Origin of the sequence: Winogradskyella sp. ECml5-4, from assembly GCF_036903175.1 — a bacterium.
GTDB classification, from domain to species: Bacteria; Bacteroidota; Bacteroidia; order Flavobacteriales; family Flavobacteriaceae; genus Winogradskyella; species Winogradskyella damuponensis.
Genome location: NZ_JAYJLF010000017.1, coordinates 1 through 57,671 on the forward strand (window position 1 = coordinate 1; position 57,671 = coordinate 57,671).

The following is a 57,671-nucleotide window of genomic DNA, read 5'->3' on the forward strand; positions in this document are numbered from 1 at the left end:
AGGGTCAAATATTCCAGTTCCGCTAGTTAGTGCAGGGGACCAAGTACCACCAGTTTCAGGTGTGCCAGAAAGACTATCAAATAAATTAACCGTATTTGTTGAATCACATAAATTAAGTGTTCCGTTATTTCCTGCATCAGGTATTTGTAAAACAGTAACCGTTATTGTAGCTGAGTCATCAGGACATAAATTAGTGCTATTGGAAACGGTGTATGTGTATATGTCGGCAGCATCTACCATAGGATCAAACACGCCAGTGCCACTTGCTAAGGCAGGTGTCCATGTTCCTCCTGCATCAGGTGTTCCTCCTAAGCTATCAAATAAATTTACAGGACTATTATTAAAACAAAGTTCTACAATGCTATCATTTCCTGCATTATTAGCATCTGTAACCGAAACGGTAATAGAAGCAGAACTGTTGCCGCATGCAGGTGAACTTATAGTGTAGGTGTATATACCTTCAGGATCAGTATTAGGGTCAAAAACTCCAGTTCCACTTGTTAGTGTTGGAGACCATGTACCACCTGATTGTGGTGTGCCAGAAAGATTATTAAATAAATCTACTGAATTTGCTAGGCTACATATGTTTAAGGAATTATCCTCTCCAGCGTCTGGAGATATTTCAATTGATACTTCAACAATAGCATCATCGCCAGAACAAGGCCCTGAACTAGGCGTTGTATAGGTGTATATACCTGCAGAGTCAATTAAAGGGTCAAAAATTCCTGTTCCACTATTAAGTGATGGAGTCCAAACTCCTCCAGTATCTGGAGAACCTCCTAGACTATCAAAAAGATCAATAGTGCCATCATTGGTACAAGCCGTAACAGAACCGTCTATACCTGCATTTTGAAAAGGTACAACAGTTATTAAAACTGTAGCAGTAGCATCTGCGCAAGGGCCTGTTCCAGGGACTGTGTACATATAATCACCTACTGCATCAACCAAAGGATCAAAGATATTTGTTCCACTAGCTAGGGCAGGAGACCAAGTTCCACCTACATCTGGTGTTCCTCCTAAGTTGTCAAATAAATTAATAGTTCCATCATTGCTACAAATATTTATTGTAGTGTCTATACCAGCATCTGGAGCTGTTTCTATAGAAACTTCAACTGTAGCAGTGTCATCTGAGCAAGGTCCTGTGCTAGAAGTTGTATATGTATAGGTACCAGCGACATCTATTGTTGGGTCAAAAACCCCAGTTCCGCTATTAAGTGTTGGAGTCCAAACGCCTCCAACTTCAGGGCTACCGCCTAAACTATCGAAAAGGTCAACTGTACCTCCATTACTACAAAGGTTTATGGAGCCATCTAAGCCTGCATTTTGAAATGGAGTTATTGAAATTGTTACTGTTGCAGTTGCATCAGCACAAGGGTCTGTTCCTGTAACTGTATATGTGTATGTGCCAATAGGATCAACTAAAGGGTCAAAAAGGCCTGTTCCGCTAGAAAGTGAAGGTGTCCATGTACCGCCAATTTCAGGAGTACCTTCAAGAGTATCGAACAAGTCAATTATTCCATTGTTACTACAAAGATTTATTGTAGCATTTTCACCGGCATCTGGCTCTTGAATAATTATAACATTAACTTCAGCAGTAACATCTGTACAAGGCGGTGTACCGGCCAAGGTATAGGTATAAACACCTGGAGTATCTACTGAAGGATTAAAAACACCAGTGTTACTAGCAAGTGCAGGCGACCAAGTTCCTCCAACTTGAGGAGTACCTCCAAGACTATCAAATAAATCTACTGTTGCTAAATCATTACTGCAAATTGTGAGTGTAGCATTGCTACCTGCAATTGGTAATGGAACTACAGATACCGTAATTGTTGCCGATTCGTTTGGACAAGGATCGTTTCCTGTAAAAGAATAGGTATAAATACCTGCAGTATCAATTAATGGATCAAAAATGCTTGTTCCGCTATTTAATGCAGGAGTCCAAACTCCGCCGAGGTCAGGAGTGCCACCAAGGCTATCAAATAAATCTATAGTACCAATATTATCACAAATGTCAATAGTTCCATTTTCACCGGCATTTTTATAGGGTGTTACTGAAACATTCACTGTTGCTGTTGCATCAGCACATGGACCTGTTCCACTTACGGTATAGGTGTATAAGCCATCTGAGTCTGTCGCTGGATCAAAAACACCTGTTCCACTTGTCAGTGCAGGCGACCAAATACCTCCAACTTCAGGTGTGCCACCTATTATAGAAAATAAATCAATAGGAGCATCATTACTACATAAATCTATTGTTCCATTTGTACCTGCATTTGGTTCAGGAGTTATAGAAACTGTAACTGTAGCAGATTCATTAGGGCAGCTATTATTGGAGCTAACAGTATAAGTATACTCACCAACAGGATCAACGTTAGGGTCGAAAATACCTGATCCGCTATTTAAAGTTGGTGTCCAAGTACCTCCAATATCAGGAGAGCCTTGTAATGATGAAAATAAGTCGAATGTAGAATTTAAATCATTATCACAAATTTCTAAAATACCATCCTCGCCAGGATCAGGACCTGTAACTAAAATTGTAGTAACAGCTAACCTACCTGCACTTTCACATGGCGGATCTATTGTTGTTCCATAATATGTTTGTCCATTTAATAATGGAGTATTTAAAGGTAATGGTAAAGCTGAAAATATTGATATGTACCAATTATTGTTGCCACTCGCGACTAAATCCCCTACAGTTGGAGTAGAGGTTGGTGAAACACAAAATTCTTGAATCATATCTCCTGCAGGCATGGAAGTAGAGCCAACCTTAACCAAAACTGTTAGCCTAGATGTTCTACAGCTTCCGTCAGGGCTTGCTTGATCTGCATAATACAATGTATCATCAATTAGTATGGTTGAGCCATCTAAAGGTAAACCACCAGAAGGTGTTAAATACCATTGAACATCATTACCAGTGGCGATTAAGCTACTAACGGTAGCCATTGTAGGATCGTCTATACAAACTCCTTGGAAATTATTACCTACAGGTGGTCCGTATATAGTGATATCTACACGAGCTCTTGATCCACATGAGCCTGTGCTATCATCTGCATAATAATCCTCACCATTTATTAGACTTTCAGTATTTGATAATGGAATGGTTGAGTCAGCGGTTTCGTACCAAACAACACCACCACCATTGTCTATGGCTTGTAAATCTCCGACCAATAGAGATTGAACGTCACATAAAACTTGTGAACTATTTGTTACTGTTGGACATTGTGCATTAACATAAGTTAATCCAGAGGTAATTGATATTAATAGAAATGTTACATATATATAATAACACTTAAGACTTTGCTGCTTGGCTTTCATTAAAAAAATTTAGAATAATTACTTTTGTTGAAATCGATGCCATGGATTAAGAACAGCAAGTTCAAAATATAATCGTTGTCTTGCTAATTTGTAAGATTAAGGGGGAAACAAATATATGTAAATAGCACCTACTTAACAAAATTAAAATATAACAGTTTTATAGTTTTTTTATTTATTTAATCAAATACATTATTCAAGTTCAGTTATGCCTTCATCAGAGAGGTATTGCATTATGCGAATACCACCAGAATTAGAATAGCTATTATCTGTTGTTTTTTGATAATCGAATTTAAAGTGTGGGTGTTCAGAAACGATAGTACTTACAGTATCTTCAAAAGAAGCACTTTGAGAAAGTCTCAGTAATATATCTAGAGTAACATCAAAGCCTAGTTCTGATTCTCTTGATGGTTGTGATCCAAAGACATCCTCGTAATTGCTTCTGAATTCATTGACACCTTTTTTGTTTCTAGGATCTGTAACTGTTGGAAATATGAGTTTTAAAACGCGATATCTCATATCGGAAACTTCATTTTGATTAGGTAATAATGAAGATTTAAGCATTACAATTTGAATATTGTAGTCAGATAGTTTGCTCATTAATGCTGTTGTAGAGTTAATGAAAACAATAGTTTTTTCACTATCTAAGACTATATAATTGAGTTTGGTCTTGCTTAGTGTGTTTTCTAATGCATTAGATTCAAAAAAACCTGCTTTGTCAACTTTTAAGAATTTAGCATCAGGAATCGTAGTTAAGATTACATCTTTATTTCTAGCCTCATCAAGATCACTAACAACAACGACATGAGCATTCTGTTTTGCGAGGTAGTTTAATGTTTTTGTTTTTTGTAAATCTTCAGAAGGAATTGACTGATAGACTTTAATACTGTCTTTAGGGCTGATGTTAGATTCTATGTCAATAATAGACATATTTTCATTAGAATTAATACTAGGATAATTTGAAGAATTGTCTAAAAATGGCACTAACATTGCATTTTTTTTATGTGGACTTTCAATTGTTAATTGAGATTTTGCAATGTTCTTTTTAATTAATGTGACATCAAAATTTAGATTTAAAGTTTTTGCAGAATCTATAGCGATCTGTGCACCTTGGAAAAAATCTATATATTTTTGAAGATCAGCATTTAGGTTAATCAATTTATCTCTTAGTTCTGGTGAACTCAATTCTTCACTAGAAAAAGGAGTATAAAAATAAATACCACTTGCAGTTTCTGTAACTAAGTTGTCTAATAAAGCTTCGTTTTTATTAATTGCTACTGCTTCTGCTGAATTTTGGGGAGCTGTAACTGTTGTATTTTGAGGAGTTGTAATTGTTGCGTTTTGCACAACATTTACAGGCATTTTTATGATATCACCAGTATTTACAGAAGTAAGTAATTTAGGGTTTAAAGTTGTAAAAGCATCAATTGTCATGCCTGCTTTTTTTGCTAAGCCGTAAAGGGTTTCTTTAGGTTGTATAATGTAGTCTTTATAGCCGTCTTCTGAAATTGTAGCTTCTATTTCTGTAGCAGTGCCTTCGGTATTGTTAGCTATTTCTTCTTGGGTGTTAGAAACAGTATTGTTAATATTCAGTCTATGGCCAGCCATTAACATATCTATAATATGCGGATTTTTATTTTCAAGTTCTGCAATAGTCATATTAAAACGCTTTGCTAATTGAAATTTTGTATCTCCTGGTTTTACTAAATATTCGCCATCGATGATGATTTCAGAATTCTTATCAGGAATGATTAACGTTTGTCCTATCTGTAAAAATTCAGATAAACGACCAGAGTTTGCAGCTTCTAATTGAGCCACACTTATTCCGTTTTCTCTAGCAATTCCCCATAATGTTTCACCTTTAACTACAATATGTTCTCCTTCTGCAGCAACACGTTCTTCTTCTTTAATAGATTTATCTAAATTAATGATATGACCAGCTTGAAGCATTCTTACAATATGAGGGTTTTGCTGTTCTAACATCGCAATGCTAACACCAAAACGTCTCGAAAGACCAGATTTTGTTTCTCCGCGTTTTACTTCGTAATTGCTAATTTGTGTGTCGTTAATGATTGTGTTACTTGTAGAAGAAACAGTTGTATCGTTAGAATTAGGGATTTTTAAAGTATTGCCTGCATAAATAACATCTTTAGAACCAGGATTAAGTTCAAAAATAGCATTGATACTAACTCCATATTTTCTAGAAATCATATAAACACTTTCACCCTTTTGAATAGCATGTTCAATGTGTTTTTCTTGAGCCATTGCAAATTCAAAGCTTAAAAATAAAACTAAGATAAGCGTAAAATATCTCCCCATTCTTTTTAGAAATTTAATTAGAATATGTCGTAATTGATACAGGTTTTCAAATACATTATATTTTGTGTTAAACCAACAATAGGTGTGCAAGAAAAGGGCTGTTTCTTGAAAAATTTTGTTCGTTATTTTTTGTGTGAAAATTACTTCTCAACACGCGCAATAAAATTACTAAAAAATTACGTTTAATGTCTTAAATAAATACTTGTTATCAACAGGATGTTAACAATATTTTTTTGTTTAATTTTTTAGGTTATTTTTAAGATCAAATAGTTTTAATATTAATGAACGAAAAGTCTATAATCGTAAGTCATAACTAGTAAGTATATAGTATCTTTGTAGCCTTAAATAAAAAACAATGAGCAATATAGTCGCTGTAGTAGGTCGTCCAAATGTAGGTAAGTCGACGTTTTTTAATCGTTTAATAAAAAGACGTGAAGCAATTGTTGATGCTGTAAGTGGTGTAACAAGAGATCGTCATTACGGTAAAACAGATTGGAATGGTAAAGAATTTTCTTTGATTGATACAGGTGGATATGTCGTTGGAAGTGATGACGTTTTTGAAGCCGAAATAGATAAGCAAGTAGAATTAGCTATAGAGGAAGCAGATGCCATTATTTTTATGGTTGATGTTGAATCTGGTGTTACTGGCATGGATGAAGATGTAGCTCAATTATTAAGAAAAGTTAAGAAACCTGTTTTTTTAGTTGTTAATAAGGTTGATAATAATAAGCGTTTAGAAGATGCTGTTGAATTTTATTCACTTGGTTTAGGTGAATATTTTGCTATCGCAAGTATTAATGGCAGTGGAACAGGAGATTTATTAGATGCTGTAGTTGAAGCGTTACCAGAAAAAGAAGAGGTAGAAGAAGATGAATTGCCGCGCTTTGCTGTGGTAGGAAGGCCAAATGCTGGTAAATCGTCATTCATTAATGCATTAATTGGTGAGGAGCGTTATATTGTTACTGATATTGCAGGGACGACACGAGATTCGATAGATACAAAATACAATCGTTTTGGATTTGAATTTAATTTGGTTGATACGGCAGGTATACGTCGTAAATCTAAAGTAAAAGAAGATTTAGAGTTTTATTCTGTTATGCGAAGCGTAAGAGCAATAGAGCATTGTGATGTTTGTTTAGTTGTTTTAGATGCAACGCGTGGATTTGATGGTCAAGTTCAAAATATTTTTTGGTTAGCAGAACGCAATAGAAAAGGTATTGTTATTCTTGTTAATAAATGGGATTTAGTAGAGAAAAATACTAAAACAGCAAAAGAGTTTGAGCAGCATATTAGAAAAGAAATTGCCCCGTTTACAGATGTACCAATCGTTTTTATTTCGGTATTAAACAAGCAACGTATTTTTAAGGCTATAGAAACTGCGGTTGAGGTTTATAAAAATAGAACTAAACGTATTAAAACAAGTGTACTTAACGAAGCGTTGTTGCCAATAATAGAGCATCAGCCACCTCCAGCATACAAAGGTAAGTTTGTTAAAATAAAGTACATTATGCAGTTGCCAACTCCGCAACCTCAATTTGCATTTTTCTGTAATTTACCGCAATACGTTAAGGATCCGTATAGACGATTTTTAGAAAATAAATTAAGAGAACAGTTCGATTTTAATGGTGTTCCAGTAAGTGTTTATATGAGAAAAAAATAATAGCTTTAATTTTTTTATGAAAAAAATTAAAAGCTTCATTTTGCTCTTATGCTTTTGGATTTGTCATTTTTATGGATTTTCACAAAACCTTCCGCCTGAAATAATTGTTTCGGGCGGACAAGTATATTGTCCTCAGTCACAAGTCTCAATAGTGACTTCTGCTTCCATTACCGATCCTGATCCAGAAGATACGACGTTATCTGAAATTTTTATACAGATAGCAGAAGGGTATCAAAACGGTCAAGATACTTTAGAACTTATGGGAAGCAATCCTAGTATTACATCAAGTTGGAATGCTACAGAAGGACTTTTAACATTAACCGGACCAGCTACTTTTGATGAGTTTAATAATGCTATTGAAAATGTGGTTTTTCAAACCACTCAAGTTGTATTTACTCAAGACCGACAGTTTTCAATCAACTTAGGAGATGCGAATTATTTACCCAGTACAGGGCACTATTATTTTTATGTTGCGGATTCTGGTGTTACTTGGACGGAAGCAAGAGATGCAGCAGCACAACAAACTTATTTTGGATTACAAGGTTATTTGGCCACATTAACATCTCAGGAAGAGTCGCAATTGGCTGGTGAGCAAAGTGCAGGAACGGGGTGGATTGGAGGATCTGATGCCGAAACTGAAGGTGTCTGGAAATGGGTGACAGGACCAGAGGCAGGTACCGTATTTTGGCAAGGTAATGTTAATGGAAGTGCGCCTAATGAAGCCTTTTCATTTTGGAACACTAATGAACCTAATAATGCAGGTGATGAAGATTATGCCCATATCACTGATCCGTCTATTGGTATTCTAGGAGCTTGGAATGATTTAGCAAATACAGGAGACTTAAATAGTGATGGGCCTTACCATCCTCAAGGTTATATAGTTGAATACGGAGGGATGCCCAATGAACCAGAAATTAATTTATCTGCAAGCACAACGCTTATAATGCCTAGAGTTTTAGATAATGATATTATAGTTTGTGCTGCCAATACTTTTACTTTAATGGCTGAGGCATCAACCATTGATGTGTTGTGGTTTGAAACTTCAACTTCTACCACTCCAATTCATACAGGATTAAGTTATGATGTTAATATAACAACGACAACAACCTATTGGTTATTACCTGTTGTAAATGCTTGTCTAACCAATGTAGAAAGATATCCTTTAACGGTAACTATTAGTGAGACACCAAGTGTTAATAATATGACTATTAGCCAATGTGAAGATGCTATAATGGATGGGATTTCTAATTTTAATCTTAATGAATATCGTGATGTCATAGTTAATGGTAGTTTAGATAATCTTGAAGTTCATTTTTTTGAAACCATGGCCTTGTCCATTCCAATAAATACTGACGATTATACCAATCTATATAATAATCAGACAGTGTATGCTCAAGTTACTAATACCTTAACAGGTTGTGTAGCTATTGCAGAGCTGCTTTTGTCTGTAAATACAAATGCCGTAAATAGTGCTGCAATATCAGTTTGCGGTAATCTAGATGAGACAGGTTTGGTGAGCTTTGATTTATCATTGGCCGAAAGTCAAATTTTGAATACAGAGAGTGCTGATATTACAATTTTAGGTTACTACGCAACTCATAACGATGCCTTGCTTCAAGCGAATCAACTAACAACGAACTATACCAATACACAAGCATATGACCAAACGATTTTTGCAAGATTAGAACAAAATGGTAGTTGTTATAGTATTGCGGAAGTCAACTTAAGTGTAGAGCGTTTGCCAAGTCTTCTTGAAGATGAGACGGTGTTTTATTGTACAAATACATTTCCGGATACTATTTCACTGACTGCTGGTGTTGTTGATATTCCTAATAACTACTATTACAATTGGTCTACAGGAGAAACAACGATTAACATTGCGATTAATGAGCCTGGAAATTACACTGTAGAAGTTACCAAGCCTTTTGGCTGTTCAAATACTAGAACCATTACGGTTTTGCCTTCAAATACTGCAACTTTTGAAACTATTGATGTTACCGATTTGTCAGAGAACAATATTGTTTCTGTTAGTGTTTCAGGAGATGGGGATTATATGTATGCTCTAGATAGTGAAAATGGCCCATATCAAGATTCTAATAGTTTTGAAAATGTGGCCTCAGGAATTCATACTGTATATGTTAAAGACCTTAAAGCCAATTGCGGAATTGTATCAACAGATATTTCTGTTTTAGGATTTCCAAAATTCTTTACACCAAATGGAGATACTGTAAATGATACTTGGCAGATTAAAGGATTCTCTTCAGAATTTGAAATTATGGCTCGCGTAGATATTTTTAATCGGTATGGGAAACGAGTTGGGACATTAAATAGAAATCAACCAAAATGGGAGGGGACTTATAATGGAAAATTATTACCTACGGATGATTATTGGTTTGTGGCAGAGTTTGCAGATGGCAGAATTATTAAAGGTCATTTGACGCTAAAACGGTAATTTTATCAAAATTTTAAGAAATTTCATACGATTTCTAACTTTCTTGCGTTTTTAAATCGGCTAACCATCAATCAACCAATCAATCACATGAAAAAACTAAGTTTAGTTTTTGCAATTTTACTTGCACTACAATCATTTTCTCAAGAAAAATCATTCGAAATTACAGGAACACTAAAAGCAGAAGATACAGAGTTGCCTTTAGAATCTGCAACAGTTTATTTAGAACGTGTAAAAGACAGTTCGGTAGTGACTTATACAATTACAGATAAAAATGGGAAATTTAAAATTGAAAATTCAACCTACGATAAAAGTTTAAATTTCTACGTGTCTTATGTAGGTTACAAAACGTATTTTAAGGAAATCGTAATAGATAAAGACAAGATAGATTTAGGTACTATAGTAATGCCTTTAGATAATCAATTAGGTGAAGTTTTAGTGAAATCTACAGCTCCGATAACGATTAAAAAAGACACCTTAGAGTTTAATGTAAAATCGTTTAAAACAAAAAAAGACGCCAACGTTGAAGATTTATTAAAGCAATTACCAGGAGTAGAAGTTGATGAAGAAGGTAACATTACAGTTAATGGTAAAAGTGTCAATAAAATTTTGGTGAATGGCAAGCCCTTTTTTGGTGATGATCCAACTATTACCACCAAGAATTTAACGAAGGATATAATTGAAAAAATTCAGGTTGTAGATACAAAAACAAAATCGGAAGCCTTTACGGGAGAGGAAGGCGATAAAGAAAATAAAACCATAAATCTTACCATTAAAGAAGAAAACAATAAAGGAGTTTTTGGACGTGTCTCTGCAGGAGTAGGGACTGATGAACGTTATGAGTTTGCCGGAATGATAAACTTGTTTGATAATGATAGGCGTATAAGTGTGCTTGCAGGAGGTAATAATACTAATACACCAGGTTTTAGCTTTGGCGAGATTTCTAAAATGTTTGGTCGTGGAGGCGGAGTTTCGTTTAGTAGTAATGGTTCTTTTACGTTAGGTGGTCGATCTTTTGGCGGAGGAGAAGGGATTACAACATCGCAAAATGCAGGGGTTAATTATGCCGATATTATAGGTGAAAAAACAGATGTGTCTGCCGATTATTTTTTCTCCTCAAGTAATTCTGAAAATGAAACGTCATCTGAGCGCGAAACTATTTTATCGGATTCACGGTTTTTTACCAATTCAAATTCTAAATCTGATAACGATACAGATAATCATTCTTTTAATTTGGAATTTGAAATTGAAACAGATTCTACTTTTCAGATTAATATAGAACCTTCGTTTGGCTATTCAACATCGCGAACGAGATATCGTAGTTATGAAGAAACCTTAGATGAAGATTTATTACTAACCAATCAATCTAATGTGAATTCCAATGTAGAGAGTGCAGTAAGACGGTTTTCGAATCAAATTTCTGTGACTAAGCGTCTAGGAAATAAAGGTGCTTTTATTAAAGCCGAATTAGAAACGAGTATTAATCAACAAGATAGTGATGATTATTTAGATTCAAATACAGAAGTTTTTGGTAGTAATCCAGAAAACATAGACAGAAACCAATTTACGGATGGTGAAAAAAATAGTTATGGTATTTCTACAGAATTATCCTATAGATTGCCAATAATAACTAAAAAGTTTTTCTTGAATTTAGAATATAAATATGCTAGAGATAAAGATAAAAATAGAGAAAGCACCTTCGATTTTGATGATGGAACACAGAGTTTTACGGATTTTAATACAGATTTAAGTACGGATTTTCAATACACAGATTATAGAAGTATTCCATCAGCTGGATTATCGTATAGAGGTGAAAAATTGTCTACAAGTTTTAATTTAGGTTACAACATGAGAACCTTGAAAAATGAAGATTTATTAAGACCGCAATTTAATGTCGAACGTGATTTTGAAAATATAGAAGCTAATTCTTATATCAGCTATACGTTTAGTCCAAAATCTTCTATTTATATAAATTATTGGTTAGAAAATGAACCTCCAGGATTAAGACAACTTCAAGCATTTGAAGATGTATCAAATCCGCTACAAACAGTAATTGGTAATCCTAATTTAGAACCTTCAAATAGACATAGTTTTTATGCTGGTTATAATGGATTTGATTGGCAAAAGCGTACAGGGTTTTATGTGGGTATTAATGCGAGTATTTCAGATAATCAAGTAGTATCTAAAACGATTGTAGATCCGGAAACGCTTAAGCGAACAACGACGTATGTAAACGTTGACGGTAATTATAATATTGGTGCTTGGGCAAATTATAATAAAGATTTTAAGATTGATACCTTAAGAACTATTAAACTAAAGTTTAGGGCGAGTTATAATTCTTCAAAAACACTTAACTTTAATAATGATGTAAAATACGCAAGTACGTCTGATAGGATATCACCTAGACTTGGTATAGATTTTATATGGGATAAAGTTTTAGAGTTTAAGCCATATTACCAGATCAGTTATACTAATACGGCCTATGATATTGAGGCGTTTGACAATAGACAATTTACAAGTCATAATGCAGGAGTAAGAACAGCTACTTTTTTACCTAAAAACTTTGAGTGGAGAAATGATGTGAACTTTAATTATAATCCTAATGTGGCAGATGGTTTTCAGAAAAGTGCTTGGTTTTGGAATTCAACATTAGCCTATAGTATGTTTAAAGATAAAGCCATTATAACATTAAAGGTGTACGATTTGTTAAATCAAAACACTAATGCAAGACGTATAGCCACTCAAGATTATATTGAAGATAGACAGAGTACTGTTTTAAGGCAGTATTTTATGCTAAGCTTAAGTTACAAGTTTAATAGTTTAGGAAGCAAAGGAGAAACAAGAGGTAGCGATATGATCTATTTTGATTAATCCCAAAGCATAATTAAAGAGTCTAGAGCTTTAGTGACTCCATCATAATAATTACGTGTTCTAAATTCCGGAATCATAATATTGTCAATTATAACTTTACAATCGTAATCAGAAATGGTTTGTTCTGTACCAGATCCTGTTGAAATGGCAACTTTTCTATCGTAATTAGAAATTGTTATGAGTAAACCATTGTTCTTTTCTTTTGTACCAACTCCCCATTTTTGACCAACTTCAGTTCCAAATTTCTGAATGTTTGTAGTATTAGGTAAGGAGTCTATGGTAAGAATAGCAATTTGATTTGTGGTGCGTTTTTCGTACCCAATGATTTTATAAGTTAAAGAGTCGCTTTCAACGTTTGAAAATAAATTGGCTAAATCTACAACTCGTTTTTGAGATGCGTTTAATGGGATATACGATGGTATCGTTTCAACATCAGCCTGCTTTTCTTTACAATTTAAAAACAAAAAGAAGACAAGTGTAATTTGAAAGGCAAATTTGAATCGCATAAATAAATTTTTGAATTGAAAAAAAATATTGATTACTGCAACTAAAAACCGTGGCTAAATTTACCAGCCACCAGAAGCACCTCCGCCTCCAAAGCTTCCGCCTCCAAAGCCGCCACCAAAACCACCGCCGCCAAAGCTTCCACCTCCAGAGCTGCCACCAAAGCCTCCAAATCCGCCAGACGATGAACCTTTAGAATAGCTACCACGTCCCATATTGCTTAAAATAATGGCTTCTAATAAGCTTCTACTATCTGAGTGGTTTCCGCCATTGCCGCCACTTCCGCCACCACGACTTTTGGAAATTGCTATAATAAATATTACAAAAATGATGAATAGAAAAAAGAGGACTTCAAAAGGGAATTCATTTTCTGTTTGTCTTGTGCCTTTATATTCGCCAGTCATCACTTCAAAAATGACGTCAGTAGCACGGTTTAATCCGCCGTAGTAATCATTTTTTTTAAAGTAAGGAATAATATCATTATTTATAATACGCTTACTTAAAGCATCTGTAAGTAAATGCTCAACACCTTTACCTGTACTGATGTTTATTTTTCGATCGTTTCTTGCTAAAAGAATAAAAATACCATTGTCCTTGTCTGCTTGTCCAATTCCCCATTTTTCACCCCATTGTGCGCCTAAATAATTGATATATTCACCATTGGTTGAACCAATAATAGCAATAACAATTTGCGTTGAGGTAGAGTCAGAATAGCGTATTAGTTTTTGTTCTAAATTGCTTTTTTCTGATGCCGATAATAAATTAATATCATCATCGTAAACACTAGTTTGAAATTTAGGTTTTTCAGGAATATTATATTGTGCTAGTCCTATTAGTGGACTAGTTAAAAGTAGTAGTACTAAAACCTTAAATGCTATGTGTTTGATGTTTTGCATTATCCTTTTGAGATTGTATTGTCCAGCTCGTTTTTATCGTTATGATCCCAAGGGAAATGTTGCGCCAATGCTTTACCTGCTTCTCTAACTCCATCAATTAGACCTTGCTTAAAGTTTCCTGATTTAAATTGAGTCGCAATTTTATCACGTGTAGAATTCCAAAAATCTGCACCTACAATATTGTTTATGCCTTGGTCTCCGCAAATGACAAATGATTTATTATCTACGGCAACATAGATGAGCACACCATTTCGTTGGGCAGTATTATCCATTTTTAAAAAATGAAAAACCTCTAAAGCATGCTCGTAGACATCACTGTCACATTTCTGTTCTATATGCACTCGGATTTCACCAGAAGTATCACATTCAGCAATTCTAATCGCTTCAACAATTTCCGCTTCTTCGTTAGAAGTAAGGAACTGTTCAATATTTGGCATAATTAAATTTTATTTAAAGTCGAAATCAACATCTGGTGCATTTTCACTTCCAGCATCTGCTTTATATCTAGGCATTTCTTCAAATCCAAACCAACCAGCTAATACTGATCCTGGGAATTTTGAAGTATGTATGTCATAAATATTTACTTTTTCGTTGTAGCGATCTCTAGCGATATTAATTCGGTTTTCAGTGCCTTCTAATTGACTTTGAAGCTCTAAGAAATTTTGATTCGCTTTTAATTCAGGATAACGCTCTACAGACACTAATAACTTTGATAATGCTCCGCTTAATCCACTTTGCGCTTGTTGAAATTGTGCCATGTTATCAGCAGTTAAATTGCTTGCATCAATTGTTGTTGACGTTGCTTTTGCTCTAGCTTCAATTACAGCTGTTAAAGTTGATTTTTCAAAATCAGCCGCTCCTTGTACTGTTTTAACTAAGTTACCTATAAGGTCATTTCGTCTTTGGTAAGAACTTTCAACATTAGACCAGGCTGTTTTAGCATTAGCTTCATATTCTACAGCAGTATTGTTAAATCCTACAGCCCATTGATAAATTGCAAACGCTAATAGTGCAATAATAATAACTGGAATTAGCCATTTTTTCATAATAGTTTAGTTTTAAAGTTGTGTTTTAATTTTGTTAAGTTGTGCTTTTATGCTTTCAAGTTTTTCGATAATTTCAAATTTCTCTAAAGCTTGTTTCTTTTCTTCTTTAAGATGTGTTTTTGCCCCTTCTAAAGTAAATCCTCTTTCTTTTACCAAATGGTAAATAAACTTGAGGTTTTTAATATCTTCAGGAGTAAATTTACGGTTGCCTTTCGCGTTTTTTTTCGGTTTTAAAACATCAAATTCTTTTTCCCAAAAGCGAATTAGAGAAGCATTTACTTTAAAGGCCTTGGCAACTTCGCCAATACCGTAATAACGTTTTTCTGGTAAGTCTATATGCATCTTAATCGAGAGATTGGTTTTCTAATGAAGCTTTTTTCAGCAGTATATCGTATTCTTCGGCAGATAAGTTACCATAATAAAAGTTGATAGGATTTATACGTTCCCCATCTTTAAAAATTTCATAGTGTAAATGTGGTGCTTCAGAACGCCCTGTACTTCCAACATAGCCAATTAAATCGCCACGTTTTACACGTTGATTTACTTTAACATTGTACTTGTATAAGTGCGCATACAAGGAAACATAGCCATAGCCATGATCTATTCGTATGTGGTTACCATAACCTGTAGAGGCATTATCAGCACGTTTTACAACTCCGTCACCAGAGGCATAAATAGGAGTGCCACGTGGTGCTGTAAAATCCATGCCAAAATGGAATTTTCTAACCTTGGTAAATGGATCGGTTCTATAGCCATATCCAGAAGCCATACGTGTCATATTTTCATTACTTATAGGCTGAATTGCAGGTATAGCCTCTAAAAATTTTTCTTTGTCTTCTGCCAGTTTTGCAATTTCATCTAAAGACTTGGATTGTACAACGATTGCTTTTTCTAAAATATCCATTCGCTTATTGCTTTCTGCAATTAATTGCGAATTGTTATAACCTTCATATTTTTTATAACGGTTAATACCTCCAAATCCTGCTCTACGTTGTTCTGTAGGTATGGGGTTGGCTTCAAAATAGAGTCTGTAAATGGCATTATCGCGCTCTTCTACATTTTCTAAAGCAGCTATAGCATCGTCCATACGTTTGTTAATTAACTCGTATTGCAGTTCCATGTTTTGTAACTCTCTTGCTAACTGTCGTTCTTTAGGAGATTCAATATATTGACTTGCAATAAAAAATGCTAGAAACCCAAAAAGAGCAGCAGCAGTTAAAAATACTGAAGCGTATTTTATAGTGGTAGCTTTTTTCCGCTTTATTTTACGGTAAGAAAGCGTTTCAGAATCATAATAATATTTTACTTTAGCCATGTTTGAATTTATGCTATTTTTGCAGCTAATAAGCGCATAAAGCAAGCATCTTATATTAGCGTAACGTTCAAACCTACAAAAATAATATTAAATTATATTTTAATGCCTTTAATTTGTAGGTTCACGATCACCAAAATCTAAATTGAAAGATTGGTGAGTAAAGATAAAAAAATGTTTTGCATTTGTACTAATTTAATAAAGCAAGCTCTAATTTTTATATATGAAGTCTCAAGATATACGATCTAAATTTTTAAATTTCTTTGAAGGAAAACAACACCTTGTCGTTCCTTCTGCACCAATGGTATTAAAGGATGATCCAACATTAATGTTTGTGAATGCTGGTATGGTACCTTTTAAAGAATACTTTTTAGGGAATACTGAACCGAAGAAAAATAGGATTACAGATTCTCAAAAATGTTTGCGTGTTTCTGGTAAACATAATGATTTGGAAGAAGTTGGTTACGATACCTATCATCATACATTGTTTGAAATGTTGGGTAATTGGAGTTTTGGTGATTACTTTAAAAAAGAAGCCATTGCTTGGGCTTGGGAGTTGCTAACCGAAGTTTATGGTATTGATAAAGATATACTTTATGTTACTGTTTTTGAGGGTAGTGATGACAATGATAACCTTGAGATGGATACAGAAGCTTACGATATTTGGAAGCAATATATTTCTGAAGACCGAATTTTAAAGGGTAACAAGAAAGATAATTTCTGGGAAATGGGAGATCAAGGACCTTGTGGACCTTGTAGTGAAATTCACGTAGACATTAGATCTGCTGAAGAAAAAGCAAAGGTTGATGGAAAGACTTTAATAAACATGGATCATCCACATGTGGTTGAAGTATGGAATTTGGTTTTTATGGAATACAACCGAAAAGCAAATGGTGAGTTAGAGGTGTTGCCAAATAAGCATATAGATACAGGAATGGGGTTTGAACGTTTATGTATGGTATTGCAAGGTGTGCAATCTAATTATGATACTGATGTTTTTACACCAATTATTAGAGAGGTTGAGGCTATTACAAATAAAGACTATAATAAGAATGAAGAGGTTGACGTTGCTATTCGTGTTATTTCAGACCATGTAAGAGCTGTTGCCTTTTCTATAGCAGATGGACAATTACCAAGCAATACAGGTGCTGGCTATGTTATTCGTAGAATTTTACGAAGAGCCGTGCGCTATGGATTTACGTTCTTAGATAAAAAGGAACCTTTTATATATCGTTTAGTAGATGTGCTGAGCAAAAAAATGGGAGATGCATTTCCAGAATTGCGTGCACAAAAAGTATTAATTGAAAATGTAATTAAAGAAGAAGAAGCCTCTTTTTTAAGAACATTAGATCAAGGTTTAGTATTGCTTAATCGTATAGTTGAAGAAACAAAAGGTGATACCGTTTCTGGTGAAAAAGCTTTTGAATTGTATGATACTTACGGTTTTCCTATTGATTTAACAGCTTTAATTTTATCCGAAAAGGATTTGAAATTAGACGAAAAAGGGTTTAATGAAGAACTGCAAAAGCAAAAAGACAGATCACGATCTGCTAGTGAAATATCTACTGAAGATTGGACTATTTTATTTGAAGACGACGTACAAGAATTTATAGGTTATGATGCTTTAGAAGCCAATGTAAAAATTGCTAGATACCGAAAGGTAACCTCAAAAAAAGATGGAGAAATGTATCAGTTAGTTTTCAATTTAACACCATTTTATCCTGAAGGAGGTGGGCAAGTTGGAGACAAAGGCGTGTTACAAGATGTGCATGGAGATGTGGTTTATATAGTAGATACTAAAAAAGAGAATAATGTTATTATTCATTTGTGTAAAAACTTACCAAAGCATATAAACGAAAACTTTAAAGCTGTTGTAAGTAGTGAGCACAGAGCATTGTCGTCTAGCAATCATACAGCAACACATTTATTACATCAGGCTTTAAGAGCTATTTTAGGAGAGCATGTAGAGCAAAAAGGATCTTTGGTAAAACCAAAATCATTACGTTTTGACTTTTCTCATTTTTCAAAAGTAACACCAGAGCAACTACAAGAAATAGAAGATTTTGTAAATGCCAGAATTGAAGGTAAATTACCTTTAGAAGAACAACGTAATATCCCAATGGAAAAAGCTCTTGAAGAAGGAGCTATGGCATTATTTGGTGAAAAATATGGAGATACGGTGAGAACGATTCGTTTTGGAAAGTCAATGGAATTATGTGGCGGAATTCATGTGAAAAACACGTCTGATATTTGGCATTTTAAAATTGTGTCTGAAGGAGCAGTTGCGGCAGGAATACGACGCATTGAAGCCATTACAAATAAAGCCGTTAGAGATTATTTTTCTGAGAATAATACAGCATACCTTGAAATGAAAGGCTTGCTAAATAATGCTAAAGAACCTGTAAAAGCATTAGAAAATCTTCAACATGAAAATAATGATTTAAAAAAGCAAATTGAAGTACTATTAAAAGATAAAGCCAAAAATATTAAAGGTGAATTAAAAAACGAATTAACCGAAATCAATGGTATTCAATTTTTAGCTAAGAAATTAGATTTAGATGCTTCAGGAATTAAAGATGTCTGTTTTGAATTGGGAAGTCAATTTGACAATTTATTCTTGTTATTTGGTGCTGAAAATGATGGTAAGGCAATTTTGTCTTGCTACATTTCTAAGGAATTAGTTGCTAGTAAAAACTTAAACGCAGGAACAATAGTAAGAGAACTCGGAAAACACATTCAAGGTGGAGGTGGAGGTCAGCCGTTCTTTGCAACTGCTGGAGGTAAAAATCCTGAGGGCATTGAAGCTGCTCTGGAGGCTGCTAAGGGATATTTAGTGTAAAAATATTTCTCGCAAAGACACAGAGGCGCAAAGAAAAATAAGAAATTGTATTTATTGATAGGAGTGAGATTTTGCGCCTTAGTGACTTTGCGTGAGCATATAAAGTCAAAAAGTATTATGGGAGAAGACTGCCCGGCGTAATTAAAAAAAAGTTATATTGAGTTCATGTAAATCTTTGCGTCTCTGTGTCTTTGCGAGAAAATGTATATAGAATGACTGAAAACGATATATCTAGAATTATAGTCGATGTTTGTTACCACATTCATGTTGAACTTGGTCCAGGTTTATTAGAATCTATTTATGAAGAAATTTTATATCAGGAATTAAAAAATGAAGGTTTTAAGGTTGATCGACAAAAACCTTTGCCTGTAACTTGGAGAGGAAAGCAGTTAGATTTAAATTATAGAACCGATTTAATAGTTGAGAATAAAGTTATTATAGAGGTTAAATCCGTTCAAGAAATTCATCCTGTTCATCCAAAGCAATTATTAACATACTTGAAACTTTCAGGAATAAAGTTAGGCTTATTGATTAATTTTAATAGTCCATTAATTAAGACAGGTATAACGAGAATAGTTAACAATTTATAGGTTATGCGTTCAGAAAAATCTTTGCGACTCTACGCCTTTGCGAGAAAAATATGAATCTACTAACAAAAATACCACTAAAACCACAACAGCATCATCAATTAGATTACAACTCTAAGATTATGCTGTTTGGCTCATGCTTTTCAGAGAATATAGGTGAGACGTTTAAGTATTATAAGTTTCAAACTACAGTTAACCCTTTCGGAATATTATTTCATCCTTTAGCAATTGAAAACCTCATAACTAAGGCAATTAATAAGGATTATTACTCTAAAGAAGATTTAGAGTTTCACAATGAGCAGTGGTGTTGCTTAGAGGCACATTCAAAGTTAAGTACAACTTCAAGTGCTGCGTTATTAGAGGTTTTAAATAGACAAATTGAAAAGGCACACAATGATTTGCTTAACGCAAGTCATATTATAATTACTTTAGGAACAAGTTGGGTGTATAGACATATTGCTTCTGATAAAATCGTAGCCAATTGCCATAAAATTCCCCAAAAACAATTTTTAAAAGAACTACTTTCTGTAGCTCAAATAACGGAATCTCTAGAGGCTATTATTAGCTTGGTAAAAAGTGTTAATCCTAATATTACATTTCTTTTTACCGTGTCTCCCGTTAGGCATATTAAAGATGGTTTTATTGAAAATACGCGTAGCAAATCACATTTGTTAGCTGCAATCCATCAGGTTATAGAACCTAGAGCGCAACGTTATTATTTTCCTTCTTATGAAATTATGATGGATGAATTACGAGATTATCGTTTCTATAATCCAGATATGCTTCATCCAAATGAGGTGGCGATAAATTATATTTGGGAAAAATTTAAAACAGTTTGGTTAACTGATGATGCATTAAAATTTTTAGAAACTGTTGCCGCTATTCAAGCTAAAAAAGCACATCGTCCCTTTAATCCAAATTCTGAAGTACATCAAGCTTTTCTTTCAAAACTTCACTTAGAAATTGAGAATTTGCACAAGGAATTTCCTCATATTTCATTTTAATATATCATTAGCTTAAAACGACAGTTTTCTTAAATATACGCAATTCGTCGTATGGTTTGGCTTTGTCTTATTGTGCAAATTTGTCTCATTATTAACCAATAAATTAATTTACAATGAGAAAATTAAACCAAATCATGTTACTTATAATGACAGCTTCATTAGTAGCATTCACATCATGTTCTAAAGATGACGATGGAGGAAGTGGAGGAAATGCTCCTTCCGGAACTTTAGTTGCCAAAGTAGATGGTACAAATTATGAGTCAATGGAAATCTCTTCTTCAGCTACTATAACAAACAATCCTTCTGGTCAAAGTCTTATTATCATAGCCTCTAATAGCGATGGTAACGCTTTTTCATTTACAATATTTGGCTATGATGGTGTAGGAACCTATAGTTTTGATGGTTCTATTAACACGGGTGTTAATGTGGCTTCTTACTCTGAAACAGATGTAAATTTAAATGACCCGGTAAATTCGGTTACCGAAATGTGGCAAGCTCCATACGAGAATCTATCTGTTGGTTCTATTAGTATTTCTGAAGAAACGGATACTAAAATAATCGGAACTTTTGAGTTTGATTGTAAAAACATAGGAGGCGATCAATCTATAAAAAACATTACAGAAGGCGCGTTTAACCTTGGTAAACAAAGCTTGTAATTTATGAAGACGCTATTTGTAATTATGCAGAAAATAATAATGCCTGTACTCTTATTGAGTACAGCATTAGTGTTTGCTCAGAAAGCAGAAACACCAGATCAAAATTATAATTTAGGTAGTAAAATAAACGAAATGACCTTAACGGTTGGAGGAGTGTTGGTTGTCGCCACAAATGATGGTTTAGTTGGCATTAAACCAATGGAGAGTCAGCCTGTTTTTACCTTTAATAATTTTGGTAAATTAAAACCTGAAGAAACAGATTTTATACCGGGATCACCTTATGTCATCGTTTCTCAAGGTGCCGGATCTAAATTGGCTGGTATTGCTAAAACCAAACGCGCTGTGATAGACTATGTCAGAGGCCGTGTTATTTTTAATTCAGAAGACGATAACTGGAATCAAGTATATACTTGTAACGTTATTTTACCGCAAAATAAACTTATCATAAGTGGTATTCAAAAAGTAGGAGATAAATTTGAAAAAATGACACCTAAAGTTGCGGTATATGACTTATCAAGTTCCACCTTAGATTATAGTTTCTTTTTAGATAAACCAGGACGCGTAGGTATGTCTAAGGACTTTAGTGTTACTGGAACACCATTGTTATTAAAAGAGTTCTTAATTATTCCAACAGCACAAGGCCTAATCGCTAAGTCGCATGATGGTACGGAATTATGGACGACTAAAATAAAAAATGTGAGTAAGATGATAGCTGATGCTTCAGAAAATGAAATTTATGGTTTTGAGGCTGTAAACGCAGGTAAAAATACACGGATTCATAAAATGGATAAGAATGGCAAAGCTTTGTGGGATGATGACAGAAAAATAAAAGGAGTTATTTCTAAATTTGAAATACTTCCTCAAGGTTTAGCTGTAGTAAGTAATAAAAGTAGTGGTGGAGATACCAGCGTTTTTGCAACTAAAGATGAATCTGAAATTGCCTTTTTAAGTGCTGCATCGGGAGAAGATTTATGGGAAAAGGCACCTAAGACTAAAGGCTATGTGCAACATTTTTATATTATGGAAGACGGCATATTGTTTGGAATTCAATCTGGTGGAATTAATAAAATTTCGTTCGACGGAAAACCATTATTTAAGAAACCATTAAAAACAGGAGAAAATATTATAACCATGGCAGAATCGCCTCAAGGTTTAATTTACATCACTAGTGAGGATGCTAACATTGTAAATTTAAAAACAGGCGAAGAGGTTTGGAACAAACCGTTAAAATATAAATCGTCGGCTTCCGTAGTATCAACCTTTGATAATGAAAGTAATCGATATTTAATAGCAACGGATGATACAGTTTTTACAATTGATGCAGCTTCAGGTAAGGTTTCTGAATTATCGGATATTAAATTGGGGGAAAAAGAATCACCAAATACCATGGCTATAAAAAATGGTAACATTTTTATAGGGTCATCACAAAACATGATGTTATTAGATAAAGATGGTAAGGAAATTTATCACAGTTATCATAAATCACCAGGAAAAAGTGGTTTTATGAAAGTTGTAGGTGGTGTGGTTGCAGCAGCATCTTTAGTAGCAACAGTATCTACAGCAGCTGCAGCAGGTATGAATAATAACGGAATTAGTACCAACAATCTGCGGAATTATAATGATTACGGAAAGGAGGCCAAACGCGCATCAGATATGTTTGCATCTATTAGTGATGCGTCTTTTAAAATGATGTCTGAGCGTTTTAAAGCATCTTCTGCAACAGAAAACGCACAATTCGTTTTAACAAATTTAGACAGTGGCGTCGGTTTAGTAAAAGTGAATAAAGATACTGGTAAAATAGATAAGGAAATTCTTCTCAAAGACAAAAAGCCCGAGTACAAAGTAGATGAATATGGAGGGTATTTGTTTTATAAAGCAAGTGACGACACCATTTATACTTATAATCTTAATAAATAGATGTGTAACTAATTGATTGAGCGCAATTTGTTTATGATTGCGCTTAATCTTTTAAAACAGCTAATTAACTCACTAACAATCTTATATTCCTAATGCTATTAATTAATTACTTAAGAGGCATCAATTGTACATTCTGTATGAAGTACAGAAAACACTTGATGTTTTTTTTGTTATTCTTTTTAATCAAAAGCACAAATCTGGTAGCTATAAATTCGACTTTAAATAGCAATTATGCTTCCGGTACTGAAGCTCATGTAACAAGAGATAATACGAATCAAATTCTTATAGATAGAGTTGTCTTGGCAGAGCAGCAATTAAGAGTTCAAAAACAAAATTATCAAGTTTATGGTGGTCTTTGCTTGTTTGTAATTTTAAGTGTAATAGCTTACCTTATTTACAGTCAATACCAATTAAAACACCATCAAAGTCAAAAAGAAAAGGAGTTAAAAGAAGCATTGTCAAAAATAGAAATTCAGAATAAACAACAAGAGAAACGCTTAAAAATATCCAATGATTTACACCATACTATTGGCGAACAACTTACTTCTATAATTTCATCTTTAGATAATTTAAAATATACGTTCGCTATAAAAGATGAACGATTAAAGAAAAAACTCAAAACCATAAGTAGTTTTACCTCACAAGCCAGTTACGAACTTAGAGATGCTATATGGGTAATGACTAAAACGGAGATTACCATTTTAGATTTACAAGCTCGAATTATAAATTATATAGATTTTTTAAAACTTCAGCATGCCAACATTCAGTTGCTGTTTAAGGTGAGTACTGATGTGGATACAAGTATAAATTTTTCAATGCTTAAAGGATTTACGATCTATAATGTGATACAAGAGAGCATTCAACATAGTTTAACCTATGAAGACGTTTCAATGGTAAAAGTAACGGTACGTACGATGGTTTCTAATATGGTGTTTAAAATTTCTAACAATGGAACAGGGAGTCGTACAAGTACCAAAATTAGAGGCAATGGACACAATTCTATGGAAAAACGAATACAAAGTGTTGGAGGAGAATTAGAATTTATTTTCCTTGAAAACGCTGGTAATGAAATCATAATCACAATTTAGTTTTAAAAAAACCTTATCTTCATATCGCTATTATCTAACTAACCATTTAATGAGACTATTCGTTTTTTTATTACTCTTTACGCTTGTTTGCGTTGGGCAAACACCAATATCTGCTAAAAAACTTAATGATTCAGCTCTAAGTATTTATAAAAATCAGCCCCAAAAAGCGCTTGAAATATTTCAACAATCTGAAGCACTTGCAAAATCTAAAAGCGAAACTTTAGAATACGCAAGAGCTAAAAATGGTTTAGGCTTACTATATAGAGATTTAGGAGCATTTGAAAAAGCTATTGCCTATGCAAATGACGCTATGTCTATTTCTAAAGATTCGTTATTAACAGCTAGCGCATTAAATAACATAGGACGCTCTAAACGCCAACTAGGTTTTTATGAAGATGCTTTAACTTATTATTTGCGTGCCTTAGATATTTATGACGAGTTAAATAAAAAAGAAGAAGAGGCTACTGTAACCAACAATATTGGTTTAGTGTATAGTTATTTGGGCATCAATGATAAGGCTATAGAATATCATTTGAAAGCTAAAACTGCCTTTGAAGAATTAAATAATAAAAAGGGCATCTCGGAGGTTTATAATAACATCGCTATTATCTATGCTAATGATGGTGATTTAGAGAAAGCCTTAAATTATTTTAAATATTCTCTGGCCATAGAGGTAAATCTCAAAGATAAAAAAGGTATGGCAGAATCGGCCAATAATGTTGGTGCTGTTTATTATTACATGCAAGAGGTAGATTCGGCCTTAACCTATTTTGAACAATCGGTTACCATTGAAAAATCGATAGGGAATTTTGCAGGCTTACCAGCGAGTTTCAACAATATAGCGCAAGTTTTAATAGAAAATAAAAGGCTGTCAGAGTCTATAACATATATAGATAGTGCCTATCAATACGCTAAAGACTATAAAGTGGCAACTGAAATTGAAAATTCACTACTTAACTATTCTGAATATTATGAAGCTTCGCAAAACAACAGTAAAGCTTTAGATTATTACAAAGCCTATACACAAGCAAAAGACAGTTTACTAAACCTTGATACCAATAGTAAAATTGCAGAATTAGAAATAGAATACCAAACCGAAAAAAAGGAAAAGGAGCTGTTAGAACATCGGGCATATTTGGCTGAAAAGGAATTAGATTTAAGTAAAAAAAACAATTATATATTAGGTTTAAGCGCACTAGCCATTGTATTAATGCTTTTAGGATATTTAATTTATAACCAACAAAAACTTAAAAACAGACAGCTAAAAAAAGAAAATGAATTAAAAGATGCATTGATAAAAATTGAAACCCAAAATAAACTTCAAAATCAGCGCTTAAGGATTTCTAGGGACCTTCATGATAATATTGGTGCACAGCTTACATTTATAATTTCATCGTTAGATAATTTAAAATATGGGTTTCAACTTCCCGAAAAATTAAGTCAGAAATTAGGAAATATAAGTGCGTTTACCACCACAACTATTAATGAACTAAGAGACACTATTTGGGCTATGAATAAAAATGAAATTACGTTTGAAGACCTTCAGGTTCGCATTTCAAATTTTATTGATAAAGCGAATTTAGCAGCTCATAATATAGTCTTTCAGTTACATATTGAAGATAATGTAGATAAAGCAGCAGTGTTTTCATCCATTGAAGGCATGAATATTTACCGAATAATTCAAGAAGCTATAAATAATGCGTTAAAATACGCAGATGCTAAAACGATTAATTTAACCATAGAGGACATAGATTGTAAATTGAAAATAATCATTTCAGATGATGGAAAAGGTTTTAATCAAGCTACAGTGAAATTGGGTAACGGTATTCAAAATATGAAAAAAAGAGCAGCTGAAATAAACGCAGGTTTAATTGTAGATTCTATGGAGCATAAAGGGACAAGAATAATACTCAATTTGTAATTAAACATAACCTGAGCTTTCTACATACGGAGATTTTAAATTGAGAAACAGATGAAAATAAAAATTGCTATAGTAGACGATAATACCTTTTTAGTAAAAGCGGTAGAAGAAAAATTGTCTTTTTTTAAAGACGTGAACGTAAAATTTACTGCTATGAATGGTTTAGATGTTTTAGATAAATTAGAAAGTAACCATAATCTCGATTTAATATTAATGGATATAGAAATGCCAGTAATGAATGGCATTGAAGCCACAGAAAAAATAAAGCAAAAATATCCACACATTAAAATAATAATGCTCACTGTTTTTGATAACGATGAAAACATTTTTAATGCCATTAAAGCTGGAGCGGATGGGTATTTATTAAAAGAAATAAATGCTGGTGATTTACATTCAGGGATCCTAGAAACCTTAAATGGAGGAGCCGCAATGAATCCATCAATTGCACTAAAAACATTGAAATTATTACGCAATCCGTTTGTTGCACAAGATAAGAAAGATCTACAGGATATAAAGCTTACGGAGCGTGAAATAGATGTTTTAGAACAGCTAAGTAAAGGGTTGAGTTATAATGCTATTGCAAATAACCTTATGCTTTCTACAGGAACAATTAGAAAACATATTGAGCATATCTACAGAAAATTACAAGTGCACAATAAACTAGAAGCGGTTCAAAAAGCGAGACGGAATAATCTTATTTAGTAGGTTTAAAACTTTATGAGAAGGTTGAGTTTGTTTAATATTAATAATGATAGGAAAAATAGTACTACATTCGTAATCTAAAAAACAAACATGAAAAAACTAATTTTTATTTTTTGCGCCTTTGGCCTAACATTTAACTCGTGTTCAAGCGATGATTCTACTGATGATACTGGAGATCCAGATACTGTTTTGTTGAAATCAACTACCGAAACTTATGAAGATGGCGTTTTTGTAACTAATTATACCTATGCTGATAATAAATTAGTTGGTATCTCTTATTCTGGAGGAGACAGTGAAGTTTTTAACTATACCAATAATCTTTTAACTTCTATTAAAGAATATATAGATGGTGAATTAGATACGGAAATAGAATTAGAATACGATAGTAATAATCGTTTAGTTACTGAGACTTTTATGTATGATTTTGGTCCTGGTGAGGTTAATACCTATACTTATAACGCCGATGGTACTGTTACTATGCTTGAAGCTGGAGTGAATACGTATATATATACCTACGATGCCCTAGGTAACCGTATTGCAGAGGAGGATGTTAATGGAAACCAAGACTATGTTTATACTTATGATACTAAGAATAACCCTTTTAAAAACATTCATCAAAGTGAAGTTTTTGAATTAATGGGACACAGTACTTATAAAAATAATGTGCTAACGTATGTTAATACTAACGGAGTATCATCTGATATTTCTGATGCATATACCAGCTCTTATTCTTATAATAATGCAGATTACCCAACAAGTAGTACTATTACATATGTACCAGGTACAGATTTTGAAGAAACTATTTTTGTGGAATTGTCGTACTATTAATAGAATAGATAGATTTTAAAAATAAAAAAACTCAAATCTTAAAGGTTTGAGTTTTTTTATGCGATAAGTTTTTTTTAGTTAATTTAAAATTTGACTCACTACTCTAAAAAGTATTGAAGCAGGTGCAATTATTAAGCTTATAAAGAAGATATATTTTCCGTGTTTTCTATCACTCTCAGCATAGGAATAAACTTTTTGACCGTTTGGTAAGGTCTTTTTAGATGTCCACAAAAAATAACCTATTATTAATCCTAAAAAACCACCTAAAAGCATAAAAAAGTAACCCGCAATAATCCAAGGTTTTTGATTTCCTTCAGGTTTTGCTAATTGTTTTAATCGTTCTTCTTTTAAAGAATTGAGTAAATCTTTATCTATAGATTTGCCTCTTTGGATTAATATTTTTTGGGCAAGTGTATAATCAAAGGCATTCCATTCGTCAGATTTTAATAAAATCTCATAAAGCTCTTTGTCTGTAAAATCAAATAAGTAATAATCTTTATCAATGTTTTCAATTAAATCTTCTGCATCTTTTTCGAGAAGGAGTTCCGCTTTTTTAAAGTCCGTTTGTTTAATTCTAACTTCAATTTCGTTTTGTAAAGTATTTCCAGAGAAGGTAACATCAACAGGCGGCACATTGTCACCAAGAACGGTTTCAATACCATTGTTGTTTAGTAACGTTTTTAGTTCTGTAGCTTGTTCTAAACTTGGGAATTTTCTAAATATAGAGTAATCGTCTTCCATTTATAATAGATTTGTGACATTGGTTATGATAAAATTCAATTTACTTATCATCAACTCTAACACTATCTGGTACTAAAACGGTATAGTCACCATTATTTCTAATAACATCTCTTACAATAGAAGATGAAATAAAAGATGTTCGAGCAGCTGTTAATAAAAATACGGTTTCAATTTTTGATAATTTTCTATTGGTATGTGCTATGGCTTTTTCAAATTCAAAATCAGCAGGATTCCTTAAACCTCTTAAGATAAATTGAGCATTAATATCTTTACAGAAATCAATAGTTAAGCCTTTGTATGTTACAACTTTTACTTTGGGTTCGTTTTTAAATGTATCTTCAATAAATGCTTTTCGTTCTTCTAAAGAGAACATATATTTTTTTTCAGCATTGATGCCAATAGCCACAACCACTTCGTCAAAAAGTTTAATACCACGCATTATAATATCGTAGTGACCGTTTGTTATGGGATCAAATGACCCAGGAAATAGTGCTCTTTTCATTGACTAATTTTTGTTTTTTCCACAGAATAGGAAAACGTATATATTTCAAATATAACTATTAATTTTTCAAGGCTTCTTCAATAGCATTGCTAAACAAATCTTGTAAACTTATTCCAGCTTCGGCGGCTTGTTGAGGTAAAATACTTTCCTTAGTTAAACCAGGAACTGTGTTTACTTCTAGTAAATAAGGCTCGTTATTTTTAGCGATAAATTCACTTCGTGAAAACCCTTTCATACCAAGGATATCATATATCTTTTTGGCTTCGGTCCTTACTTTGGCTGCGTAATCTTCAGAAATACGAGCGGGAGTGATTTCTTGTGATTTTCCTTCGTATTTAGCTTCGTAATCAAAGAAGTCATTTTCAGAAACGATTTCAGTAATTGGTAATACAAGCGTTTCGCCTTTATAAGAGATGACACCAACAGAAACTTCGACACCATCTAAAAACTGTTCGATTATAATTTCATTGTCTTCTTTAAAAGAATTGTCTATTGCAGCTTGTAAATCTTCTTTTTTATAGACTTTAGATATTCCAAAACTGCTTCCAGCTTTATTTGCTTTTACAAAACACGGTAAGCCTACTTTGGCAATAATGGCATCTTCATCTACTACATCTCCAAGATTAAGAGGGTAACTCTCAGCGGTTTTAATACCATACGGTTTTAAGGTGGCTAGTAAATCACGTTTGTTAAAAGTCAGCGCAGCTTGGTACATACTACAACTGGTTTGGGGTAGATTTAGCAATTCAAAGTAGGCTTGCATAAATCCATCTTCGCCAGGAGACCCATGAATGGCATTAAAAACGCAATCAAAAGTTATTGTAGTTTCATTTACTAATACCGAAAAATTGTTTTTGTCTATTAAGAATTCTTCTTCCATATCATTAACAAAAACCCATTTGTCTTTAAAAATATGAATGCGATAAGCATTGTATTTTTCTTTGTCTAACGTGTTGTAAACCACGTTGCCACTTTTAAGGGAGATCTTATATTCACTAGAATAACCGCCCATTATAATTGCAATATTTTTCTTCATCTTTAACGCCCACAAAAGCGGGTATCTTTTAAGTTTAAAAAGCCATAGCGTAAAAGTATCATTTATTTTTAATAATCTATATTCAGAAATGATACGTATTTTATTAGTACAACGTTATTATACCATTAGAATTTCTTAATTTTGCCAACAATTATTTGCTTATGAGTTTTGTGAAGTTTCTTACCAGTAAAGTGTTTTTTAAACAATTGGCATTAGCCATTGTTGCTGTAGTCGTATTATGTTTTATTGTGCTAAAATGGCTAAACATATCTACCAATCATGGAGAATTTGTAATTGTACCAGATTTAAAAGGTAAATCTTTAGAAACGGTAGGGATTGAACTTAAGGATCATGATTTAGCAATGGAAATACAAGATTCTGCGAATTATAATCCTAAATATCCTAAGTATTCTGTAATTGAACAAAACCCAATAGCAGGATCAAAGGTTAAGGAAAATCGAAAAATTTATTTAATACTAAACCCTTCTGGTTATAGAAAAGTACAAGTGCCAAACATCTTAAAACGTACTTTTAGACAAGCTAAACCTCAATTAGAAGCCTTAGAATTTAAGGTAGGAGAGATTACATATATAGACAATATCGGAAAGGATGTAGTTTTAGGTATGAGGCATAATGGCGAAACTCTAAAATCAGGAACACTTTTACCACTAACATCTACAATAGATTTGGTTTTAGGTAACGGTAAGCGCAATTAAGATATGGCTAATATTCCTGATATTTCAGACGAAGAACAAAACGAATTATACGAACATCACGCGTTTAGAGTTGTTGCTGGTCAACAACCACTGCGAATCGATAAATACTTAATGAATTTTATTGAAAACGCCACGCGTAATAAAATTCAAGCGGCTGCAAAAGATGGCAGCATCTTTGTAAATGATGTTCCTGTTAAATCTAATTACAAGGTAAAACCCAATGATTATATTACCGTTAAATTTGAGCATCCACCTCATGAGAATCTTTTAATTGCTGAAGATCTTCCTATTGATGTGGTGTACGAAGATGATGACTTGCTAGTTGTTAATAAACCAGCAGGTATGGTAGTGCATCCAGGACATGGTAATTATTCAGGGACTTTAATAAATGGACTTATTTTTCATTTCGAAAACCTACCAAATAACTCAAGTGAGAGACCAGGTTTGGTTCATAGAATAGATAAAGATACCAGTGGTTTATTAGTGGTGGCAAAGACCGAACATGCTATGGCACACCTTTCAAATCAGTTTGCTAAAAAAACAAGTGAGCGCGAGTATGTTGCACTTGTTTGGGGAAACATGGAAGAAGATGAAGGCACTATTGAAGGTAACATTGGTCGCCACCCAAAAAATAGATTACAAAACACGGTATTTTTAGATGATGAAGAAGAACAAGGTAAACCAGCTGTAACACATTATAAAGTGATAGAGCGTTTAGGTTATGTTACTTTAGTGAGTTGTAAGCTTGAAACAGGTCGTACACACCAAATCCGTGTACACATGAAGCATATTGGTCATACGCTTTTTAATGACGAACGTTATGGTGGAGAACGCATCTTAAAAGGTACAACATTTACAAAATACAAGCAGTTTGTAGATAATTGTTTTAAGATCTTACCACGACAAGCCTTGCATGCCAAAACGTTAGGTTTTGTTCATCCAACGACAGGTGAGTTTATGAGGTTTGAATCTGAAATTCCTGAAGATATTGCGCAATGTGTAGAAAAATGGAGGCATTACGCTAAGCACATTGATTAATATCTTAACCAAAATTTTAAATAGACTTTCGTTATATCACTATCAAGATTAGTTCTCACTAATATTTGAAACACGAGCATTTACATTGTATTTTTACAATGAGAAAGAAAAATTGTTTAACTTTTAATGAGAGCCACTTTTGTGGGCATTATTATGAAACTAGTACTATCACCAGCAAAATCTTTAGATTACGAAACCAAATTGCCAACAACAAAATCAACTCAAGGTCTTTTCTTAGATGACGCAGAGCGCTTAAATAAGGTATTAAAAAAGAAATCGGCTAAGAGCTTATCTCAACTGATGCATATCTCAGATAATTTGGGGCAACTGAATTACGAGCGTAATCAAGAATGGGAATTACCCTTTACAAAAGATAATGCAAGACAAGCCATTTATGCATTTAGTGGTGATGTATATCGAGGATTAGATGCTTATTCTATAGACTCTAGTAAATTAGATAAGGTTGAAGACACCGTTCGGATTTTATCAGGATTATATGGTGTTTTAAAACCCTTCGATTTAATACAGCCTTACCGATTGGAAATGGGAACAAAAATGCCAGTTGGTAAAAACAAAAACCTTTATGAATTTTGGCAGAAGAAAGTGACGAAAGCTTTAAACGAAGAGCTAGAGGATGATGAACTCTTTCTTAACTTGGCAAGTAACGAGTATTTTAAAGCGATAGATACCAAAGCTTTAAAAGTGCCAGTTGTAAATGTAGCCTTCAAAGAGTTTAAAAACGATAAATATAAAATCATAGCCATCTTTGCCAAATTAGCTAGAGGATTAATGACGAGATATATTATTGATACGGATGCAAAAACCATTGACGATATTAAAGGTTTTAATTATGAAAACTATGGTTTTAGCGAAGCATTATCTTCAGAGAATGAATTGGTGTTTACAAGATAAATAAATCCGTAGTGCCTTAAATTGAATATATGTATTACTTACTTATAGTTGTTCAGGTGTATTGTTTATATCACGTCTATAAAAACAATAAACCTTTTTACTGGTATTTTCTCATCTTTTTTGTTCCTGCCATTGGATCTTTAATTTATATTGTGACTCAGATGTTTAACAAAAGTGATGCAGAAAAAATTCAAGAGGAAATCACAACGGTTCTTAATCCGACTAAAAAAATAAAAGATTTAGAAAAGAAGCTTGAATTTGTTGATACTTACACTAACAGAATTGAATTAGCTGATGCTTATTTTATAAATAAAGATATTCCTAATGCTATTGTTAATTACAAGAAAACGCTAGAAGATACAGTTCAAGATGATTTATATGCAAGGCAGAATTTAATATTGTGTTATTTTCAACTTAAGGATTATGCAGGTGTAATTGAGCAGGCGGAACTGATAAAAGAAAAATCAGAATTTAAAGGTTCTAAACAACAATTCTGTTATGGTTTAGCTTTAAATGCACTCGGAAGAACGGATGAAGCCGAAGCCCAATTAATACAAATAGACAGGCCATACTCAAATTATGCAGAACGTTTAGCGCTGGCTAAATTTTATTTAGAAAACAATAGAACGTCAGAAGGGAAGGAGCTATTAGAAGAAATCGCAACAGAATCAAAACGCTTAACAAAACCCAACAGAAAACTTTACGGAGCAACCATTGCTGAGGTTGAACGTATGTTGTCTGCATTATAAGGTTTTACTTTAAAATCCAAACAAACGATTTATAATATTCACTAAGGTCGTTTTATTCAATCTTCAGTTCCCCATGGAGCATCTGGTGTTTCAATAGTTTTAGTTAAATCAAAACGCACCGTAAATAAACGATCAGTACCTAAACGACGTAAGTTATAGGTTAGACTTGTTTCGTCTATGGTAAACCACCAAATGTTGGTAGAGGCCGCAGGTAATATTTTTGCCGTATGAGCATCGGCAGGAAACATTTGTAAATTGGCCAAACCTTGATTAGCACTTGTGCCGCCATATTGGGTTAAATCTTCTTCCGATCCGTCTTCATGTCTATGGTCGTGCTTTAATCGTATTATTTTTTCGTCATTCATATGTAACACCCAAGTACGCGATTTGTTCTCACCTACAAAGAATGGAATTCTAATATCATTAGTATCGCAAGAACGCACATGCATGACTAATTTTTCACCTGTAAAGCCATCACCTGCTTTTCCACCTTCAATAATTTCGCCTTCGTAAGCATTACCACAATGTGCTTTGAGTTGCTCCCAAAACTTCTCTGAACTCGTTTGTTCTTGTGCAAAAAGGTGTAGTGGTAATACAAGTAAAAAAAAGAGTAGTGCTTTCATAGTTGAATTTTGTTAATGTGTGTTTCTCTAACAGCTAATATACATGAATTCTTGAAGTTAAATAATTTTCTAAAACCATGACGGATTGATAGAGCACCTCATAGTTTAGTAGATCTTAAACTTGAAAAAGAGCGCTTAACAAGCTTTATATATTTTCATTTAGGTTAAAGAATGGCGAGAATAAGTTAATCTTATGCGTCATAAGTCTTAAATTAGAGAAAAATTAAACCATGAAAAAGACGCTTCAAATAGGAAATATAATAGCTTTACTTATAACGATATTCATCAATTACCTCTCTAATACAGGGACCTTAAATAATACCACTATTGGTGAAGTTTCCAATAGTTATAGGTCTTTGTTTACACCTGCAGGTTATACGTTTGCCATTTGGGGAGTTATTTATTTACTGTTGATAGGATTTGTTATTTATCAAGGGCGCGGTTTGTTTAAAGACGTTAAAAATGACGATGTTGTCCTAAAAACAGGTTGGTGGTTTATACTCTCATGTTTATTTAATTCGCTTTGGGTATTTGCTTGGATCTATGAATATACAGGAGTGTCTTGTATTTTTATTTTCTTATTACTGTTTTCATTATTAAAAATTGTAGTCAACAACAGAATGGAATTAGACGATGAGCCCTTACCCATTATTGCTTTTGTTTGGTGGCCTTTTGTGATTTATTCGGGTTGGGTAACCGTGGCTAGTATTGCTAATGTTTCAACGTATTTAGTGAAAATTGATTGGGGTGGTTTTGGATGGTCTGATGTAACTTGGACTATTATACTCATTGCCATTGCCGTGTTTATAAATGTCATAATTACTTGGAAACGTAATATGAGAGAATTTGCACTTGTAGGAGCTTGGGCTTTAATTGGCATAGGAAATGCTAATAAATTAAACAACGAAACACTAATGTATATTGCCTTTATAAGTGCGGCTATATTAATAATAAGCAGTTCGATACATGGTTTTAAAAACCGCGATACCAGTCCGCTAGTAAAGCTTAAAGAAGGAAATAATTCATAGTATTTAGAAGATTATAGGCATTTTTTTAGAGTCAGGCATAAAATAGCTGTAACTTCGCGCCAAATTAAAGGAGTGACCTAAATAAATAGAGTTTGCTTCATAAACACTATTTATGTCATTTAAATCATTGGGGCTATCTGAGCCTTTACTTCAAGCTATCCAGAAAAAAGGATACGAAACACCTTCACCAATTCAAGCAAAAGCCATTCCTCCTGTATTAGAAGGAAAGGACGTTTTAGCATCAGCACAAACCGGAACAGGAAAAACAGCAGGTTTTACATTGCCGTTGCTTCACCTATTATCTAATGGTTCTCAGCAAAGGCACAGACCAATTAGAGCTTTAATATTAACTCCAACACGTGAGCTAGCAGCGCAAGTTTATGCCAATGTTAAAGAGTACAGTGAGTTTTTAAATATTAGAAGTACGGTTATTTTTGGTGGAGTCAATCAGAAACCACAAGTTAATAAATTGAGTCAAGGAGTCGATGTTTTGGTGGCAACACCAGGCCGTTTAATCGATTTAGAAAACCAAGGTCTGTTATCTTTAAGCAAAGTGGAAATATTTGTTTTAGATGAAGCTGATCGTATGTTAGATATGGGCTTTTTACGCGATATAGAGCGTGTTATGAAGTTGATTCCAGCAAAACGTCAAAACCTTATGTTTTCGGCAACCTTTTCTAAAGATATTAAGAAACTAGCGTATTCTATTTTAAATAATCCTGTTCAAGTTGAAGCCACTCCAGAAAATACAGCGGTAGAGGTTATACAGCAAAAAGTTTATCGTGTTGCCAAAGGCAAAAAAACAGGGCTGATTATAAAATTAATTTCCGAAGGAGATTGGAAACAAGTTTTAGTGTTTACAAGAACCAAACACGGAGCCAATAAGCTTTGTAAAAAGATGATTAGCGATGGCATTACAGCCGCAGCGATTCATGGAAATAAAAGTCAAGGAGCAAGAACCAAAGCATTAGCCGGATTTAAAAATGGATCGGTTAGAGTTTTAGTAGCTACAGATATTGCAGCAAGAGGTTTAGATATACCATTGTTGCCACATGTTATTAATTTTGAATTGCCTAATATTTCTGAAGACTACGTTCATAGAATAGGTAGAACAGGTAGAGCAGGAGCCAGTGGAGAAGCGATTTCTTTAGTAAGTGCAGATGAAACAACGTATCTACGTGATATTGAGAAGTTGATTGCTATGAAGATTGAAGTTGAAATCCTCGAAGGTTTTGAGCCAGATCCTAATGCTTCAACAGAACCAATTAAACCAGGTCAGAATAGAAATCAGGGACGTCGTAAAAATTCTAACACTAGAAATTCAGGAAAACCTAAGAATTCAAATTCAGACCGAAATAAAAGTAGAAGCCGTAACCGTAATAATGATAGCAGACGTTAAGTAATGACTTCAGCATTAAAAGATAAAATCATAGCGATTTGCGATAAAAAGATTGCGCAAAAAGGGAGCAATGTGGGTATTTCATTCTATGCATTTTTTAAAAATAAAAATGATAATCCAGAGTTATTAATGGAAGCTGCAACTTGGTGGATTCAAACGCACCAATTAGATCATTTTGAAAAAGCGGTTAAGATTAAAGAATTAGTTAAAAGTTTATAGTTTGTCAACGCAACCTAATAATCCACTTCACGGAGTCAAATTAGAACAGATCATAGTAGAACTGGAAGCACATTATGGCTGGGAATATATGGGCTATCAAATTAATATTCGCTGTTTTACGGATAATCCTTCAGTAAAATCGAGTTTAAAGTTTTTAAGACGTACACCTTGGGCAAGAACCAAGGTAGAAAATATGTATTTGGACTATTTAAAAAAGAATAAAAAATAATTCTTCTATATATTAAAGTAAAAATGGTAGCATCAAAACTTAGATTTTAGGTAATGTTTTACCTTTTTTCTTATCGAGATAATGTCGTAATACACCACCTTTAACATTGTTTACATCAAACTCAACGATAAAAGCATTTTCGTCTATTTCTTCAATAATACGATGCATTTTTTTGATGTCTATACGATTAATAATGGTGTGAATAATATCAAAATCCTGCTGAGGTCCATTGCTTCCAAATCCTTTAGAGCCTTTATAGGTGGTTAGGCCTACTCCCAATTCAATCATAATGGCATGCTTAATTGCGGCATATTCATTAGACACAATAGTGACACCAATAAAATCTTCAAAACCTTCAATAGTCATGTCTGTGACTTTTGCTGTAATAATATAGGTTAAGATAGAATAGAGCGCAACTTCAACAGAGACGACATAGGCCGTAATACTAAATAATACAACATTAAAAAGCAGTATAACTTGACCGATACTAAATCCAAAACGGTCATTGAGATAGATTCCTAAAATTTCTGATCCATCTAAAACGGATCCATTTCTAATCGCAATACCAATTCCTGCGCCTAAACATAAGCCTCCAAAGATGGAAATTAGTAGTTTGTCTTCTGTAATTGTTCCATAATTTCCAAAATGAATTAATGAGGCAAAGGCGAGAATACTAAGAATAGACTTTATAACAATACGTTTAGAAACGGTATAATAGCCTAGAATTAAAAATGGTAAACTAAATATAACTAGCAACAATGAAATATTTACACCAATAAGTCTGTTAGCCAATAGGGCAATGCCAGTAACTCCTCCGTCCATAAATCCGTTAGGAAGTAAAAATGCTTTCAATCCAACGCTGGCTAATCCTATACCTATTGCAATCTGACCATATTCTGATAAAAAATTGTGTGCTTTTGAGTGTTTCAAGTTTTGTTTTTATTTGAGGAAAAGTTACAAAACCAAAATCATTTATTTATCAATTAGACAAAAAAATCCTCTAGATATTCTAGAGGATTTTTTTGTAAGCTTTAAAATCTTTATTTTCTTTTTAATAGGGTTATCCTTTTTTCTCAACCTTTTTTTTAGGTCTATGTACCTGGTTTTCTATTCTTTTAGGTTTTTGAGTTTGTTCGTAAAAGAGTTTAAATTCGGCTCTATCTAATGTTTCATTTGCGTCAGTGTCTGCACTAGCAAAAAGTTTTTCAACTGTTATTTTTTCTGTAGATTCTTTTTCGTAGCGTACTTTGAACTCTTCAAGGTTAATCTTGTCATCCGTGTTGGTGTCAAGATAATTAAACATTTTTACTGATCTATCTTTCTTCGCATTAAGCTTTTCTTGAGCACTTACCAATGAAAATGAAGCAATGGTAATAATAAAAAATCCTATTTTTAATGTTTTAGTAATCATTGTATTACGATTTAGGTATTGTTTAAAATTTAGACCAATATAAGCGAAAAAGTTTAATCTCCATAAAATTATTTGATTTGTCGTAATCCTTCATAAACAATAATGCTTACGGCATTTGCTAAATTTAGACTTCTAATGGATTTACTGTATAGCGGAATTTTAAATAATTGAGTGTCATATTTTTTGACTAATGGTTTTGGTAATCCAACAGATTCTTTTCCAAAAACTAAAAATAGATCATCTGTAAAGTTAATATCCCAATGCGATTTTGTGCCATGACTGGATAAAAACACCATTTTAGCATCTTTATTTTTTAAGAAGAAGTCTTCGGTGTTATCATAATATATAACTTCTAAATGTTGCCAATAATCGAGTCCTGCACGTTTTAAACGTTTGTCATCAATTTCAAATCCAAATGGTTTTACTAAATGTAGTTTTGAGCCTGAAGCTAAGGCTAAACGACCAATATTACCAGTGTTATTTGGTATTTCAGGTTCTATGAGTACGATGTTAAGCGGCATTTTTTCGTGTTAGTTTAATAAGAATTAATCGTATTAATAATACAAAAGGAAAGCCATGGAAGACCACATCAAACCAATCTTTTAAAGCCATTCCGTTTGCTCCTCCTGCAATCCATCGTATTTTACCTAAAAGATGTGGTTCGGGGAAAAATGGAGCTAAGCCTAAGGTTAAACAAAGTAAGAGTATTATTTTCCAGTCGTTGAGCAATTTCATATTATAAGATTGAGCTTACAAAATCATCAATAGCGTCTATTCCGTTTTCAGTTAAATGTTTGATAAAAGCACTACCAATAATAGCACCTTTTCCATATGCTGTAGCTTGTTTAAAGGTTTCATTATTTGAAATGCCAAAACCTACAATTTGAGGGTTTTTTAATTTCATGTCTGCAATACGTTTAAAATAATTGGTTTGCTCCTCACCAAAGCCAGAATTACTTCCTGTTACACTTGCAGAACTTACCATATAAATAAAACCGTTAGATACAGAATCGATATAACGAATGCGTTCATCTGATGTTTGTGGAGTAATTAAAAACACGTTTATTAGACCATACTTTTCAAAAGTTGATTTGTATTCTGAATGATAGACATCGACAGGTAAATCAGGAATTATGAGTCCGTCAATTCCAACCTCTTGGCATTTTTTGCAAAAGGCTTCAACACCATACTGCAACATCGGATTAAAGTAACCCATTATAATTAATGGAATAGAAACCGTTTTTCTAATGTCTTTAAGTTGTTCAAATAACAATGCGCTAGTCATTCCATTTTTTAAAGCTTCCGTAGAACTGGCTTGTATGGTTGGGCCATCTGCTAATGGATCACTAAATGGTAATCCTATTTCCAACATATCTACACCACTTTTTTCGAGATTTTCAATAATAGTAACCGTGTCATTAGTGTTAGGATAACCTGCTGTAAAATAGATTGACAATAGTTTTTTGTCTTCTTTTAGTTTTTCGTTTATTCTGTTCAAAATAGATATGTTGTCTTAATTGTATTTTGGAAATTTTACTGTAAAAATATAACTTAAAAACGAAAGTTTACTATTATGTAATTAGCTTATTTTTTTCTTTTACAGCACTTGAATGTTCGATATTTGTAATTGATTTTAGTTTTTTAAACTAAAAATAACATTGGCACAATAATTGAATTTTTATTTTTATGAAGTATTCTATAAGCTTATTATTAATATTTATTTCAGCAATTTCATTCGCTCAAAAAGAGTTTCATGTTTTTCCTGTAAATGGCAGTACAACTGTCGGGACACCAAATGGTAATGGTAGTATTGAGCGTCCGTGGGATTTACAAACAGCTTTGTCTCAATCTTCAAAAAATGTTAATGGCGGTGATGTTATATGGATTCACGAAGGTATATATACAGGTCGTTATAGAAGTGTATTAGAATCTACAAAAACTAATAAAAAGATTACAGTTTCTGCTTTTAAGAACGATAAGGTCATTCTCAATGGAAATACAGAAGGCAAAGTAAATTATGTTTTACAGGTTAATGGCAGTCATGTGATTTACAAAAATTTTGAAGTCACATATTTAGGAGATTTTTCGCGTTTAGACTCTGATACAGATTTTAAAGCTGCAGTTGGGATTAATCATCAAAAAGGTGAAGACTGTATGTTTCAAAACTTAATGATACACAATATACCAGGTTCAGGAATTGGGTCGTGGAAAGCGACAGGAGGTACAGTAATTGAAAATTGTATGATTTACAACAACGGTTATCAAGGTAAAAGAGGTCATGGAGTTGGTATCTATATTCAAAATCAAAGTGATAACATCAGACAGATAAATAATAATATTATTTTTAATAATTACTATAAAGGTATTGAGGTTTGGTCAGCGACTTCAGGCTCTAAATTAGAGTTTGTGAAGTATGTTAATCTCACTAACAACATCATTTTTAATAATGGTTCTCCTGCAGGAAAGCATGTAGATAATGTTATTATAGCATCCAAAGATGCAGAAGGGATTAACGTAGCCAAGCACATTAACGTATTAAATAATGTCCTTTATCATAATGTAGACTTTAACGATAGCAAAAATTATGGTTATGGTACATCTTTAGCTTTAGGTTTTAATGCTAATGCACCCGTTGAAGATGTTTCGGTTCAAAATAATATTATTATCGGAAAAAATAATGCCTTAAATATATTGCATACAAAGTCTCTAGTTTTTAAAAACAACATTATTTACACTGGTTATATTCATTTTAATTCTTCAGTATTATTAGCTTTAAATAATAGTGGGTTACAAATGGATAATAATTCATACTATACAAGATCTCTCAAAGGGTTTAGAATTTTGAAGCAGCAAGATTATAATATTAAAGCTTGGCAAAATGAATTTAAAATTGAATCTAAAAGTGAATTAAAACAACTCAAAGATTTTAAAACAAATCCTGTTATAAAAGTGTATAAACTTAATAATGATGGGACAGAATTTAATGTTGCTATTTTAAATAAAAATGGAACGGCTGTTCAAGTCAATTTTAATGAATTTGAAATTGAAGAAGGCTCAACTTTCAAAATTTATGATATAGAAAACAAAACTGTTGTTATTACATCTGGTGAAATCTCAAAAGATTTAAAAATAGAATTCCCATTGGCATTAGCAAGTTTTGAAAAACCATTACATAACAATATCGCTACAAAATCTGCTAATAATTTTGGAGTCTTTAGAATTGAATTTGAGCAACCAAAAAAAGAAAGTTTATTTAAACGTTTATTCGGATGGTTGTTTTAAGAACTAAAATCTATTTTTTAATAACTCCGTTTATAATTATAAACAAATTCTATCGTTATAGATTTGGTATTGAATTATATTTGAACCGAAATTAAATCATCAAATAAACACATAACTAAATGATGTTATTCAAAAAACAGTTAATCATCGTTTTTCTAGTTTTTTCTTCAGTAGTAATGGCACAAAAATCTGCCATTTATACCAGCGATTTACAAGACTATCAAAAGGCTTTGGCTTTATATAATAATAAGCAATATAAGGCTGCTCAGTCTTTGTTTGACGATATTAAAGACGAAACAAACGACGTTACCATACAATCCGATTGTGCGTATTATATCGCTAATTGTGCTGTGCGTTTAAATCAGAAAAATGCAGACGATTTAATTACAGCGTTTGTTGAAGAGTATCCAACAAGTACCAAAAGAAATACGGCTTTTTTAGATGTTGCCGACTATTATTTTGATAATGGGAAATATGCTTATTCTCGTAAATGGTATGAGAAAGTAGATGAAAGAAGTATTGCGCGATCAGAAAAAGAACGTTTCAATTTTAATTACGGCTATTCTTTGTATTCTACTAAAGATGAAAAGCAAGCAACCAAATATTTAAATAGAGTTGTAAATTCTGAAGAATACGGTTCACAAGCTAAATATTACATTGGTTTCTTGGCGTATCAAGGAGATGATTACGATACGGCAAATGAGTATTTTGACCAAGTTAGTGATAACGAAAAGTACAAAGAAAAGTTATCGTATTATCAAGCCGATTTAAATTTTAAACTAGGAAAGTTTGAAAAGGCAATAGAACTTGCCCAAGAACAATTACCAAAGAGTAATGCAGCAGAAAAATCTGAATTATCAAAAATCATTGGAGAGAGTTATTTTAATCTTGAAAAATATGCTGAAGCCATACCATACTTAAAAGCGTACAAAGGCAAAAACAGAAAGTGGAACAATACAGATTATTACCAATTAGGTTATGCGTATTACAAACAAAACGATTACAACAGTGCCATTTCAGAATTCAATAAAATTATTGGAGGAGATAATTCTGTAGCACAAAATGCGTATTACCATTTAGGAGAAAGTTATATTAATTTAGATAAAAAACAAGAAGCTTTAAACGCTTTTAGAAATGCGTCACAAATGGATTTTGATTTAAAAATTCAGGAAGATGCTTGGTTAAATTACGCAAAAATTAGTTACGAAATAGGAAACCCATACCAATCCGTACCACAACTATTAACAGGGTATTTAAAGCAATATCCTAATTCAGGTTTTAAAAATGAAGTTGAAACGTTATTAATTGATTCATATATCACCTCTAAAAACTACAAGGAAGCTCTAGAATTGTTAAAGGGTAAAAATAGTTTTGAGCATAAAGCCGCTTACCAAAAAGTAGCTTTTTTTAGAGCCGTAGAATTGTATAACGAAAACAAATACAACGACGCTTTAAACTTATTTAAGAGTTCTTTAAAAGAACCAAGAGATCCGGTTTTTGTGGCAAAAGCAACATTTTGGAAAGCAGAAACAGAATATAATCTAACCAATTATAACGATGCTTTAATTGACTTCAAACAATTTAATGGGTTTAGCGAGTCTTCAAATTTACCAGAAAACGAAAATCTTAATTACAATTTAGCATACACGTATTTTAAGCTTAAAGATTATAATAATGCATCTAACTATTTTGAGAAATTTATAGCTCAACCAAAAAATGACAACTTACGTCAAAACGATGCCTATTTAAGGTTAGCAGATGGCTATTTTGTTTCTAGTAACTACAAAGATGCTATTGATGCTTACAATAAAGCGATTCAAATAAATGAGATTGAAACGGATTATGCAGCCTTTCAAAAAGCAATGAGCCAAGGCTATTTAGGTAAAGGTTCAGCTAAAATTTCAGAGTTAAAATCGTTTATAGACGATTATCCAAAATCAGCTTTACGTGACGATGCCATGTATGAGTTGGCAAATTCTTATGTAAAATCCAACGAGTCAGATAAAGCGATGCAAATGTATGACCGTTTAAATTCAGAATACAAAACAAGTGCGTTTACATCAAAAGCCTTATTACGTCAAGGTTTGGTGTATTATAACGGAAATGATAATAATCGTGCATTAACGAAATTTAAAAAAGTAGCAACTGATTTTCCTGGCTCAGGAGAAGCGGTTCAAGCGGTTTCTACAGTACGATTAATTTATATCGATTTAGGTCGTGTAGATGAGTACGCAAATTGGGTAAGAACTTTAGATTATGTTCAGGTTACTGATGTGGATTTAGATAATGCTACTTATTTAGCAGCAGAGAAACCATATCTAGATAACGAAACCGATAAAGCCATTCGTCAGTTTAATAAATATTTGAACGAGTTTCCAAAGGGACTTCACAATCAAAAAGCACATTTCTATTTAGCGCAATTGTATTATAAAAAAGAGTTGTTTGATAATGCACAACCACATTATAAAGCTGTTGTAGACGCCTCAAAATCGGAATACACAGAACAAGCAACGGTTAAGCTTTGTGAGATTTATTTGAGCAAATCTAATTGGGAACAAGCTATTCTTGTGTTAAAAGATTTAGAGCTAGAAGCAGACTATCCTCAGAATGTGGTTTACGCGCAATCTAACTTAATGAATGCCTATTATCAAACTGAAGATTACGTTAAAGCAGAAAGCTATGCTGAAAAAGTTTTAAGCAATTTAAAACTAGACAACAAAGTTAAGAGTGATGCCAAATTAATTATTGCACGTTCAGCCATTAAAACAGGAAACGAAGCTAAAGCAAAAACAGCTTATGCCGAAGTTGAAAAATTAGCAACCGGAAGCGTCGCTGCAGAAGCCTTATTCTATAATGGGTATTTTAAAAATAAAGAAGGTCAGTACGAAGCCTCAAACACTGTTATTCAACGATTGGCAAAGGATTACGGTAGTTATAAATTGTATAGCGCCAAAGGCTTGGTGGTTATGGCAAAGAACTTTTACGCTTTAGGAGATGCATTTCAGGCCACTTATATTTTAGAAAGTGTAATTAGTAATTTTCCGGATTTTACAGATGTAGTTACTGAAGCACAAGCAGAATTGAATAAAATAAAAGCAGAGGAAGCGAAGACGAATTCATCCGTTGAAACTGATGACAACTAAATTCCTGCGAAGGCAAGAATCGCTTAACTGAAATTCGAAAACTTAAATCAAAGCAATGATAAAATTAAAAAGCCTCATAAAATATATTCCATTTTTATTGTTGACGATTGTCTTCACTTCATGTGGCGATGATGACGAAACTCAAGAAGAAGTAGATGTATTTGCTGGTTGTTGCTCAGAAGAACCTGTTTATGGTGCTAACGTAAATAACTTGGATGAATCAAATGGTGAAATAATTGTTTATAATTTATTCACGCCTAATTATGATGCTATAAACGACGCATTTGGTATTGTAAATATTGAGAATTATGATAACCATACAGTAACTATTTATGACATTGATGATAATATTGTATTTGAGAGTTCTAATTATGTAGGATTTGGAAACTTATTCCCAGATGGAGAACAAGGTCAATTTGGTAGTGAGAATTATTCAGATGGGACTTATAAATATAAAATTGTAATAGAGAATGAGGACGTTTTTCGTAAATCTGGGACATTTTGTTTGTTCGGAGATTTTTCAGCTTTAGATGAGCAAAATTTCAGTGATTGCACTATTGGTAGTCAATTTGACCCTGCTCTGACAGGTAATTAAAAGAGATATAATTAGATACATCAAATCAAAACACATAAAATGAAAATCAAGTTTTTAATTTTTATAATAACCATAGCAAGCAGTTGGACATTTGTTGTTGCTCAAGAACGCACAAAAGATACTATTGGAGACCAAACGGTTAACGTTATAAAACCATATACTCCTACAATATCAGATGCCTTTAAAATTAAAGATAATCCAAAACTAGGAGACTCAAATACAGTTAAGAAAAAAGAAATAAAATACAACATTTTTTCTATTCCTGTAGCTTCAACGTTTACACCTGCAAAAGGAAAGGCAGCAACAGTTGATAGAGCAAAAGCAGTAAAATTATACGATAATTACGCATCACTAGGCGTAGGAACATACACAACCATTTTGGGAGAAGTGTATTTGAATCATGAGCTGAGTAAAGACGAAAATGTTGGTGGTTATTTTAGTCATCATTCCTCACAAGGAGGTATTGATAAATTGTTATTAGATGATAATTTTTCAAAGACTAAATTGAATGCACATTATTCTAAAAATTTAAGGGACTTTACTTGGAAAGTAGATGGAGGTATCGATTTACAAACGTATAATTGGTATGGTTTGCCACAACAATATTATGGACAAACGACAGCAGATACTATAAATCCAAAGCATAGTTTTCATAGCTTTAATGTTGGCGGTAAAATTAATTTTGATGATGCCATTGTTAAAGATGCAAGTGTTCGCTTTAGACGCTTTGGTGATGATCAAGATTCAGGAGAAAATCGTTTTATGGCAGAAACCAGTTTTGATGTACCTGTGCGAGATGCTTATATAGATACTGAGGTGTTTGTAGATTATTTAGGAGGAAGTTTTGATACTGATTATACCAGATCTGGTGAAATTAATTACGGTAATTTTATGTTTGGTGTTTTACCGACTTACCAATTAAATAGAGATGACTTAACAATAAACTTAGGTCTAAGGTTAACGTATTATAATGACACCGAGTTAAGCGATAGTGAATTCTTTATCCACCCAAATATAGAAGCGTCTTACCGTTTAGTAGATGAGCTTTTAATCGCTTATGGAGGTTTAACAGGTGGATTAGTTCAGAACTCATATTACGATTTTGCTAATGTAAACCCTTTTGTGTCGCCAACACTTTTTATTGCACCAACAGATCAACAGTTTAGAGCTTTTGTAGGTGTCAAAGGGAAGTTAACTAATAATATTAGTTATAATGTGAGCGGAAACTATACGTCAGAACAAGAAAAGGCCCTGTTTAAAGCTAACGAAGCATTAACATTTCTGCCAGAAGATTACCAATACGGAAACTCGTTTGGTATGGTTTACGATGACGTGACAACGTTTTCTATTGCAGGTGAATTAAATGTAGATTTTAATAGAAATTTTACTTTAGGAGTTAAAGGAGAATATTTTGCCTACAATACAGACGACCAAGCACACGCATGGAACTTACCAGATATAGAAGCGTCAGTATTTATGGACTATCAGATTTCAGAACAGTGGTTTGCCGGAGCAAGTGCTTATTTTGTAGGCGAACGTAAAGATCAAGATATTTTTACCGATGAAATTTCAGATCCTATAGCTACCACAATAAAGACAGTAACTTTAGATAGTTATTTTGATTTAAATGCCCATGTTGGTTACAAAATAAACGAACAATTATCTGTTTTTGCTAAAGCAAACAATATTGCAAATCAAAATTACGAACGCTGGTTAAACTTTCCAGTCCAAGGCATTCAGTTTTTGGCTGGCGCAACATATCAATTCGACTTTTAAAATTCTTACGTAAGTACGAGTTTTATCACGTTATATAATAAAGCGTTCCAATTTGGAACGCTTTTCTTATTTTTACAATGCTTATAAACCAATTAATATGAAGAAATTATTACCTATTCTAACGTTGCTTACAATCTTTGCTTGTCAAAAAGACAAACAAGAAGCAGACTTAATCGTTACAAATGCGAATATTTATACCGTAGATGAAAACTTCAATAAAGCAGAATCGTTTGCTGTAAAAGACGGAAAAATTATTGCTGTTGGTTCAACTTCAGAAATTGATGATAAATACAAAGCTGTTGACACTATTAATGCAAATGGAAAAACTATTGTTCCTGGTTTTATTGATGCTCATTGTCACTTTTTAGGCTTGGGTTTTAATAAACAAACGGTAGATTTAGTTGGTACAACGAGTTTTGAAGAGCTAATGAAACGTGTGTTGGATTTTCAAAATGAAAATAATAAGAAATTCATTTTAGGTAGAGGTTGGGACCAGAATGACTGGGAAGATCAACAATTTCCAAACAAAAAACTTTTAGATAAATTATATCCTAATACACCAATTGCTCTATCGCGTATTGATGGACATGCCATATTAGCCAATCAAGCCGCTTTAGATTTAGGGAATGTGACGAAGAATAGCAAGATTGAAGGAGGAGAAGTTGTTATTGAAAACGGAGAGCTTACAGGAATCTTAATCGATAATGCTATAGGTTTAGTAATGAGCCATTGGCCAAGTCCAACCAAAATGGAAAAAACAAAAGCATTGTTGGACGCTCAAAAAGTATGCTTTGATTTAGGTCTAACAACGGTTGATGATGCAGGATTAAATAAAGATGAAATAGAATTAATAGAAAACCTTCAAAATTCAGGAGAGTTAAAAATGCGTATTTATGCTATGGTTTCTCATTCTGAAGAAAATTTAGATTACTTCTTAAATAAAGGTATTACAAAAACAAACCGACTTAATGTACGTTCGTTTAAGTTTTATGCCGATGGAGCTTTAGGATCTAGAGGAGCAATGTTAAAAGCACCATATTCAGATAAACCTAAGCATTCAGGTTTAATGGTAACAGATTTAGAAACCTTAAAAACAGCTGCAGAACGTATAGCAAACTCAGAGTTTCAAATGAATACTCATGCCATTGGTGATTCTGCTAATAGAGCTGTTTTAGAAACGTACAATAAAGTTCTTAAAGGAAAGAACGATAGACGTTGGAGAGTAGAACATGCACAAATTGTGTCTCCAGAAGATTTCGATTTTTATAAAAATATTATGCCGTCTATTCAACCAACACATGCAACAAGCGATATGTATTGGGCAGAAGATAGAATAGGATCAGAACGTATAAAAGGAGCTTATGCATACAAACAATTATTAAACGCGTATGGAAAAGTTGCATTAGGAACCGATTTCCCTGTAGAGCGTGTCAGTCCGTTTTTAACATTTTATGCTGCCGTTGCCAGACAAGATTTAAAACAATACCCTGAAGGTGGTTTTCAAATGGAAAATGCTTTAAGTAGAGAAGAGGCATTAAAAGGAATGACTATTTGGGCTGCTTATTCTAATTTTGAAGATCATGAAAAAGGAAGTATTGAAGTTGGCAAATTTGCTGATTTTATTATTCTAGACAACGATATTATGACGGTAGATGCTAATGAAATTCCTAATATTAAAGTCTTAAAAACTGTGGTTGGCGGAGAAGTGCAGTAAATTAATGGTCTACCACGCAAAAGCTTTAACGCTAAAAAAAAGTATGACTCTAATTGTTTTTTAATAAATTTTGTCAGTATCTCTGTGTGATAAGTAACTTAAAATATACGAGCCAAATAATCAAAATGCTCGCCATCCTTTACCTTCTCACATTTTAGACCAACCGTTATACAGGCTGTTTTTAAGGTTTCAAAATCGAGATATAGCCATTTCATTGGTGTTTCTTTTTCGCCTTTGTAAGACAGAAAATAATCCAATTCTCCAAGATAGCCTTGGTTAAGATCTAACCATAGACCTCCATCTTCATCTTTGTACATGTATGAAATGTCAGAAGAATCAATTAGAATTTGTCCATTGGGATTTAAAAGCGACTTTAAATGTTTCAAATACCTAGAAACTTGAGTTAGCTCTTGGAAAATCCCTGTACCATTCATTAACAACAAGATGGTGTCAAAAGTTTGAGTTTCTTCTAAAAGTGGTTTTAATTCAGCATTTAAAACACCGCGCTTTTTTGCCACTTTAATGGCGCCTTCAGAACTGTCAATGGCTTTTACATGTAAGCCTTTTTCTTGTAACCACAACGAATGACTGCCAGAACCACAACCAACATCTAAAATGTTACCTTTACTAAGTTGAAGTGCTTTTTGTTCCAATGTTGGCATTTCAGAATAATCTCTAAATAAATAGGGAAGTGGTAAAGGGTCTGCATCCGAAATATGAGTAGAAGTGATAATGTCTTCAGAATAATTTCCGTTCTGGTAATCTAATAATGCTTTTCCGAAGAGATCTTTAGTCATATTTTTTGTGGGTTCGAGTGATTTTTATTTTTATAGAAAATGTAAAGATAACTTTAGTTAAATTTGTTTTATGCAAGACCAAATTAATAATCTTCCAAAGCTCGCCAAAGATAAGCATAAGGAAAATAAAACCTTTTTTACAAAGCTAAAAAAGAAACCACCAAAGCAATTGGACTATTTGATGCAAGAGTTGCACGAAACAGAGTTTGAACGAACGGACTGTTTAACGTGTGCCAATTGCTGTAAAACCACAGGTCCTCTATTTACAGATAAAGATATTCAAAGAATTTCGAAATCTTTTAAAATGAAAGCGCAACAATTTATTGATACTTATTTGCGATTAGATGAAGAAAACGATTATGTGTTGCAGTCGGTTCCGTGTACATTTTTAGGTGCAGATAATTATTGTTCTATTTATGAGGTACGACCTAAAGCGTGTCGAGAATTTCCACATACAGATCGAAAAAAGTTTCAGCAAATCTCTAATCTAACAATGAAGAATGTCGCCATTTGTCCTGCAGCTTATAATATTGTTGAAGAAATGAAAAAACGAATTCAGTTGTAATCGTATTGTGCTTCGGAATAGTTTTTGATATTCAATTGTTTAAAATTATAATATGAAAAAGTTAATTATAGTAGCGTTATTGTTTTTTTTTACTGTGAATCTATCTAACGCTCAGCCGTGGATGACTAATTTGGATATCGCTAAAAGTTTAGCTACAGTACAAAATAAAATGGTACTGATGGTATGGGAAGAAACAACAAAATATCCTTATCCGGTTTTAGTTAATACAGATGATGGTAAGACTATTTTTATTGAAAACTTGTTTGAAGACGAAACTGTAAGCCCTTTAATTTGGGAATATTTTGTACCTGTAATTGTTAATGAAAATAAGTATGCAGATTTATACATGCAAATTAATGGAAAGCGCACCCAAGCATATATAGATAAGTTCAATGAAGACTCTATTAAAATTATGGATGTCAATGGTAATATCTTAAACCTTTCTGGCGATCCTAATAATTATGAGAACATTTCGCAGTTAATTGAAGATTACGCCTTAAATACCGAATTTATTGCGCCTGAATTAAAAGGCTATAAAAATAAAAAGGATTTTTATTCCGCTTATTATTTAGCTTCAAAATATGTTGATTTTTCAATGTATATGAAAGCAGATATTAGAGAAGAGCTGCTTAAACTTGGTAATATTTATTTAGATGAAGCTTCTGAATTTATAAGTACAAATCCTGTTGAAGAGCAGCTCACATTATCACAGCGAATAGAGCTTTTAAAGATGCAACAACTTCTAATTACAAAGTCTCCTAAAAAAGTGCTAAGAAAATTAAAAAGGATAGATGCAGAAGATATTGAAACTAATAACAAAGCATTTGTAGCTTTTTTGTATTACACAGCTTATAAGGTTTTAAATGACGAAACTAATGCTGCATTATGGAAATCTCAAATATCTTCTGTAAATTTGAAGAAAGCACAGATGATTATTAATCTTAATTCTTAAAGGTATTGGAAACCGTCATTAGTTATTTTGAAACCATTCCATCTTTACATAGAAGTCTTATTTTAGTTGGAGGTCTCACTTTTTTTTGGCTGCTAGAAAGTGGTTTGCCATTATTTAAGTTTAAATATAATAAATGGCAACATGCCATTCCAAATCTTTTTTTCACGTTAACAACAGTTGTTATTAATTTTGCTTTAGCCTTTTTACTTTTAGGTGCTGCAGACTGGGTAAAAGTCAACGATTTTGGTATCATTAATTGGATGCCAGACATGCCATTGGGATTGTATGCTTTTCTTGGAGTATTGTTACTCGATTTTTTTGGGGCCTATTTAGCACATTTTGTTGAGCACAAGGTAAAACCGCTTTGGATGGTACATTTAGTACATCATACAGATCACAAAGTAGACACAACAACGGCTAATAGACATCATCCTATTGAAAGTTTAATTCGATTTGTATTTACGCTTGTAGGTGTATTTGTGGTTGGTACACCTATTGCTTTGGTGATGATTTATCAAGCGATGTCTTTAATTTTTACACAGTTTACACATGCCAATATTAAAATGCCAAAAGGCTTAGATAAAGCATTGAGTTATGTAATTGTCTCGCCAGATATGCATAAAATTCACCATCATTATAGATTACCATATACAGATTCTAATTACGGAAATATCTTTAGTATTTGGGATCGTATGTTTGGAACCTTCTTATATATGGAGCGTGAAAAGTTAGTTTATGGAGTAGATGTTTTTCCAGATGAAGTTAAAAATAGTAATATCAAAGATTTACTTAAACAACCATTTGAAGTTTATGAAAAACCTACGCTTTCAGCAGATCTCGAAAACTAGTATAGTTGTATTTTTAATTTTATGTAGCGTGAGTTGCAATCCAATACAAAAACAATTAGACATACAAGGTCATAGAGGATGTAGAGGTTTATTTCCAGAAAATTCCTTGCTTGCTTTTGAAAAGGCTATCGATTTAGGTGTAACCACTTTAGAGTTAGACATCGTTATCTCTCAAGATAAAAAGGTGGTTGTTTCTCATGAAGCCTATATGAATCCGAACATTTGTTATGATACTGAAGGAATGGACATTCCAGATGCATTAAAAACAAAATTTAATTTGTTTAAGATGAATTATAATGAAATTATACAGTTTGACTGTGGATCAAAATTTCACCCAAGCTTTCCAAATCAAACAAAGATAAAAACATATAAGCCTTTATTGTCTGAAGTATTTGATTTAGTAAAAGCAAAACAATCAAATGTTAAATTTAATATCGAAATTAAATCGGAACCTCTGTATTATGGGATTTTTACACCAGAACCAAAACCTTATGTGAAATTGGTTTTAGATGAAATTAAAGACAACCACATGCTTAATCGTGTTAATCTTCAATCGTTTGATCTAGCAATTCTTGAAGAGGTTAAAAAGCAATTACCAAATATGGAAGTGGCTTTACTTATTGATGAGAATGAAACAATTGAAGACAAATTAGAAGCGTTGTCTTATAAACCAGAGATTATAAGTCCGTACTTTAAATTAGTAACGGCAGAATCTGTTAGAAGGTATCAAAATAAAGGTTTTTATGTTATTCCTTGGACAATTAACGAAGAACAAGCTATGGAACAAATGTTATCTTTTAATGTAGATGGCATTATTACAGATTATCCAGATCGTTTAATTAAACTTTTAAAGCAGCAAAAGTCTTTACAATGCAGTTCGTCGAGTATTTATAGCAGATAATGTAAGTTATATGGCATTTAATCCTAAAACCACCTATGTTTAAAGCGGATTAATTAATTACTATTGAGTTAACACATGCTTTTTTATAACTTAAAGTAAGTTCTATTTTGAAAAATTTTATCCGCATTTGCCTCGTCCTCATTCTTTTATTTTTATTAGGTTTTACACTGCAAGCGCAAGAATCTTATGCTAAGCTTGAAAAAAATAGAAATATTCAAGCTAAAGATTTCATTCATCAATTAAATACAACTAAAGACACTCTGATTTTAAGAAGTGATAAAATCATAAATTCACTTTATACTATAAATCAAAATTACACACGTGAACTCGATTTTGAAATTGATACAACGGAGTATAGATTACCACTAAATAAATTATCTAAAGGGAAGCATGTTTTTGTAGCAATACAATCTCCAAAGCGAATTGTATTTGTTGTTAAAATACTAAAGGATATTCCTAAAAAAGAGCCAGAAGGTATTGTTAACTTAAAGCCCAAAAAGATTGTATTTGCAACTAATTAATAGTTCGTTTAATTATATATCAAATAATTACGTCGCATTTTTTTGTAAGCATCTATGTCGTCTTTCCAAGTGGCTTTAATTTCATCTTCTGTTAAGCCAGATTCAATTTGTTGTTGTAATTTCTCGGTTCCTGCATGCGTAGTGAAGTTAGAGGTATTAAAAACTTTTGACTTATCTAAAGCATGGTTAAAAGCATCTATAACATACTTTAAAGTAAAACTGCGCTCTACTTTTATTTCAGATAAATCAACACCATAACAAGTTTCATTCTGGTGCTTTGGGTACTTAGAGCCAAAATTTGCAACAGGTGTATAGCTATATTTAAAATGATTTTTGTCTAAAAATGGTGCGCCAAAACGTTGAAACTGAAATTCTGTACCTCTTCCTGCATTAATATTTGTACCTTCAAACAAACCTAAACTAGGATATAATACTATTGATTGGTCGTTAGGTAAATTTGGTGAAGGTCTTATAGGTAAGCTATATGTGCTATCATGCTTGTAATTTTTCATTTCAATAATTGTAATGTCACAAGTTTTACCGTTAGTAAGCCAAGCTTCACCATTAATCATTTTTGCGTATTCCCCAATGGTCATACCATGAATTAAAGGAATAGGGTGCATTCCTAAAAAGCTACTGTGCTTTTTTTCTAAAACAGGACCATCTATATAATTGCCATTTGGATTAGGCCGATCTAAAATTAATAATGGAATATTTTGCTCGGCACAAGCTTCCATTATATAGTGTAATGTAGAAATATAAGTGTAAAAACGTACTCCAACATCTTGTATGTCAAAAACCAAAATATCTACATCTTTAAGATGCGACGCCGTTGGTTTTTTATGTTTGCCATGTAACGAATAAACAGGTAGCCCTGTTTTGGTGTCCATACCATCTTTTACTAATTCACCAGCGTCTGCTGTGCCTCTAAAACCATGCTCTGGGGCAAAGACGTTTTTGATATTAATATTTAAATGTAGTAAAGAATCTACAATATGAGTATAAGAAAGATCATGAGGAGTTTCAATATTTTTAAAAATAACACTTGTCTGATTTGCAACTACAGCTACACGTTTTTCTTTTAATAAAGGTAGGTATAACTCAGTTCTATTTGCTGCTACAATAATGTTTTCTTCTTGCATTGTTGTATTGAATGTGTCATGCTGAGCTTGAGTAAAGGCAGTTGAAGTATCTGTGTTTACTGACATTTTACCTTTAGAGTCGCCTGCTTCAGACTTAATTCTATTTCCACAAGAAAATGTAAGGAAGCATATCCCAATAATTATCGAGAATAAAACTGTATTTTTGACATCCTTTAAAAGCATAGAGTAGGTTTGAATTTTGAGTTATTTATAGCTAAACGTATAATTGGTAATAAAACGTATAAAAGTAGTGTTTCGGCACCAATAATTAAAATTGGTATCGCAGCAATTGCTATTGGTATTATTGTAATGCTTATTGCCATTGCAACAGGTTTGGGTTTACAGCAAAAAATTAGAGATAAAGTTGTGGCTTTTAACGGCCATATAGAAATTACTAATTATGATACAAATGCTTCGGACGAATCTCAAGTACCAATTTCAATTAACCAAGAGTTTTATCCTAATTTTGATGATGTAGAAGGCGTAAAACATATACAAGGAGTCGCTACAAAATTTGCTGTAATTAGAACTGAAACCAATTTTGAAGGTGTTGTTGTAAAAGGAGTAGGAGCCGACTATAATTGGGACTATTTTAAAGAATTTTTAGTTGAAGGACGATTACCTGATTTTACACAAAAGCAAAATGAGGAAATTTTAATCTCTAAATACCTAGCAAATCGTTTAGAATTTAAAGTTGGAGATAAATTTCAAACCTTATTTGGAAACCCATTAAATGATAGACCACGTATTATTAATTATGAAATTGTGGGCATATATAATTCTGGATTTCAAGAATTAGATGCCAAATTTTGTATTGCAGATTTAAGACACATACAGCGTATTAATAAATGGGAAGCTGACGAAATAGGAAGTTTTGAAGTTTTTATTGATGATTTTTCTCAAGTTGAAGAAAAAGCAGTTGAGGTATTTAAATCGGTTCCTTCAGTATTGAATGCAACATCTATCACACGAAAATATTATACCGTTTTTGAATGGATTAAGATTTTTGATAACAATACCTACGGCATCATAGTTATTATGATTGTTGTTGCTGGTATAAATATGATTACAGCCTTATTAGTTCTAATCTTAGAACGTACAGCCATGATAGGGATTTTAAAAGCTTTAGGAAGTTCAAATTGGACAATTAGAAAGGTGTTTCTTTATAACGCGTCTTACTTAATTGGTTTAGGTTTACTTTGGGGAAATATTATTGGTTTAGGAGTGTTATTTGCTCAGAAGTATTTAAAATTATTTCCTCTAAATCCAGACACATACTATGTAAGTACTGCACCTGTTTATATTAGTTGGGATTATATTATACTGCTTAATATTGGCACATTTATAGTCTGTTTATTAATGCTATTAATTCCTTCAGTCATTATTTCTAAGATTTCGCCAGTTAAAGCTATACGATTTGATTAATATTCAGTTATAAGCATTAGAGGGGTACAGCTATAATTTTTTTATTAAAGACTAATCACTATAATAACGAACTTTTAACTTTATACTTTTAACTTTTCACTTATTTTTGCAATCTGAAAAATTACTATGGACTACGCAGAAAATATATTAGGTACAATAGGAAATACACCATTAGTTAAAATGAATAAACTAGTGGAAGATTTACCTTGTTTAGTACTTGCTAAATACGAAACTTTTAACCCAGGAAATTCAGTTAAAGACCGTATGGCTTTGCAGATGATTGAAGATGCAGAAGCAGATGGACGATTGAAGCCTGGAGGAACAATCATTGAAGGGACATCTGGAAACACAGGCATGGGATTGGCCTTAGCTGCTATAGTAAAAGGTTACAAATGTATTTTTGTAATGGCAGATAAACAATCTAAAGAAAAGGTAGATATTATGCGTGCTGTTGGTGCGGAAGTTATTGTATGTCCAACTGCAGTAGAACCAGATGATCCAAGAAGTTATTATTCTGTATCAAAACGATTAGGAGAGGAAACACCAAATTCATGGTATGTAAACCAATATGACAATCCAAGTAATGCCAAAGCGCATTACGAAAGTACAGGGCCAGAAATCTGGAAACAAACAGATGGCAAGATCACTCATTTTGTGGTTGGTGTTGGTACTGGTGGAACTATTTCTGGTGTCGGAAAATACCTAAAAGAACAAAACCCAAATATTAAAGTTTGGGGAGTAGATACTTATGGTTCGGTATTTAAAAAATATCATGAAACCGGAATTTTTGATGAAAATGAAATCTATCCTTACGTTACCGAAGGTATAGGAGAAGATATCTTACCAAAAAATGTGGATTTTGATATTATTGATGGCTTTACTAAGGTAACCGATAAAGATGCTTGTGTTTACACACAACGTTTGGCTAAGGAAGAAGGGATGTTTTTAGGGAATTCTGCAGGTTCTGCTATAAAAGGAGTATTGCAATTAAAAGAGCATTTTAAACCAGACGATGTTGTTGTGGTTTTATTTCATGATCATGGAAGTCGTTATGTTGGTAAAATGTTTAATGACGATTGGATGCGTGAGATGGGTTACATCGATTAACAAATTCCTGCGAAGGCAGGAATCTCATTATATAAAAAAAATCCTGATTTCATTATCAGGATTTTTTTTGTTTATCCCCCTTTTTAAAGGGTTAATCGTCACTATTTGCTTTATTTTCAGTTTAATAGTAATTAATTTAATGTTATTTCCTTCTTAATTCATCATAGTTGGCAGAAGCATTTACCTACCTTCACCCAAAAGGGAAACCAACTATAATGATAGATCTCAAAATAAATAAACCACAACCATTTTTACCGCTAAAAGATGTCACTATATATAATAGAGGAGAAGACATAAAAAGTATTATTAATGTACTAGAAGCAGGTAATCCTGTTTTAATTACTGAGTTTTATAATAACGGATCTGTATTGCTAAGTGGTTTACAAGAA

Annotated in this window: 52 protein-coding genes (1 of these 52 running past the window's edge); 33 read left to right on the top strand and 19 right to left on the bottom strand. The window is 32.9% G+C overall.

Annotated features, from left to right (window positions below; translation table 11 throughout):
• Together VDP25_RS15055 and VDP25_RS15060 are read right to left on the bottom strand one after the other, a co-directional pair.
• The coding region (locus tag VDP25_RS15055) for a hypothetical protein (RefSeq protein ID WP_334471175.1) at positions 1–3,315 on the bottom strand (3,315 nt) is incomplete at its 3' end.
• A gap of 189 nt (positions 3,316–3,504) precedes the next feature.
• On the bottom strand, positions 3,505–5,631 hold the full coding sequence (locus tag VDP25_RS15060; RefSeq protein ID WP_334471177.1) for a LysM peptidoglycan-binding domain-containing protein: 2,127 nt from the start codon (positions 5,629–5,631) through the stop codon (positions 3,505–3,507).
• 355 nt (positions 5,632–5,986) lie between these two features.
• Between VDP25_RS15060 and der the strand changes: the two genes are divergently transcribed.
• The 3 genes from der (at position 5,987) to VDP25_RS15075 (ending at position 12,611) form a co-directional block, all read left to right on the top strand.
• The gene (der, locus tag VDP25_RS15065; protein ID WP_334471179.1) at positions 5,987–7,291 is read left to right on the top strand and encodes a ribosome biogenesis GTPase Der; all 1,305 of its coding nucleotides are present in this window, start codon (positions 5,987–5,989) and stop codon (positions 7,289–7,291) included.
• Positions 7,292–7,307: 16 nt separating this feature from the next.
• Positions 7,308–9,743, top strand: a complete 2,436-nt coding sequence (locus VDP25_RS15070; protein WP_334471181.1) for a T9SS type B sorting domain-containing protein — start codon at positions 7,308–7,310, stop codon at positions 9,741–9,743.
• A gap of 87 nt (positions 9,744–9,830) precedes the next feature.
• Positions 9,831–12,611, top strand: coding sequence for an outer membrane beta-barrel protein (locus tag VDP25_RS15075; RefSeq protein ID WP_334471183.1), 2,781 nt, complete (start codon positions 9,831–9,833; stop codon positions 12,609–12,611).
• Here the strand turns inward: VDP25_RS15075 and VDP25_RS15080 are convergent.
• Genes VDP25_RS15080 through VDP25_RS15105 form a run of 6 tightly spaced genes read right to left on the bottom strand, consistent with a single transcriptional unit; the run spans position 12,608 to position 16,372 of the window.
• Complete coding sequence (locus tag VDP25_RS15080) at positions 12,608–13,117, bottom strand: TPM domain-containing protein (RefSeq protein ID WP_334471185.1); 510 nt, start codon at positions 13,115–13,117, stop codon at positions 12,608–12,610. The two genes, VDP25_RS15075 and VDP25_RS15080, sit on opposite strands and share 4 nt — an antisense overlap.
• Positions 13,118–13,177: 60 nt before the next feature.
• On the bottom strand, positions 13,178–14,011 hold the full coding sequence (locus VDP25_RS15085; protein WP_334471187.1) for a TPM domain-containing protein: 834 nt from the start codon (positions 14,009–14,011) through the stop codon (positions 13,178–13,180).
• On the bottom strand, positions 14,011–14,448 hold the full coding sequence (locus VDP25_RS15090; protein ID WP_334471189.1) for a TPM domain-containing protein: 438 nt from the start codon (positions 14,446–14,448) through the stop codon (positions 14,011–14,013). The genes VDP25_RS15085 and VDP25_RS15090 overlap by 1 nt, the downstream gene beginning before the upstream one ends.
• A 9-nt stretch (positions 14,449–14,457) precedes the next feature.
• The gene (locus VDP25_RS15095; RefSeq protein ID WP_215924688.1) at positions 14,458–15,057 is read right to left on the bottom strand and encodes a LemA family protein; all 600 of its coding nucleotides are present in this window, start codon (positions 15,055–15,057) and stop codon (positions 14,458–14,460) included.
• 12 nt (positions 15,058–15,069) lie between these two features.
• A complete protein-coding gene (locus VDP25_RS15100) occupies positions 15,070–15,399 on the bottom strand; it encodes a MerR family transcriptional regulator (RefSeq protein ID WP_215924689.1) in 330 nt (109 codons plus the stop codon).
• 1 nt (position 15,400) lies between these two features.
• A complete protein-coding gene (locus tag VDP25_RS15105) occupies positions 15,401–16,372 on the bottom strand; it encodes a M23 family metallopeptidase (protein ID WP_215924690.1) in 972 nt (323 codons plus the stop codon).
• 220 nt (positions 16,373–16,592) lie between these two features.
• Here VDP25_RS15105 and alaS point away from each other — a divergent pair, with 220 nt between their 5' ends.
• The 9 genes from alaS to VDP25_RS15150 all read left to right on the top strand — a co-directional run bounded on the left by alaS (position 16,593) and on the right by VDP25_RS15150 (position 27,911).
• Positions 16,593–19,208 carry an alanine--tRNA ligase gene (gene alaS, locus VDP25_RS15110; protein WP_334471191.1) on the top strand — a complete coding sequence of 872 codons (2,616 nt, stop codon included), beginning with the start codon at positions 16,593–16,595 and terminating at the stop codon, positions 19,206–19,208.
• Between the two features lie 212 nt (positions 19,209–19,420).
• On the top strand, positions 19,421–19,798 hold the full coding sequence (locus tag VDP25_RS15115) for a GxxExxY protein (protein WP_334471192.1): 378 nt from the start codon (positions 19,421–19,423) through the stop codon (positions 19,796–19,798).
• A gap of 50 nt (positions 19,799–19,848) precedes the next feature.
• On the top strand, positions 19,849–20,799 hold the full coding sequence (locus tag VDP25_RS15120) for a GSCFA domain-containing protein (RefSeq protein ID WP_334471193.1): 951 nt from the start codon (positions 19,849–19,851) through the stop codon (positions 20,797–20,799).
• A gap of 113 nt (positions 20,800–20,912) precedes the next feature.
• Positions 20,913–21,455: a DUF6252 family protein gene (locus tag VDP25_RS15125; RefSeq protein WP_334471194.1), complete on the top strand. Its 543-nt coding sequence runs from the start codon at positions 20,913–20,915 to the stop codon at positions 21,453–21,455.
• 3 nt (positions 21,456–21,458) lie between these two features.
• Complete coding sequence (locus VDP25_RS15130; RefSeq protein WP_334471195.1) at positions 21,459–23,372, top strand: outer membrane protein assembly factor BamB family protein; 1,914 nt, start codon at positions 21,459–21,461, stop codon at positions 23,370–23,372.
• 137 nt (positions 23,373–23,509) lie between these two features.
• On the top strand, positions 23,510–24,460 hold the full coding sequence (locus VDP25_RS15135; protein ID WP_334471196.1) for a sensor histidine kinase: 951 nt from the start codon (positions 23,510–23,512) through the stop codon (positions 24,458–24,460).
• 49 nt (positions 24,461–24,509) lie between these two features.
• Entirely contained in the window at positions 24,510–26,381 is a 1,872-nt protein-coding gene (locus VDP25_RS15140; RefSeq protein ID WP_334471197.1) for a sensor histidine kinase, read from the top strand.
• 51 nt (positions 26,382–26,432) lie between these two features.
• On the top strand, positions 26,433–27,083 hold the full coding sequence (locus VDP25_RS15145) for a response regulator transcription factor (RefSeq protein ID WP_334471198.1): 651 nt from the start codon (positions 26,433–26,435) through the stop codon (positions 27,081–27,083).
• Positions 27,084–27,173: 90 nt separating this feature from the next.
• Positions 27,174–27,911 carry a hypothetical protein gene (locus VDP25_RS15150; RefSeq protein WP_334471199.1) on the top strand — a complete coding sequence of 246 codons (738 nt, stop codon included), beginning with the start codon at positions 27,174–27,176 and terminating at the stop codon, positions 27,909–27,911.
• 78 nt (positions 27,912–27,989) lie between these two features.
• On the opposite strand, the gene VDP25_RS15155 is transcribed toward VDP25_RS15150, so the two are convergent.
• Genes VDP25_RS15155 through VDP25_RS15165 form a run of 3 tightly spaced genes read right to left on the bottom strand, consistent with a single transcriptional unit; the run spans position 27,990 to position 30,190 of the window.
• Entirely contained in the window at positions 27,990–28,652 is a 663-nt protein-coding gene (locus tag VDP25_RS15155) for a hypothetical protein (protein ID WP_334471200.1), read from the bottom strand.
• A 40-nt stretch (positions 28,653–28,692) separates the two neighbouring features.
• Positions 28,693–29,154: a pantetheine-phosphate adenylyltransferase gene (gene coaD, locus VDP25_RS15160; protein WP_334471201.1), complete on the bottom strand. Its 462-nt coding sequence runs from the start codon at positions 29,152–29,154 to the stop codon at positions 28,693–28,695.
• Positions 29,155–29,212: 58 nt separating this feature from the next.
• Positions 29,213–30,190: a D-alanine--D-alanine ligase gene (locus VDP25_RS15165; protein ID WP_334471202.1), complete on the bottom strand. Its 978-nt coding sequence runs from the start codon at positions 30,188–30,190 to the stop codon at positions 29,213–29,215.
• A gap of 161 nt (positions 30,191–30,351) precedes the next feature.
• Here VDP25_RS15165 and VDP25_RS15170 point away from each other — a divergent pair, with 161 nt between their 5' ends.
• The 4 genes from VDP25_RS15170 (at position 30,352) to VDP25_RS15185 (ending at position 33,605) form a co-directional block, all read left to right on the top strand.
• Positions 30,352–30,906: a PASTA domain-containing protein gene (locus tag VDP25_RS15170; protein WP_215924701.1), complete on the top strand. Its 555-nt coding sequence runs from the start codon at positions 30,352–30,354 to the stop codon at positions 30,904–30,906.
• A gap of 3 nt (positions 30,907–30,909) precedes the next feature.
• Positions 30,910–31,944, top strand: coding sequence for an RluA family pseudouridine synthase (locus tag VDP25_RS15175; protein ID WP_334471206.1), 1,035 nt, complete (start codon positions 30,910–30,912; stop codon positions 31,942–31,944).
• Positions 31,945–32,097: 153 nt separating this feature from the next.
• Positions 32,098–32,856, top strand: coding sequence for a peroxide stress protein YaaA (yaaA, locus tag VDP25_RS15180; protein ID WP_334471208.1), 759 nt, complete (start codon positions 32,098–32,100; stop codon positions 32,854–32,856).
• 29 nt (positions 32,857–32,885) lie between these two features.
• On the top strand, positions 32,886–33,605 hold the full coding sequence (locus tag VDP25_RS15185) for a hypothetical protein (RefSeq protein ID WP_334471209.1): 720 nt from the start codon (positions 32,886–32,888) through the stop codon (positions 33,603–33,605).
• A gap of 56 nt (positions 33,606–33,661) precedes the next feature.
• Here the strand turns inward: VDP25_RS15185 and VDP25_RS15190 are convergent, their stop codons facing one another.
• Positions 33,662–34,228, bottom strand: coding sequence for a hypothetical protein (locus tag VDP25_RS15190; RefSeq protein WP_334471210.1), 567 nt, complete (start codon positions 34,226–34,228; stop codon positions 33,662–33,664).
• Positions 34,229–34,458: 230 nt separating this feature from the next.
• On the opposite strand from VDP25_RS15190, the gene VDP25_RS15195 reads away from it, so the two are divergent.
• The 4 genes from VDP25_RS15195 to VDP25_RS15210 all read left to right on the top strand — a co-directional run bounded on the left by VDP25_RS15195 (position 34,459) and on the right by VDP25_RS15210 (position 37,103).
• On the top strand, positions 34,459–35,256 hold the full coding sequence (locus VDP25_RS15195) for a tryptophan-rich sensory protein (RefSeq protein WP_334471211.1): 798 nt from the start codon (positions 34,459–34,461) through the stop codon (positions 35,254–35,256).
• A 112-nt stretch (positions 35,257–35,368) separates the two neighbouring features.
• Positions 35,369–36,655 (top strand): DEAD/DEAH box helicase, encoded by a 1,287-nt coding sequence (locus VDP25_RS15200; protein ID WP_334471213.1) that lies wholly within the window; start codon positions 35,369–35,371, stop codon positions 36,653–36,655.
• Between the two features lie 3 nt (positions 36,656–36,658).
• Positions 36,659–36,874: a DUF6500 family protein gene (locus VDP25_RS15205; RefSeq protein WP_334471215.1), complete on the top strand. Its 216-nt coding sequence runs from the start codon at positions 36,659–36,661 to the stop codon at positions 36,872–36,874.
• Position 36,875: 1 nt separating this feature from the next.
• A complete protein-coding gene (locus VDP25_RS15210; RefSeq protein WP_334471217.1) occupies positions 36,876–37,103 on the top strand; it encodes a VF530 family protein in 228 nt (75 codons plus the stop codon).
• Between the two features lie 39 nt (positions 37,104–37,142).
• On the opposite strand, the gene VDP25_RS15215 is transcribed toward VDP25_RS15210, so the two are convergent.
• The 5 genes from VDP25_RS15215 to trpA all read right to left on the bottom strand — a co-directional run bounded on the left by VDP25_RS15215 (position 37,143) and on the right by trpA (position 40,012).
• Positions 37,143–38,033 (bottom strand): YitT family protein, encoded by an 891-nt coding sequence (locus tag VDP25_RS15215; RefSeq protein ID WP_334471219.1) that lies wholly within the window; start codon positions 38,031–38,033, stop codon positions 37,143–37,145.
• Between the two features lie 130 nt (positions 38,034–38,163).
• Positions 38,164–38,514: a hypothetical protein gene (locus tag VDP25_RS15220; RefSeq protein WP_334471221.1), complete on the bottom strand. Its 351-nt coding sequence runs from the start codon at positions 38,512–38,514 to the stop codon at positions 38,164–38,166.
• A gap of 68 nt (positions 38,515–38,582) precedes the next feature.
• Positions 38,583–39,035 (bottom strand): tRNA (cytidine(34)-2'-O)-methyltransferase, encoded by a 453-nt coding sequence (locus VDP25_RS15225; protein WP_215924711.1) that lies wholly within the window; start codon positions 39,033–39,035, stop codon positions 38,583–38,585.
• The gene (locus VDP25_RS15230; RefSeq protein WP_215924712.1) at positions 39,025–39,249 is read right to left on the bottom strand and encodes a hypothetical protein; all 225 of its coding nucleotides are present in this window, start codon (positions 39,247–39,249) and stop codon (positions 39,025–39,027) included. Before VDP25_RS15230 ends, VDP25_RS15225 begins: the two co-directional genes overlap by 11 nt.
• 1 nt (position 39,250) lies before the next feature.
• Entirely contained in the window at positions 39,251–40,012 is a 762-nt protein-coding gene (gene trpA, locus VDP25_RS15235) for a tryptophan synthase subunit alpha (RefSeq protein ID WP_334471226.1), read from the bottom strand.
• 188 nt (positions 40,013–40,200) lie between these two features.
• Here trpA and VDP25_RS15240 point away from each other — a divergent pair, with 188 nt between their 5' ends.
• The 5 genes from VDP25_RS15240 (at position 40,201) to VDP25_RS15260 (ending at position 49,024) form a co-directional block, all read left to right on the top strand.
• Complete coding sequence (locus VDP25_RS15240) at positions 40,201–41,796, top strand: hypothetical protein (protein WP_334471227.1); 1,596 nt, start codon at positions 40,201–40,203, stop codon at positions 41,794–41,796.
• 119 nt (positions 41,797–41,915) lie between these two features.
• Entirely contained in the window at positions 41,916–44,939 is a 3,024-nt protein-coding gene (locus tag VDP25_RS15245) for a tetratricopeptide repeat protein (RefSeq protein ID WP_334471228.1), read from the top strand.
• Positions 44,940–44,994: 55 nt separating this feature from the next.
• Positions 44,995–45,534 (top strand): gliding motility-associated C-terminal domain-containing protein, encoded by a 540-nt coding sequence (locus VDP25_RS15250; RefSeq protein ID WP_334471229.1) that lies wholly within the window; start codon positions 44,995–44,997, stop codon positions 45,532–45,534.
• A gap of 39 nt (positions 45,535–45,573) precedes the next feature.
• Positions 45,574–47,310: a TonB-dependent receptor gene (locus VDP25_RS15255; protein ID WP_334471230.1), complete on the top strand. Its 1,737-nt coding sequence runs from the start codon at positions 45,574–45,576 to the stop codon at positions 47,308–47,310.
• A 97-nt stretch (positions 47,311–47,407) separates the two neighbouring features.
• Complete coding sequence (locus VDP25_RS15260) at positions 47,408–49,024, top strand: amidohydrolase (RefSeq protein WP_334471231.1); 1,617 nt, start codon at positions 47,408–47,410, stop codon at positions 49,022–49,024.
• A 98-nt stretch (positions 49,025–49,122) separates the two neighbouring features.
• Here VDP25_RS15260 and VDP25_RS15265 read toward each other — a convergent pair whose 3' ends face one another.
• Positions 49,123–49,821 (bottom strand): class I SAM-dependent methyltransferase, encoded by a 699-nt coding sequence (locus VDP25_RS15265; RefSeq protein WP_334471232.1) that lies wholly within the window; start codon positions 49,819–49,821, stop codon positions 49,123–49,125.
• 70 nt (positions 49,822–49,891) lie between these two features.
• Here VDP25_RS15265 and VDP25_RS15270 point away from each other — a divergent pair, with 70 nt between their 5' ends.
• From VDP25_RS15270 to VDP25_RS15290, 5 genes are all read left to right on the top strand, one after another.
• Positions 49,892–50,386 carry a YkgJ family cysteine cluster protein gene (locus VDP25_RS15270; protein WP_334471233.1) on the top strand — a complete coding sequence of 165 codons (495 nt, stop codon included), beginning with the start codon at positions 49,892–49,894 and terminating at the stop codon, positions 50,384–50,386.
• A gap of 52 nt (positions 50,387–50,438) precedes the next feature.
• Positions 50,439–51,338, top strand: a complete 900-nt coding sequence (locus VDP25_RS15275; protein ID WP_334471234.1) for a hypothetical protein — start codon at positions 50,439–50,441, stop codon at positions 51,336–51,338.
• Between the two features lie 5 nt (positions 51,339–51,343).
• Positions 51,344–52,186 carry a sterol desaturase family protein gene (locus VDP25_RS15280; protein WP_334471235.1) on the top strand — a complete coding sequence of 281 codons (843 nt, stop codon included), beginning with the start codon at positions 51,344–51,346 and terminating at the stop codon, positions 52,184–52,186.
• Positions 52,187–52,214: 28 nt separating this feature from the next.
• Positions 52,215–53,087 carry a glycerophosphodiester phosphodiesterase family protein gene (locus VDP25_RS15285; RefSeq protein ID WP_334471236.1) on the top strand — a complete coding sequence of 291 codons (873 nt, stop codon included), beginning with the start codon at positions 52,215–52,217 and terminating at the stop codon, positions 53,085–53,087.
• A gap of 107 nt (positions 53,088–53,194) precedes the next feature.
• On the top strand, positions 53,195–53,608 hold the full coding sequence (locus tag VDP25_RS15290) for a hypothetical protein (RefSeq protein WP_215924723.1): 414 nt from the start codon (positions 53,195–53,197) through the stop codon (positions 53,606–53,608).
• An 8-nt stretch (positions 53,609–53,616) separates the two neighbouring features.
• Here VDP25_RS15290 and VDP25_RS15295 read toward each other — a convergent pair whose 3' ends face one another.
• Positions 53,617–54,933, bottom strand: coding sequence for an exo-beta-N-acetylmuramidase NamZ family protein (locus VDP25_RS15295; protein WP_334471238.1), 1,317 nt, complete (start codon positions 54,931–54,933; stop codon positions 53,617–53,619).
• A gap of 9 nt (positions 54,934–54,942) precedes the next feature.
• On the opposite strand from VDP25_RS15295, the gene VDP25_RS15300 reads away from it, so the two are divergent.
• From VDP25_RS15300 to VDP25_RS15310, 3 genes are all read left to right on the top strand, one after another.
• Positions 54,943–56,175 carry an ABC transporter permease gene (locus tag VDP25_RS15300; protein ID WP_334471239.1) on the top strand — a complete coding sequence of 411 codons (1,233 nt, stop codon included), beginning with the start codon at positions 54,943–54,945 and terminating at the stop codon, positions 56,173–56,175.
• A 126-nt stretch (positions 56,176–56,301) separates the two neighbouring features.
• Positions 56,302–57,282, top strand: a complete 981-nt coding sequence (locus tag VDP25_RS15305) for a PLP-dependent cysteine synthase family protein (RefSeq protein ID WP_334471240.1) — start codon at positions 56,302–56,304, stop codon at positions 57,280–57,282.
• 167 nt (positions 57,283–57,449) lie between these two features.
• On the top strand, positions 57,450–57,671 hold the 5' portion of the coding sequence (locus VDP25_RS15310) for a methyltransferase (RefSeq protein WP_334471241.1). The gene runs 891 nt beyond the window's last position; only the first 222 of its 1,113 coding nucleotides appear in the window; it begins with the start codon at positions 57,450–57,452; the stop codon falls past the right edge of the window.

Bases quoted from the DNA above. Each gene is read 5' to 3' on its own strand.
- VDP25_RS15060 (WP_334471177.1), bottom strand. From the start codon at position 5,631: ATGGGGAGATATTTTACGCTTATCTTAGTTTTATTTTTAAGCTTTGAA.
- der (WP_334471179.1), top strand. From the start codon at position 5,987: ATGAGCAATATAGTCGCTGTAGTAGGTCGTCCAAATGTAGGTAAGTCG.
- VDP25_RS15070 (WP_334471181.1), top strand. From the start codon at position 7,308: ATGAAAAAAATTAAAAGCTTCATTTTGCTCTTATGCTTTTGGATTTGT.
- VDP25_RS15075 (WP_334471183.1), top strand. From the start codon at position 9,831: ATGAAAAAACTAAGTTTAGTTTTTGCAATTTTACTTGCACTACAATCA.
- VDP25_RS15080 (WP_334471185.1), bottom strand. From the start codon at position 13,117: ATGCGATTCAAATTTGCCTTTCAAATTACACTTGTCTTCTTTTTGTTT.
- VDP25_RS15085 (WP_334471187.1), bottom strand. From the start codon at position 14,011: ATGCAAAACATCAAACACATAGCATTTAAGGTTTTAGTACTACTACTT.
- VDP25_RS15090 (WP_334471189.1), bottom strand. From the start codon at position 14,448: ATGCCAAATATTGAACAGTTCCTTACTTCTAACGAAGAAGCGGAAATT.
- VDP25_RS15095 (WP_215924688.1), bottom strand. From the start codon at position 15,057: ATGAAAAAATGGCTAATTCCAGTTATTATTATTGCACTATTAGCGTTT.
- VDP25_RS15100 (WP_215924689.1), bottom strand. From the start codon at position 15,399: ATGCATATAGACTTACCAGAAAAACGTTATTACGGTATTGGCGAAGTT.
- VDP25_RS15105 (WP_215924690.1), bottom strand. From the start codon at position 16,372: ATGGCTAAAGTAAAATATTATTATGATTCTGAAACGCTTTCTTACCGT.
- alaS (WP_334471191.1), top strand. From the start codon at position 16,593: ATGAAGTCTCAAGATATACGATCTAAATTTTTAAATTTCTTTGAAGGA.
- VDP25_RS15115 (WP_334471192.1), top strand. From the start codon at position 19,421: ATGACTGAAAACGATATATCTAGAATTATAGTCGATGTTTGTTACCAC.
- VDP25_RS15120 (WP_334471193.1), top strand. From the start codon at position 19,849: ATGAATCTACTAACAAAAATACCACTAAAACCACAACAGCATCATCAA.
- VDP25_RS15125 (WP_334471194.1), top strand. From the start codon at position 20,913: ATGAGAAAATTAAACCAAATCATGTTACTTATAATGACAGCTTCATTA.
- VDP25_RS15130 (WP_334471195.1), top strand. From the start codon at position 21,459: ATGAAGACGCTATTTGTAATTATGCAGAAAATAATAATGCCTGTACTC.
- VDP25_RS15135 (WP_334471196.1), top strand. From the start codon at position 23,510: ATGAAGTACAGAAAACACTTGATGTTTTTTTTGTTATTCTTTTTAATC.
- VDP25_RS15140 (WP_334471197.1), top strand. From the start codon at position 24,510: ATGAGACTATTCGTTTTTTTATTACTCTTTACGCTTGTTTGCGTTGGG.
- VDP25_RS15145 (WP_334471198.1), top strand. From the start codon at position 26,433: ATGAAAATAAAAATTGCTATAGTAGACGATAATACCTTTTTAGTAAAA.
- VDP25_RS15150 (WP_334471199.1), top strand. From the start codon at position 27,174: ATGAAAAAACTAATTTTTATTTTTTGCGCCTTTGGCCTAACATTTAAC.
- VDP25_RS15155 (WP_334471200.1), bottom strand. From the start codon at position 28,652: ATGGAAGACGATTACTCTATATTTAGAAAATTCCCAAGTTTAGAACAA.
- coaD (WP_334471201.1), bottom strand. From the start codon at position 29,154: ATGAAAAGAGCACTATTTCCTGGGTCATTTGATCCCATAACAAACGGT.
- VDP25_RS15165 (WP_334471202.1), bottom strand. From the start codon at position 30,190: ATGAAGAAAAATATTGCAATTATAATGGGCGGTTATTCTAGTGAATAT.
- VDP25_RS15170 (WP_215924701.1), top strand. From the start codon at position 30,352: ATGAGTTTTGTGAAGTTTCTTACCAGTAAAGTGTTTTTTAAACAATTG.
- VDP25_RS15175 (WP_334471206.1), top strand. From the start codon at position 30,910: ATGGCTAATATTCCTGATATTTCAGACGAAGAACAAAACGAATTATAC.
- yaaA (WP_334471208.1), top strand. From the start codon at position 32,098: ATGAAACTAGTACTATCACCAGCAAAATCTTTAGATTACGAAACCAAA.
- VDP25_RS15185 (WP_334471209.1), top strand. From the start codon at position 32,886: ATGTATTACTTACTTATAGTTGTTCAGGTGTATTGTTTATATCACGTC.
- VDP25_RS15190 (WP_334471210.1), bottom strand. From the start codon at position 34,228: ATGAAAGCACTACTCTTTTTTTTACTTGTATTACCACTACACCTTTTT.
- VDP25_RS15195 (WP_334471211.1), top strand. From the start codon at position 34,459: ATGAAAAAGACGCTTCAAATAGGAAATATAATAGCTTTACTTATAACG.
- VDP25_RS15200 (WP_334471213.1), top strand. From the start codon at position 35,369: ATGTCATTTAAATCATTGGGGCTATCTGAGCCTTTACTTCAAGCTATC.
- VDP25_RS15205 (WP_334471215.1), top strand. From the start codon at position 36,659: ATGACTTCAGCATTAAAAGATAAAATCATAGCGATTTGCGATAAAAAG.
- VDP25_RS15220 (WP_334471221.1), bottom strand. From the start codon at position 38,514: ATGATTACTAAAACATTAAAAATAGGATTTTTTATTATTACCATTGCT.
- VDP25_RS15225 (WP_215924711.1), bottom strand. From the start codon at position 39,035: ATGCCGCTTAACATCGTACTCATAGAACCTGAAATACCAAATAACACT.
- VDP25_RS15230 (WP_215924712.1), bottom strand. From the start codon at position 39,249: ATGAAATTGCTCAACGACTGGAAAATAATACTCTTACTTTGTTTAACC.
- VDP25_RS15240 (WP_334471227.1), top strand. From the start codon at position 40,201: ATGAAGTATTCTATAAGCTTATTATTAATATTTATTTCAGCAATTTCA.
- VDP25_RS15245 (WP_334471228.1), top strand. From the start codon at position 41,916: ATGATGTTATTCAAAAAACAGTTAATCATCGTTTTTCTAGTTTTTTCT.
- VDP25_RS15250 (WP_334471229.1), top strand. From the start codon at position 44,995: ATGATAAAATTAAAAAGCCTCATAAAATATATTCCATTTTTATTGTTG.
- VDP25_RS15255 (WP_334471230.1), top strand. From the start codon at position 45,574: ATGAAAATCAAGTTTTTAATTTTTATAATAACCATAGCAAGCAGTTGG.
- VDP25_RS15260 (WP_334471231.1), top strand. From the start codon at position 47,408: ATGAAGAAATTATTACCTATTCTAACGTTGCTTACAATCTTTGCTTGT.
- VDP25_RS15265 (WP_334471232.1), bottom strand. From the start codon at position 49,821: ATGACTAAAGATCTCTTCGGAAAAGCATTATTAGATTACCAGAACGGA.
- VDP25_RS15270 (WP_334471233.1), top strand. From the start codon at position 49,892: ATGCAAGACCAAATTAATAATCTTCCAAAGCTCGCCAAAGATAAGCAT.
- VDP25_RS15275 (WP_334471234.1), top strand. From the start codon at position 50,439: ATGAAAAAGTTAATTATAGTAGCGTTATTGTTTTTTTTTACTGTGAAT.
- VDP25_RS15295 (WP_334471238.1), bottom strand. From the start codon at position 54,933: ATGCTTTTAAAGGATGTCAAAAATACAGTTTTATTCTCGATAATTATT.
- VDP25_RS15305 (WP_334471240.1), top strand. From the start codon at position 56,302: ATGGACTACGCAGAAAATATATTAGGTACAATAGGAAATACACCATTA.